The organism is Mesorhizobium sp. G2-6-1 (assembly GCF_055809095.1).
Window position 1 is genome coordinate 979,742 of sequence record NZ_CM147896.1, and the last position, 57,671, is coordinate 1,037,412.

43 protein-coding genes, 1 tRNA gene and 6 pseudogenes (1 of these 50 cut by a window edge) are annotated in these 57,671 nt (G+C 56.7%); 24 read left to right on the forward strand and 26 right to left on the reverse strand.

The features are described 5' to 3' along the window. The 5 genes from AC0L7S_RS04665 to AC0L7S_RS04685 all read left to right on the forward strand — a co-directional run. On the forward strand, positions 1 to 1,163 hold the 3' portion of the coding sequence (locus AC0L7S_RS04665; RefSeq protein ID WP_473473295.1) for an ABC transporter substrate-binding protein. Its footprint begins 139 nt before the window's first position; the window shows 1,163 of its 1,302 coding nt (coding positions 140–1,302); its start codon lies off the left edge, out of view; it ends in the stop codon at positions 1,161 to 1,163. Positions 1,164 to 1,240: 77 nt separating this feature from the next. Next, positions 1,241 to 2,122, forward strand: a complete 882-nt coding sequence (locus tag AC0L7S_RS04670; RefSeq protein ID WP_473473296.1) for a branched-chain amino acid ABC transporter permease — start codon at positions 1,241 to 1,243, stop codon at positions 2,120 to 2,122. Then, complete coding sequence (locus AC0L7S_RS04675; RefSeq protein WP_473474180.1) at positions 2,122 to 3,084, forward strand: branched-chain amino acid ABC transporter permease; 963 nt, start codon at positions 2,122 to 2,124, stop codon at positions 3,082 to 3,084. Before AC0L7S_RS04670 ends, AC0L7S_RS04675 begins: the two co-directional genes overlap by 1 nt. Next, the gene (locus AC0L7S_RS04680; RefSeq protein WP_473473297.1) at positions 3,081 to 3,809 is read left to right on the forward strand and encodes an ABC transporter ATP-binding protein; all 729 of its coding nucleotides are present in this window, start codon (positions 3,081 to 3,083) and stop codon (positions 3,807 to 3,809) included. The genes AC0L7S_RS04675 and AC0L7S_RS04680 overlap by 4 nt, the downstream gene beginning before the upstream one ends. Beyond that, positions 3,802 to 4,509 carry an ABC transporter ATP-binding protein gene (locus tag AC0L7S_RS04685; RefSeq protein ID WP_473473298.1) on the forward strand — a complete coding sequence of 236 codons (708 nt, stop codon included), beginning with the start codon at positions 3,802 to 3,804 and terminating at the stop codon, positions 4,507 to 4,509. The genes AC0L7S_RS04680 and AC0L7S_RS04685 overlap by 8 nt, the downstream gene beginning before the upstream one ends. A gap of 110 nt (positions 4,510 to 4,619) precedes the next feature. Here the strand turns inward: AC0L7S_RS04685 and AC0L7S_RS04690 are convergent. Continuing rightward, positions 4,620 to 6,025, reverse strand: a pseudogene (locus AC0L7S_RS04690) (sodium:proton antiporter). A gap of 84 nt (positions 6,026 to 6,109) precedes the next feature. Further along, positions 6,110 to 6,709 (reverse strand): bifunctional nicotinamidase/pyrazinamidase, encoded by a 600-nt coding sequence (gene pncA / locus AC0L7S_RS04695; protein ID WP_473473299.1) that lies wholly within the window; start codon positions 6,707 to 6,709, stop codon positions 6,110 to 6,112. Positions 6,710 to 6,946: 237 nt separating this feature from the next. Here pncA and AC0L7S_RS04700 point away from each other — a divergent pair, with 237 nt between their 5' ends. From AC0L7S_RS04700 to AC0L7S_RS04725, 6 genes are read left to right on the forward strand one after another with little or no spacing between them, the layout of a single operon-like run. Continuing rightward, on the forward strand, positions 6,947 to 7,801 hold the full coding sequence (locus tag AC0L7S_RS04700) for an FAD binding domain-containing protein (RefSeq protein WP_473473300.1): 855 nt from the start codon (positions 6,947 to 6,949) through the stop codon (positions 7,799 to 7,801). After that, positions 7,798 to 10,551: a molybdopterin-dependent oxidoreductase gene (locus AC0L7S_RS04705; RefSeq protein ID WP_473473301.1), complete on the forward strand. Its 2,754-nt coding sequence runs from the start codon at positions 7,798 to 7,800 to the stop codon at positions 10,549 to 10,551. The genes AC0L7S_RS04700 and AC0L7S_RS04705 overlap by 4 nt, the downstream gene beginning before the upstream one ends. Further along, positions 10,548 to 12,092 carry a 6-hydroxynicotinate reductase gene (locus AC0L7S_RS04710; protein ID WP_473473302.1) on the forward strand — a complete coding sequence of 515 codons (1,545 nt, stop codon included), beginning with the start codon at positions 10,548 to 10,550 and terminating at the stop codon, positions 12,090 to 12,092. The genes AC0L7S_RS04705 and AC0L7S_RS04710 overlap by 4 nt, the downstream gene beginning before the upstream one ends. Further along, positions 12,089 to 12,970 (forward strand): UPF0280 family protein, encoded by an 882-nt coding sequence (locus AC0L7S_RS04715; RefSeq protein WP_473473303.1) that lies wholly within the window; start codon positions 12,089 to 12,091, stop codon positions 12,968 to 12,970. The genes AC0L7S_RS04710 and AC0L7S_RS04715 overlap by 4 nt, the downstream gene beginning before the upstream one ends. Beyond that, entirely contained in the window at positions 12,963 to 13,547 is a 585-nt protein-coding gene (locus AC0L7S_RS04720) for an amino acid synthesis family protein (protein ID WP_473473304.1), read from the forward strand. Before AC0L7S_RS04715 ends, AC0L7S_RS04720 begins: the two co-directional genes overlap by 8 nt. Beyond that, positions 13,544 to 14,002 carry a MarR family winged helix-turn-helix transcriptional regulator gene (locus tag AC0L7S_RS04725; RefSeq protein ID WP_473473305.1) on the forward strand — a complete coding sequence of 153 codons (459 nt, stop codon included), beginning with the start codon at positions 13,544 to 13,546 and terminating at the stop codon, positions 14,000 to 14,002. The genes AC0L7S_RS04720 and AC0L7S_RS04725 overlap by 4 nt, the downstream gene beginning before the upstream one ends. A 216-nt stretch (positions 14,003 to 14,218) precedes the next feature. Here AC0L7S_RS04725 and AC0L7S_RS04730 read toward each other — a convergent pair. Together AC0L7S_RS04730 and galE are read right to left on the reverse strand one after the other, a co-directional pair. After that, a pseudogene (locus AC0L7S_RS04730) lies at positions 14,219 to 15,468 on the reverse strand (D-amino acid dehydrogenase). A gap of 33 nt (positions 15,469 to 15,501) precedes the next feature. Then, entirely contained in the window at positions 15,502 to 16,503 is a 1,002-nt protein-coding gene (galE, locus tag AC0L7S_RS04735; RefSeq protein ID WP_473473306.1) for a UDP-glucose 4-epimerase GalE, read from the reverse strand. A gap of 296 nt (positions 16,504 to 16,799) precedes the next feature. Here galE and hemA point away from each other — a divergent pair, with 296 nt between their 5' ends. Then, positions 16,800 to 18,077: a 5-aminolevulinate synthase gene (gene hemA / locus AC0L7S_RS04740; protein ID WP_473473307.1), complete on the forward strand. Its 1,278-nt coding sequence runs from the start codon at positions 16,800 to 16,802 to the stop codon at positions 18,075 to 18,077. 158 nt (positions 18,078 to 18,235) lie between these two features. On the opposite strand, the gene AC0L7S_RS04745 is transcribed toward hemA, so the two are convergent. Further along, the gene (locus tag AC0L7S_RS04745; protein WP_473473308.1) at positions 18,236 to 19,405 is read right to left on the reverse strand and encodes a pyridoxal phosphate-dependent aminotransferase; all 1,170 of its coding nucleotides are present in this window, start codon (positions 19,403 to 19,405) and stop codon (positions 18,236 to 18,238) included. Between the two features lie 118 nt (positions 19,406 to 19,523). Next, positions 19,524 to 19,946 carry a large conductance mechanosensitive channel protein MscL gene (gene mscL / locus AC0L7S_RS04750; protein WP_473473309.1) on the reverse strand — a complete coding sequence of 141 codons (423 nt, stop codon included), beginning with the start codon at positions 19,944 to 19,946 and terminating at the stop codon, positions 19,524 to 19,526. Between the two features lie 275 nt (positions 19,947 to 20,221). Between mscL and AC0L7S_RS04755 the strand changes: the two genes are divergently transcribed. Further along, on the forward strand, positions 20,222 to 23,716 hold the full coding sequence (locus AC0L7S_RS04755; protein ID WP_473473310.1) for a hybrid sensor histidine kinase/response regulator: 3,495 nt from the start codon (positions 20,222 to 20,224) through the stop codon (positions 23,714 to 23,716). 58 nt (positions 23,717 to 23,774) lie between these two features. Here the strand turns inward: AC0L7S_RS04755 and AC0L7S_RS04760 are convergent, their stop codons facing one another. Then, positions 23,775 to 24,431, reverse strand: a complete 657-nt coding sequence (locus AC0L7S_RS04760; RefSeq protein WP_473473311.1) for a response regulator transcription factor — start codon at positions 24,429 to 24,431, stop codon at positions 23,775 to 23,777. A gap of 266 nt (positions 24,432 to 24,697) precedes the next feature. Further along, complete coding sequence (locus tag AC0L7S_RS04765) at positions 24,698 to 25,135, reverse strand: hypothetical protein (protein WP_473474181.1); 438 nt, start codon at positions 25,133 to 25,135, stop codon at positions 24,698 to 24,700. Positions 25,136 to 25,267: 132 nt separating this feature from the next. Here AC0L7S_RS04765 and AC0L7S_RS04770 point away from each other — a divergent pair, with 132 nt between their 5' ends. Together AC0L7S_RS04770 and AC0L7S_RS04775 are read left to right on the forward strand one after the other, a co-directional pair. Next, positions 25,268 to 25,618, forward strand: coding sequence for a DUF952 domain-containing protein (locus AC0L7S_RS04770; protein ID WP_473473312.1), 351 nt, complete (start codon positions 25,268 to 25,270; stop codon positions 25,616 to 25,618). Further along, positions 25,615 to 26,690, forward strand: a pseudogene (locus tag AC0L7S_RS04775) (quinone-dependent dihydroorotate dehydrogenase). Before AC0L7S_RS04770 ends, AC0L7S_RS04775 begins: the two are co-directional and overlap by 4 nt. 117 nt (positions 26,691 to 26,807) lie before the next feature. Here the strand turns inward: AC0L7S_RS04775 and AC0L7S_RS04780 are convergent. After that, a complete protein-coding gene (locus AC0L7S_RS04780; RefSeq protein WP_473473313.1) occupies positions 26,808 to 28,148 on the reverse strand; it encodes an MATE family efflux transporter in 1,341 nt (446 codons plus the stop codon). Positions 28,149 to 28,206: 58 nt separating this feature from the next. Then, the gene (locus tag AC0L7S_RS04785) at positions 28,207 to 28,470 is read right to left on the reverse strand and encodes a DUF6460 domain-containing protein (RefSeq protein ID WP_473473314.1); all 264 of its coding nucleotides are present in this window, start codon (positions 28,468 to 28,470) and stop codon (positions 28,207 to 28,209) included. Between the two features lie 117 nt (positions 28,471 to 28,587). On the opposite strand from AC0L7S_RS04785, the gene AC0L7S_RS04790 reads away from it, so the two are divergent. The 3 genes from AC0L7S_RS04790 to AC0L7S_RS04800 all read left to right on the forward strand — a co-directional run bounded on the left by AC0L7S_RS04790 (position 28,588) and on the right by AC0L7S_RS04800 (position 30,023). Then, positions 28,588 to 28,661 (forward strand) — tRNA-Gly (locus tag AC0L7S_RS04790). A 163-nt stretch (positions 28,662 to 28,824) separates the two neighbouring features. Continuing rightward, positions 28,825 to 29,589 carry a tyrosine-type recombinase/integrase gene (locus AC0L7S_RS04795; protein ID WP_473474182.1) on the forward strand — a complete coding sequence of 255 codons (765 nt, stop codon included), beginning with the start codon at positions 28,825 to 28,827 and terminating at the stop codon, positions 29,587 to 29,589. Beyond that, the gene (locus AC0L7S_RS04800) at positions 29,565 to 30,023 is read left to right on the forward strand and encodes a tyrosine-type recombinase/integrase (RefSeq protein ID WP_473473315.1); all 459 of its coding nucleotides are present in this window, start codon (positions 29,565 to 29,567) and stop codon (positions 30,021 to 30,023) included. Before AC0L7S_RS04795 ends, AC0L7S_RS04800 begins: the two co-directional genes overlap by 25 nt. Positions 30,024 to 30,713: 690 nt before the next feature. Here AC0L7S_RS04800 and AC0L7S_RS04805 read toward each other — a convergent pair. From AC0L7S_RS04805 to AC0L7S_RS04840, 8 genes are all read right to left on the reverse strand, one after another. Further along, the gene (locus tag AC0L7S_RS04805; protein WP_473473316.1) at positions 30,714 to 32,231 is read right to left on the reverse strand and encodes an ABC transporter permease; all 1,518 of its coding nucleotides are present in this window, start codon (positions 32,229 to 32,231) and stop codon (positions 30,714 to 30,716) included. Beyond that, a complete protein-coding gene (locus AC0L7S_RS04810) occupies positions 32,228 to 33,292 on the reverse strand; it encodes a quaternary amine ABC transporter ATP-binding protein (protein ID WP_473473317.1) in 1,065 nt (354 codons plus the stop codon). Before AC0L7S_RS04810 ends, AC0L7S_RS04805 begins: the two co-directional genes overlap by 4 nt. 252 nt (positions 33,293 to 33,544) lie before the next feature. Continuing rightward, positions 33,545 to 34,516, reverse strand: coding sequence for an ABC transporter substrate-binding protein (locus tag AC0L7S_RS04815; RefSeq protein WP_473473318.1), 972 nt, complete (start codon positions 34,514 to 34,516; stop codon positions 33,545 to 33,547). 42 nt (positions 34,517 to 34,558) lie between these two features. Continuing rightward, positions 34,559 to 35,170, reverse strand: coding sequence for a thiamine pyrophosphate-dependent enzyme (locus tag AC0L7S_RS04820; protein WP_473473319.1), 612 nt, complete (start codon positions 35,168 to 35,170; stop codon positions 34,559 to 34,561). Between the two features lies 1 nt (position 35,171). After that, on the reverse strand, positions 35,172 to 35,705 hold the full coding sequence (locus tag AC0L7S_RS04825) for a hypothetical protein (RefSeq protein WP_473473320.1): 534 nt from the start codon (positions 35,703 to 35,705) through the stop codon (positions 35,172 to 35,174). Between the two features lie 34 nt (positions 35,706 to 35,739). Then, entirely contained in the window at positions 35,740 to 36,264 is a 525-nt protein-coding gene (locus AC0L7S_RS04830; RefSeq protein ID WP_473473321.1) for a hypothetical protein, read from the reverse strand. A gap of 8 nt (positions 36,265 to 36,272) precedes the next feature. After that, positions 36,273 to 37,775 (reverse strand): oxidoreductase, encoded by a 1,503-nt coding sequence (locus AC0L7S_RS04835; RefSeq protein WP_473473322.1) that lies wholly within the window; start codon positions 37,773 to 37,775, stop codon positions 36,273 to 36,275. A gap of 45 nt (positions 37,776 to 37,820) precedes the next feature. Continuing rightward, complete coding sequence (locus tag AC0L7S_RS04840; protein ID WP_473473323.1) at positions 37,821 to 39,233, reverse strand: trimethylamine methyltransferase family protein; 1,413 nt, start codon at positions 39,231 to 39,233, stop codon at positions 37,821 to 37,823. A 292-nt stretch (positions 39,234 to 39,525) separates the two neighbouring features. Between AC0L7S_RS04840 and AC0L7S_RS04845 the strand changes: the two genes are divergently transcribed. Continuing rightward, positions 39,526 to 40,461 carry a LysR substrate-binding domain-containing protein gene (locus AC0L7S_RS04845; protein ID WP_473473324.1) on the forward strand — a complete coding sequence of 312 codons (936 nt, stop codon included), beginning with the start codon at positions 39,526 to 39,528 and terminating at the stop codon, positions 40,459 to 40,461. 184 nt (positions 40,462 to 40,645) lie between these two features. Here the strand turns inward: AC0L7S_RS04845 and AC0L7S_RS04850 are convergent, their stop codons facing one another. Then, on the reverse strand, positions 40,646 to 41,059 hold the full coding sequence (locus AC0L7S_RS04850; RefSeq protein WP_473473325.1) for an aconitase X swivel domain-containing protein: 414 nt from the start codon (positions 41,057 to 41,059) through the stop codon (positions 40,646 to 40,648). Further along, a complete protein-coding gene (locus AC0L7S_RS04855; RefSeq protein WP_473473326.1) occupies positions 41,059 to 42,300 on the reverse strand; it encodes an aconitase X in 1,242 nt (413 codons plus the stop codon). The genes AC0L7S_RS04850 and AC0L7S_RS04855 overlap by 1 nt, the downstream gene beginning before the upstream one ends. A 73-nt stretch (positions 42,301 to 42,373) precedes the next feature. Between AC0L7S_RS04855 and AC0L7S_RS04860 the strand changes: the two genes are divergently transcribed. Beyond that, complete coding sequence (locus tag AC0L7S_RS04860; protein WP_473473327.1) at positions 42,374 to 42,532, forward strand: hypothetical protein; 159 nt, start codon at positions 42,374 to 42,376, stop codon at positions 42,530 to 42,532. 645 nt (positions 42,533 to 43,177) lie between these two features. On the opposite strand, the gene AC0L7S_RS04865 is transcribed toward AC0L7S_RS04860, so the two are convergent. The 3 genes and pseudogenes from AC0L7S_RS04865 to AC0L7S_RS04875 all read right to left on the reverse strand — a co-directional run bounded on the left by AC0L7S_RS04865 (position 43,178) and on the right by AC0L7S_RS04875 (position 48,633). Next, positions 43,178 to 46,438: an error-prone DNA polymerase gene (locus AC0L7S_RS04865; protein WP_473473328.1), complete on the reverse strand. Its 3,261-nt coding sequence runs from the start codon at positions 46,436 to 46,438 to the stop codon at positions 43,178 to 43,180. Beyond that, positions 46,435 to 47,957: pseudogene (locus AC0L7S_RS04870) on the reverse strand (Y-family DNA polymerase). The gene AC0L7S_RS04865 and the pseudogene AC0L7S_RS04870 overlap by 4 nt, the downstream one beginning before the upstream one ends. Continuing rightward, the gene (locus AC0L7S_RS04875) at positions 47,872 to 48,633 is read right to left on the reverse strand and encodes an ImuA family protein (protein ID WP_473473329.1); all 762 of its coding nucleotides are present in this window, start codon (positions 48,631 to 48,633) and stop codon (positions 47,872 to 47,874) included. The pseudogene AC0L7S_RS04870 and the gene AC0L7S_RS04875 overlap by 86 nt, the downstream one beginning before the upstream one ends. Before the next feature lie 183 nt (positions 48,634 to 48,816). On the opposite strand from AC0L7S_RS04875, the gene AC0L7S_RS04880 reads away from it, so the two are divergent. Further along, the gene (locus tag AC0L7S_RS04880) at positions 48,817 to 50,886 is read left to right on the forward strand and encodes an ATP-dependent helicase (RefSeq protein WP_473473330.1); all 2,070 of its coding nucleotides are present in this window, start codon (positions 48,817 to 48,819) and stop codon (positions 50,884 to 50,886) included. A gap of 120 nt (positions 50,887 to 51,006) precedes the next feature. On the opposite strand, the gene AC0L7S_RS04885 is transcribed toward AC0L7S_RS04880, so the two are convergent. Further along, the gene (locus AC0L7S_RS04885) at positions 51,007 to 52,563 is read right to left on the reverse strand and encodes an ISL3 family transposase (protein WP_473472025.1); all 1,557 of its coding nucleotides are present in this window, start codon (positions 52,561 to 52,563) and stop codon (positions 51,007 to 51,009) included. A gap of 65 nt (positions 52,564 to 52,628) precedes the next feature. Between AC0L7S_RS04885 and AC0L7S_RS04890 the strand changes: the two are divergent. Continuing rightward, positions 52,629 to 52,962: pseudogene (locus tag AC0L7S_RS04890) on the forward strand (SOS response-associated peptidase family protein); the annotation flags it as partial. Positions 52,963 to 54,191: 1,229 nt separating this feature from the next. Here AC0L7S_RS04890 and AC0L7S_RS04895 read toward each other — a convergent pair. After that, on the reverse strand, positions 54,192 to 54,722 hold the full coding sequence (locus tag AC0L7S_RS04895) for a hypothetical protein (RefSeq protein WP_473473331.1): 531 nt from the start codon (positions 54,720 to 54,722) through the stop codon (positions 54,192 to 54,194). Next, positions 54,715 to 55,322 (reverse strand): annotated as a pseudogene (locus tag AC0L7S_RS04900) (CGNR zinc finger domain-containing protein). Before AC0L7S_RS04900 ends, AC0L7S_RS04895 begins: the two are co-directional and overlap by 8 nt. A 105-nt stretch (positions 55,323 to 55,427) precedes the next feature. Here AC0L7S_RS04900 and AC0L7S_RS04905 point away from each other — a divergent pair. Beyond that, entirely contained in the window at positions 55,428 to 56,333 is a 906-nt protein-coding gene (locus AC0L7S_RS04905) for a branched-chain amino acid ABC transporter permease (RefSeq protein ID WP_473473332.1), read from the forward strand. Between the two features lie 153 nt (positions 56,334 to 56,486). Then, a protein-coding gene (locus AC0L7S_RS04910) for an IS630 family transposase (protein WP_473473333.1) occupies positions 56,487 to 57,553 on the forward strand; the annotation gives its coding sequence in 2 pieces (ribosomal slippage) (positions 56,487 to 57,477 and positions 57,477 to 57,553; 1,068 coding nt in all). Positions 57,554 to 57,671: the final 118 nt, after the last annotated feature.

The following is a 57,671-nucleotide window of genomic DNA, read 5'->3' on the forward strand; positions in this document are numbered from 1 at the left end:
TCAAGATCGGTTTCCAGTGCCATCGAACCGGCATTGGTGCTGCCTATGGCCGCTGGTACGAGAAAACCACCAACGCCGCCGTCAAGATGATCAACGATGCCGGTGGCATTAACGGCCGCCCGGTCGAAATCGTCATAGAAGATGATGGCACCGATCCCGGCCGCGGCGCCGAGGTTGTCGGAAAATTCGCCAACCAGCACAAGACCGATATCGTTTACGGCACGCTTTTTTCACATGTCGTCATCGGTTCCGCACCGGCGGCGGGCGAGGCAAAAATTCCCTACTATGTTGTCAGCGAAGGACATCATGTTGCTTCAACGAAGCTCAACCGTTACGTCTTCCAGCCGGGCATTACCGATGTGAAAAGCCAGATTCAGGCAATGGCACCCTGGATTTCGGGCAATGTCGGCAAGAAGGTCACCATGATCTTCCCCGACTTCGCCTTTGGCTACGATCACCGCGACTACCTGCCGCCCGCGTTGCAGGCTGCGGGGGCAGAAGTCATTGCCAAGATCGCCATTCCGCCGACAGAAAGCTCTTTCACCAAATATTTCCCGCAAATCCCTGCCGATACCGACGTCATCTATCACGTCATGGTCGGACCGGCTGTCCTCACCTTCGTCAAGGAACTGGGTGAATTTTACGGTTCCGACAGGCCGCAACTGTTCGGCTTCATCGATTCACTTGAAGCAGTGGACATGAACAGTCCCGGCCTGGAATTCCTTGAAGGCAGCCATTTCTGGGAAGGCTCGCCACGCTACGCGCAAGCCGATGACACCGATGCCCAGAAAGCCTATCGCACCGCTGTCGGCATAGACGACCAAGGGGCTGCGGTTGGTGACCCGAAAGACGTTTCCACTGCCGCTCACATGTTCGGTTGCTGGGAAACGCTGTACGTCATCAAGGAAGCGATGGAAAACGCCGGTTACAAGGGGCCGGAAGATCGCGCCAAGCTGGTCGAGGCGACCGAGGCTCTAACAGAATTTCCCGAAGGACCGGAACATCCACAGGGCAAGAAAATCTTCAACGGCAAGATTCACCAATGCTTCGGCATCCAGAACATTTCCAAGTTCGAGGCAGGCCGGTTGAATGTCGTACACAAGACCTCCATCGAGGAGGGACTTTACGAACCGGAAGGGGATTACACGACGCAAGCACTGTGAGAAAAGCGTCCACTATTTGCCTCGCGTCATGTTCGATGGCATCGCTAAAAGCCGGAGCGGGTAAGGGCATCTACTGAATGGCATTCGGCCCTCACCTCCTGCTGGCCTTTCTCGAAGGTCTTGTCACGTCGGCCGTTCTTGCACTGACGGCGCTGGGCCTGTCTCTGGTGTTCGGCGTCATGCGCGTCGTCAATGTCGCGCATGGCGAATTGTTCATGCTGGGCGCTGTCCTGGCATGGGCAATCACGTCGGCGATCGGTGGTCATCCGGCGCTCGGCTTTGTTGCGGCACTTGTCCTGTCGCCATTGATTGTCGGTGCCATTGCACTGGTTGCCGAAAGGCTGGTGCTGCGCAGGATAAATTACGATCCTGAAGCCACCATCGTTGCCACTATCGGCATGCTCTATATCATCCAGCAATTGGCGCTGACATTTTATGGCCCCGAGGCGCGCCCGGTCGTAGCGCCGTTTAACAGCCGCATCTCGCTACCCTGGTTCGGCTATTCCAGCTACAAGTTATCCATCATTGCGGCGTCCGCCCTGCTGCTCGTCGCCGTCTGGCTGGTATTGACGCGGACAAAGGCTGGTCTGATCATGCGCGCCACGCAATTCGACCGCGAGACGGCACAGGCGTTCGGCATTCCGGTCGACAAGGTTTATGCTGGCGTCTTTGCCGCTGGCGCGATGATGGCGGCCATCGCCGCCGTGTTGATCGTGCCGATCAGCCAGGCTCACTACCTGATGGGACAAGACCCGTTGCTGCTTTCTTTCATCGTGGTCATCATCGGTGGTTTGGGATCTTTACGCGGTACGGTTCTCGCTGCCTTGCTGATTGGCGTTTCGGATGGCGTTATCTCCGTGTTCTTCTCGCCGACACTGGCCAAGATGATCGCCACGCTCCTGGTGGCGATGGTGCTGGTGTTTCGTCCGCAGGGCCTGTTTGGCAAAGCGGCACAATGATGAAAGATGGTTCACCGGCAAAGGTTTATGTGCTCCACCTCGCGGTGATCGGCCTGCTCTTCGCGTTGAACTTCATACTGCCCGCCTATCACCACGGCCTGCTGGCGCGGATCATGGTACTGGCCGTGTTCGCCATGGGTTACAATCTGCTTTTCGGCTATGTCGGTCTGCTCAGCCTCGGGCACGCCATGTTTTTTGCCGCCGGCATGTATGGAGCGGGACTGGCTGTCTACCACTTCGGCTGGAGCGTACCGGCAGCCTTTGGCTCCGCACTTGTTTGCGGGGCCGCACTGTCGCTTGGCATCGGGCTTCTGGCGCTGCGAACGACCGGTGTCGCCTTCATGATCGTCACCATGATGTTTGCGCAAGTTCTCTCGCTCGCCATTCTCTATTTTTCGTCCTGGACAGGAGGCGATCAGGGCCTTGTCCTGAAACAACAGGTGCGCGCCGTTCATGTGGGCGGCGTGTCATACGACCTCACCGATCCGACCACTCGCTATTTCGTCGCACTTGGGCTGCTTACCGTCGTGCTTGTAATCACGCTGGCAATTGTGCGATCCGGCCATGGACGGGTGCTGATTGCCATTCGCGAAAACGAGGCGCGCACGGCAATGCTGGGTTACGACACGTTCGCCACCAAGCTGGCAGCCGTTGTCGCCTCCGGCACGATCTGCGCTTCGGCGGGGGCGGCCTATGCACTGTTGTTCGGTTATGTCGGCGCGAATTTCGCGTCCGTGCAATATTCGATCCTGCCGCTTTTGTGGGTTCTGCTTGGTGGCGCGGCGACGACGCTCGGTCCGCTGTTTGGCACCATATTCATGTATTACGTCATCGACATCGCCAGCGGGTATACCTCTGCCTATCTGCTCGTCGTCGGCATTGCGCTCATCATTCTCGTGCTGTTCTTTCCCAAGGGTGTGCTTGGAACGATGCGCCATCGCTGGATAAGGTGGCTGCCATGACGCCGCTTTTGACAACCAAGGCGCTGTCTCGCGATTTTGGCGGCCTGCGCGCTGTCGATCGCGTCGATTTTTCCCTGATGCCCGGAGAAATCCGCGCGGTGATCGGGCCGAACGGCGCTGGGAAAACCACATTCGTCAGTCTTGTCTGCGGCCGCATACAACCGACCTCCGGCATGATCATGTTCGACGAATTCGACATTACCAATTTACCAGCTTTCCAGCGCGTGCGTCTGGGGATCGCCTATACTTTCCAGATCACCAGCATATTTGCCAATCTGAGCGCCTACGACAATGTCGCGCTGCCCATCCAGCGAACTTTGACCGATGGGCGCTCCAGTGGCTCGGTACGCGAAGGTGTGATGGAAGCACTGGAGCGCACCGGCTTGGCTGACCGCGCGCGCATGCCTGCCGGCCAGCTTGCCTATGGTCATCAACGTCTGCTTGAAGTGGCGATGGGCCTCGCCTTGAAGCCGCGCCTGCTTGTTCTCGATGAGCCGACACAAGGGCTTGCGGACGGCGAGATCGAGAACTTCATCAGCCTTGTGCGCGAGATCGCCCTCAATGCCACGGTTCTCATCATCGAGCACAACATGCCGGTTGTGATGGAGCTTGCCGACCGCATAACCGTATTTGAAGCCGGTAAAATCCTGGCCGAAGGAACTGCTGAGGCCATCCGCGGCAACACCAATGTGCAACGCGCCTATCTGGGAACAGCCGATGGCTGAAATGTTGACCATTTCCAGACTGGACTGCTTCTACGACGAAGTGCAGGTGTTGCGCCATATGGATCTTGTGTTGCGCAAGGGCGAAGTGTTGTGCCTGCTTGGGCGCAATGGTGCAGGCAAAACCACCACGCTGAAAGCAATCATGGGGCTGGTTCGTGCGCGTTCGGGATCGATCAAACTCGGTGGCACGGAATTGACCGGTCTGCCAGCCCACGAAGTGCCGAAATGCGGCGTTGCCTATGTGCCGCAAGGCCGCCGCCTTTTTGCCGAAATGACCGTGGCGGAGAATATCGAGATCGGCCTGATGACGCGCAAAAAGGGCCGGGCAACCAAGGATAACGTTCTTGACCTGTTTCCGCTGCTACGTGAACGGCTCAAGCAAATATCGGGAACACTTTCGGGAGGCGAACAGCAAATGCTGGCCATGGCGCGCGCGCTGTGCCTTGAGCCAGAAGTGCTTTTGCTTGATGAACCGACCGAGGGCCTGATGCCGTCGATGATCCAGAAAATCCGCGAAACGATGTCAACGCTGCGCGAAAGAGGCGTTTCAACCATATTGGTCGAGCAGCGCGTCGATGCTGTGCTTTCCGTTGCCGATCGCGTCTGCTTCATAGAAAATGGGCGCAACCGCGAAACATTGGAAATCGACCAATTGCGCGCCGACCCCTCTGCCGTCAGGCGCTATGTCGGCGTTGGATAGAGCGCCAAGCGGGCGGAAAACCGCTGCGCACTTTTCCTGGAATTGCTTCTGCTATTTCTCTCGCCGCAATTCCGGACGGAAAACCGCTGCACACTTTTCCTGGAATTGCTTCAGAAAAAGATCAGGCTTGAAACGATGAAGACCGGGATCAACACCGCGCCTGACCAAAGCATGTAACCGAAGAAACTCGGCATCTTGACGCCCTGGTTCTTGGCGATGGCGAAGACCATGAAATTCGGCGCATTGCCGATATAGGTGTTGGCCCCCATGAACACCGCGCCTGCCGAGATGGCGGCCAGCGTCGAAGCAAGCTCGGTCATCAGATGCTGGGCGTCGCCACCGGCAAGCTCGAAGAACACGAGATAGGTGGGTGCGTTGTCAAGGAATGACGACAGAACTCCCGTCAGCCAGAAATAGGCGAGATTATTCGGCTCACCCGATGACCCCGTGACCAGAGAAACCAGCGGTTCCAAAGCGCCGTCCGTTCCCGCCTTGAGAATGGCCACCACGGGCACGATGCAGATGAATATACCGGCAAAAAGCTTGGCTACTTCGGCGATTGGATGCCAGTTGAACCCATTGGCTTCCCGATATTCCTTTCTCGAAACAGCGAGTGAGATCAAGGCCAGCGACAGTATGATGCCATCACGCACGAGGTTCTGAAGTTCAACAGAAACTCCTTGAACCGTGAAGGCTACACCCGGCTTCCACGAGGCGGAAAGCAGGATTGCGCTGATCACGCCCGCCAAGAGCGGGATGTTGGGCAGACCGCGAACACGCACCTTCGACTGGGGGTGGGGTCCTTGATCTTGGGCGCGCCTTCCTCACGGATATGAAGGATTACGTCAATCACGATGAAGATTGCCAGAACAACCCCGCCGACAAATAATGTGTCGGGAAATATATGGGTCGTTGTCCAGAAGAAATCGACACCGCGCAGGAAGCCCACGAAAAGTGGCGGATCGCCCAGCGGTGTCAGTGAGCCGCCGATGTTCGAGACGAGAAAAATAAAGAAGACGATGACATGCGCGTTGAACGGGCGGTTGTCATTGGCGCGGATCATCGGGCGGATCATGACCATCGACGCCCCTGTCGTTCCGATCACCGAGGCAAGCATGGCCCCTATCAGCAGGAGACCGGCATTCACCAGAGGCGTGCCATGAATATTACCGGCAACGAGGATACCCCCGGAGATGGTGAACAGTGCGAAAAGCAGGATTATGAACGACATATATTCCAGCAGAACGGCATGCAGAACGGCTTCGGACATCGAGGGGATGCCAAAGCCAATAGCCAGTGGCACGACGACGAGGGCTGCCCACATTGCGGTGATCTTGCCGTAGTGGTTTTCCCAGATGTGGCTGAAAAGCAGCGGGCCGGTGGCGATGGAAAGCAACAGGCCGGCAAACGGCAATCCCCACCACAACGACATTTGCGCCCCGGGCAGACCGTGTTGCTCAGCGGCAAGCGCCGGACATGCGGCAAAACCAAGCAAGATGACGGTTGCCGCCAAAATTCTCCGAACGCTCACGAATATTCCTCATTGCAAAAACCGACATCAGATGAGAGCGGTAAAACGAAGGGGCTCACCAACACAAAATCACACCAGGACAACGCCTGCATCGCGCATGCGAGCCAGCATCGTCTCGACTGATCCGTTCAGATCAATACCACGACAAGCGTCAAGCCGCACAGTGACCGAAAAGTCTTGCTTGACGGCATCAAGCGCAGAATATGCAACGCAGTAATCCAGCGCCAGCCCGGCCAAGGTGATCGTGTGGATACCGCGCTCGCGAAGATAACCGGAAAGCCCCGTCGGCGTGGTGTGGTCGTTTTCAAAGAAGGCCGAATAGCTGTCGATTTCCGGTCTAAAGCCTTTGCGGATCACCAGTTCGGCGCTCGTCCAAGCCAATTTTGAATGAAAATCCGCACCCGGGCCTGCCTGAATGCAGTGATCCGGCCACAGCGTCTGTTCGCCATAGGCCATGTTCACCGTCTCGAAGGGTGTTTTGCCCGGATGGCTGGAGGCAAAGCTTGAATGGCCAGCAGGATGCCAATCCTGTGTCATCACGACATGGTTTGCACTGGCGATCATCTCATTGAGCAGTGGCACGATTTCATCGCCGTCAGCCACCGCCAGCGCACCACCGGGGCAAAAATCATTTTGCACATCAATGACGATCAGCGCGTCTTCGGCCATGTAAAACCCTCGCAAAGCTGTTGCGGCACCGCTGGAGCGGGTGATCGTCGTAACATGACCAGAAGGGCGGCTGCGTCAACCATGAACCGCGCCGCTGCCGATTCGATGTGTGGAAAATGCCGATTATCAAACGCTGCTTTGACAAACATCGCCTTCTTGATATCATTTGCATACGAACGACTTTGACCGGCATCGAAGCTGGCCGGGCTGGTAGAAAAGTCTTTGGGAAATCAACGCGTGACCCGCTACGCCAAACCCACACAGATCGACGAGGCACTGGCCTTGCTTGGCGAGGGTTCATGGCGGCTTCTGGCTGGCGGTACGGATTTCTATCCAACCCTCGGCGCGGCCCCTCTCAGGGAAAATGTCCTCGATCTCAACGGGCTTGGTGCCTTGCGAAGCATCATCGAGACGAACAGCCATTGGATCATCGGTGCCCGTGCCACCTGGGCAGACATTGAACATCATGAATTGCCGGACAGTTTCAATGCGCTGAAGGAAGCTGCGCGCGAAGTGGGTTCCAGACAGATCCAGAATGTCGCGACCATCGCGGGCAACCTTTGCAACGCCTCACCGGCCGCAGACGGTGTTCCGGCCCTGCTTGTCCTCGACGCGGAAGTGGAAATCAGGTCGGCAAAAGCAACACGCCAGTTACCGCTCGGCGAGTTCATCCTCGGTAATCGTCGTACTGCATTGCAGGCCGGTGAGATGATGAGCGCCATTCATATTCCAAAATCGTCAACCGCGGGGCGCTCGGCTTTCACCAAGCTTGGCAGCCGCCGCTATCTCGTTATTTCCATAGCGATGGCGGCGGCACGCCTCGTCATCGTAAACGGGATTGTTGAAGAAGCCGCCATATCGGTCGGTTCGTGTTCGGCGGTCGTAGTGCGCCTGCCCGGCGTCGAAAGGGCGCTCAAGGGATGCAAAGCCGACAGGTCGATGACCGACGCTGTGGCGTCAGCGAAGATCGAGGAACTGGCACCGATTGACGATGTGCGTGCCAGTGCTGGCTATCGGCTCAAAGCCGCCCGTGAAATCATCGGGCGTGCCGTAATGGCTGCCGCGGCTAATCGCGAGGAGACGGTGACATGAGCATCGCGCGCCGCACCGTCGCCTTCAACGTCAATGGTGGCGCTGTATCGGTCGAGGTTTCCCCAGTGCACCGCCTTTCCGCGGTCCTGCGCGACGAATTGCACCTGACCGGCACCAAGGTCGGTTGCGATGCTGGGGATTGCGGTGCCTGCACCGTGCTTGTCGATGGCAATCCAGTCTGTGCCTGTCTGATGGCGGTCGCTTCTGTTGAAGGCACAGAAATAACGACCGTCGAGGGTCTCGCCAATGGTGCGCTAAGTGCATTGCAAGCGTCCTTTCTCGAACATGGTGCGGCCCAGTGCGGCATCTGTACGCCCGGCTTCCTGATCGCGGCGGCGGCACTTCTGGAGCGGGTGGCACAGCCGAACGAGCAGGAGGTGCGCGACGCATTGGGCGGCGTGCTTTGCCGCTGCACTGGCTATCGCAAGATCATTGACGCGGTGATGAGCGCAACGCGGCACGATGGGGCGCTCGACAAGCGCGCTCCTGAAAAGGGGCACGCCGTCGGCGCTTCACCGGTCCGGCTGGATGGCGAGCCGAAAGTGACGGGTGCGGAACTGTTCGGCGGCGACAGTTTCCCGCACGATGCGCTGTCCGTCATGGTTGTTCGTTCTCCCTATCATCATGCCGGTTTCAGCTTTGGAAATCTCGCTGAATGGACGGGCGCGCATTCCGGTATCGTCAACATTTTCACGGCCGCAGACATTCCGGGCGAAAATTGCTTCGGCGTGATCCCGCCTTTCGCCGACCAGCCGGCGCTGGCACAGGATTTCGCGCGTTTTCGGGGTGAGGCCGTTGCCTTGATCGCGGGCGAGCGCGAGGCAATTGCGGATCTCGATCTCAAGGATTTTCCGATAGAGTGGAAGGAGCTTGCGCATATCCTGCATGTTGATGAGGCGCGCAAGGAAGGGGCACCGCTCATTCATGACGGACGACTGGCAAATCTGCTCGTCAAAGGATTCGTCGAACAGGGAAACCCTGAAAGCGGTCTTGCCGGGGCAGCTTTCACGGCGACCGGGACAATCGAAACATCTTATGTCGAGCATGCTTATATCGAACCGGAAGCCGGCTATGCCTATATGGATGGCGATACGCTCGTCGTCGTGGCCTGCACGCAAGCGCCCTATATGGACCGCGCTGACACCGCCAAAATTCTCGGACTTGCACCGCAGAAAGTGCGCATCGTGCCGACTGCTGCGGGAGGCGGTTTCGGATCGAAGCTCGACATCTCCTTGCAGCCGCTTGTCGGGCTGGTGGCGCTGAAGACCGGGCGGCCTGCGACACTGGCCTATACCCGCAATGAATCGATGATTTCGACAACCAAACGCCACCCTGCCCGGATGCGCGGCCATATCGGAACGGACGCAAGCGGCAAGATATGCGGCATGGTTTTCGAAGGCGACTTCAACACCGGGGCTTATTCAAGCTGGGGGCCGACGGTTGCCAACCGCGTGCCGGTTCATGCTTGCGGTCCCTATGTGACGCCAAACTATCGGGCTGAGGGGCGCGCCATTCACACCAACGGGCCAATTTCGGGCGCGTTTCGCGGGTTCGGCGTTCCGCAAGCGACGCTCATGCAGGAAACGCTCTATGATGAGCTTGCATTGAAGCTTGGCGTTGACCGGCTGGATTTTCGCCTGATGAACTGTTTGCGCGACGGCTCCAAAACCACCACCGGCCAGATTCTGGTCTCAGGTGTGGGCATCGCGCAATGTCTTGAAGCACTACAACCGCACTGGACACGGGCACTGGCCGATGCAGCCTCATTCAATGCGGCAAACAAAACCGTGCAACGCGGCGTCGGCATAGCGTCATGCTGGTATGGTTGCGGCAATACATCCTTGCCAAACCCGTCCACCATCAAGGTTGGAATTTCACCCGAAGGCCGCGTAATCCTGCATCAGGGTGCGGTCGATATCGGGCAAGGTTCCAATACGGTCATTGCCCAGATTTGCGCCGACGCGCTCGGCCTGCCGCTGGCGGCATTCGTGCTGAAAAGTGCGGATACCGCAATCTCACCAGATGCGGGAAAAACCTCGGCATCGCGCCAGACTTACGTGTCCGGTAAAGCCGCAGAAATGGCGGGACGCGCCTTGCGTGACAAGCTCCTGCGTTTTGCCAATGTTTCCAGCGATGCCGCCCTGGAATTCGAGGGTGGTGCTCTCATCCTTCGTGAGGGCGATGCCGTCAGGCGTGTCGATCTTGGAACGCTTGCATGCGACGCCGATGACCTGGTTTTCGTTGCGCAAGAAACCTACGATCCGCCAACGACGCCTCTCGATGCCAAGGGACAAGGCAAGCCTTACGCCGTCTATGGCTATGGCGCGCAAATTGCCGAGCTTGAGGTCGATCTGAAACTCGGCACTGTCAAGCTTGTCAAGATTACCGCCGCGCATGATGTCGGCAAGGCGATCAACCCTTTATTAGCGCAAGGCCAGATCGAAGGCGGGATTGCGCAGGGAATTGGTATGGCGCTGATGGAGGAATATATACCCGGCCGCACTGAAAACCTGCATGATTACCTGATCCCGACGATAGGCGATGTGCCGCCCATCGAGACCATCTTGATAGAAGTGCCCGACCCGGAAGGGCCGTTCGGAGCCAAGGGATTGGGTGAGCATGTTTTGATCCCGACCGCGCCGGCGATCCTCAATGCCATCCGTCATGCGACAGGCGTTCTGGTGACGAAGGTTCCCGCCACGCCATCGCGTATCCTTGAAGCAATAGACGCGAAGGCGGCACTCCAATGAGCGAGCTTTCCGAGCGTTTCGAAACCCATGATAGAGGCGAAAAACAGGTCGAGGAAAAGATACGCTGCGATGCCTGTCCGGTGATGTGCTACATCGCCGAGGGCCGCACCGGTGCCTGCGACCGCTATGGCAATAGCGGCGGGCATATCGTGCGCATGGACCCGTTGACCATTCTCGATCATGCTTTGGAAACAGGCGACCCTGTCGTGCCATTTCTGGCCGAGGGCGAGGCCTGGGATGGTGAGTTGCTCAATAATGGCCAGCGCTTCGTCACGGCCATTGGTGCGGGCACAACCTATCCCGACTACAAACCCGCACCTTTTATCGTCAGTCAGGATGTCGAAGGCGTCGATCTCGTCACTGTCGTGACCGAAGGCATTTTCTCCTATTGCGGTGTCAAGGTGAAGATCGACACCGACCGCCATCTCGGCCCGGAAACCGCGACGGTCAGGGCCGGGGGCGAGGCCATCGGCCATGTCACGACAGGGGAATATGGCTCCCAGATGCTGTCATTGGGCGGCGTCCACCACCTTACCGGAGGTTTAAAAGCGGAAGGGCGCGCGACCTGTGACGCGATGCTTCATTTGTGCAACCGCAAGCCGGTGGAACTGGCAATCGACGGCGGTGCGAACATCGTTGTCGAGGCTGGCAAGGCACCGGTGATCGACGGCAAGGCCGAAGTTCGCATGCGCGTCGGATGCGGTTCAGCCACCATCGGCATGTTCGCCACGCAATGGCGCGGGCTGGTCGATGAAGTTGTCGTGGTCGACGACCACATCACCGGCGTCGTTTCCGAACATCAGGCTGGCAAAGTTCTCGGTTGGGAAGATACCGGCATCAAGATCGTTGGCCGTCGCTCAACGCCAGGCCGCTATTTCAAGGTTTCGGAACCCGGCCTTGGCTGGGGTGGCACGACAATATCGGACCCGCTTTCGATCCTTGGTGACTGGAACGCCAAAAAGGGCGCGAAGCCCGGCCTTTCGATGCTGATGGTCTCAACCACCGGCGAACAGTTTGCCTATTATGAACTTGATGACGAATTGAACCCGGTCGAGAAGCCGTTTCCGCAACGACTTCGCAAATCTGTCGAACTGATCGAGGACAATTGCGAACCGGCGCTGTGCACCGTGTTGTTTGTTGGCGGCGCGGGTGGTTCGCTGCGCGCAGGCGTCACGGAAAACCCGGTCAATCTGACCCGTTCGGTCCAGGACTTGCAGACCTATGTGACAGTTGGTGGCGCGCCCGTCTATGTCTGGCCCGGTGGCGGCATCACGCTGATGGTCGATGTGATGCGCGTGCCGGAAAACGCCTTCGGTTATGTCCCCACACCGGCACTAGTGGCACCTATCGAATTCACCATGCGGCGTGACGCTTATGTCCGCCTTGGCGGCTATGAGAAGGAAATCCGCAGCGTCGAAGATATCATCGCGCAGGGTGGCGAATATCTCAATGCGCGGCGAGGAACGCCAGCCCAGGCAGACAATCCGTGGCCACCGCGGGCGCAGCTGAGGCGCGCCGTTGATAGCGGTACGAAACAATGAATGGGCCGCAAGCCCATTGGCTGCAAGATGGCCGGCGGCTTCATCTCAATCACGGGCCGATTGACCTAATCATTGAGGCATTCGGCGAGGCAGGCGAAGTCCGCGCCGCATATCGGCAAGCCAGTGCGCGCTTTCAAACCATCCTCACCGAGCTTGTCGATGAATTGCCCGAACTGCGGCGACCCGCAAAGGCCGCCAGCCGTGCATTCACTGGTGCAACGGCACGGCGCATGGAGGCCGCGGTCGTGCCCCTGTCGCAGTCCTTCATCACGCCGATGGCTGCGGTGGCCGGTTCGGTTGCCGATGAAATCCTTGCCGCTTTGCTTCATGGACGCGCGCTTGAGCGTGCCTATGTCAATAATGGCGGCGACAGCGCGATCCACCTTGCAGATGGACATATCATGAAGCTTGCAATCGCGGGCACCGGCCACGGCGTGAGCGACCGCATATGTATTTCCGCCAAAGACGGCATTGGCGGCATTGCCACCAGCGGCTGGCGCGGGCGTTCCTTTTCACTGGGAATTGCCGATGCGGTGACGGTATTGGCGCCAATGAGCGCCCAAGCCGATGCTGCTGCTACGGTGATTGCCAACGCCGTTGACCTGCCCGGCAATCGCGCCATTAAGCGCTTACCGGCGGCTGAGATTGCGCCAGACAGCGATCTTGGCGCGCGATTGGTCACCACCGATGTCGGCCCCCTGACGGACCTCGAAATCGAGACGGCGCTTTCACATGGGCTTCACATGGCCGAAGAATTTCGGCGGGGCGGCCTAATCAAGGCAGCCGCTTTGTTTCTCTGCGGTGCCACACATATTTGTGGAACGCTTACGCGCCCGTCGCTTATACAAAGCCAATGCAAGGAAGCAGCAAATGCCTGATTTTCCCATCCGCAAGATTGCGATCCTGAGTGAGGATATCTTTCACGAGGGCGGCCCGGCGGCACAACAACCCCGGCGCAGGGCAGCAGCTTTGGCAATCGTTGGCAATCCATTTGCGGGCCGTTACGTGGAAGAGCTGCAATCGGCCATGGATGATCTGAAGCCACTCGGGCTATTGCTCACCGACCGGCTTGTCGGTGCACTTGGCGGCGATGCCAAAGTCATCGACGGCTATGGCAAGGGTGCGATTGTCGGCACAGCCGGCGAGATCGAGCACGGAGCGCTGTGGCATGTACCGGGGGGCTATGCCATGCGCGCGCGGTTGGGCGAAGCCAAGGCCATTGTGCCATCTGCAATAAAAGTCGGCGCGTTCGGTTCCCGGCTGGATGTGCCGCTTGGCCATATCAATGCCGCCTATGTGCGCAGCCATTTCGATGCATTCGAGGTTGGTATTGCCGATGGCCCGAAGCCAGACGAAATCCTGTTTTGCATCGCCATGAGTTGCGGCCCGCGTATCCACAGCCGCATGGGCGGGCTGGAGGCATGGGACATCAAGGTCGGGGATGGCCAGAGATGACCGGGGAGGACAATCTCCTGAAGCTCGTCGATGCCGATGAACCAGATGAAGCCTATGAGGTGCAAGAGCAGGTCGGCTTCATCCTGCGCAGGGCGAACCAGCGCCATCTGTCTATCTTCGCCACTCACATCAGCGACCTGACGCCGCCTCAATTTGCGGCGATGGCCAAGCTTCATGATGTCGGTTCGACCTCGCAAAACCAACTCGGCGTGTTGATCGCAATGGACTCGGCTACCGTGAAAGGGGTTATCGACAGGCTCAAAGCCCGTGGTCTTGTCGAGGTCGAAAAACACGAAGCCGACAAGAGACGCCTGATGGTGCAATTGACGGCGCAAGGAATTGCCGTGGTCGAGCGCCTTATTCCTCTGGCGCAACAGATCACCAAAGACACGCTTGCCCCGCTTACCACCCGCGAGGCTGGCACGCTGATGAAGCTCCTCGCCAAGATCGCCTAGAGTCCGCTGCGTATCAGCACCGATATTGCGCAACAAGCACTATCAATGACGGTTGGCCAATCTCCCCACCTGAGGGGGAGATGTCACTCCTTGACCGACTTGGCAGGACAGAGGGGGAGGCGGTTCAGCTTTGGGTGGGACCACTGAGCTGCTACAAATATTTGTTTCTAAACAATATTTGGCGGAAAATCTCTGCACGCTTTTCCTCGAATTGCGCTAATGCGCGTAGACCAAGCCTTGCGGATCAATCTCGGGCTTGCGGCCTGCCACGAGATCGGCAAGGAATTTGCCCGACCCGCAGGCCATCGTCCAGCCGACATGGCCGTGGCCCGTATCGAGATAGAGATTGGCGTAGCGCGCCTTTCCGATAACCGGCACGGAGTTCGGCATCATCGGTCGCAACCCGGCCCAAAGTTCAGCCTTCTTCTGGTCGAAAGCGCCGGGGAAAAGCTCGTTCGCCGTTTTGAACATGGGAGCGAAATCCTGCGGGCGATGGGTGCGATCAAAGCCGGTAAATTCAGCGGTACATGAAAGCCGCAAGCGGTTGCCGAGCCGCGAATAGCCGACCAGGCGATCTTCATCCGCGCCGCCCATCGTCGGGCCTTTGTTCTCATCCTCAAGCTGGATCGTCGCGGCGTAACCCTTGACCGGATAGACCGGAAGGTCGATGTCGTAACGACGGCCAAGCAAACCACTTTCCGGCCCCATCGCGATCACCACGGCGTCACCATGTATCGGACCGGCAGAAGTCATGACCGAGGCTACCCTGTCACCCTCGATATTGAGCCCTTCAACCTTGGTGTTGAAGAGAAACCGAACACCGAGCCGCTGCGTCGCATAAGCTGCCAGCTTGCCGACAAACTGTCTTGAATCTCCGGTCTGGTCGTTTGGCGAATAGATGCCACCGGCAATCAAGTCTTTCGCCGCTGTCAGTCCGTGTTCGATCTCGACCAGCCGGTTGCGGTCGACGACCTCGATAGGCAGGCCGTGCCTGGCCAGATATTGGTAATTGCCGACGCTGTAATCGAGGTTCTGCTGCGAGCGGAAGAAATAGAGAATGCCTTTCTTGCGCTCGTCATAAGCAATGTCAGCGTCCTGCGAGATGGCATTGATGCAGTCGCGCGAATACAGGGCCAGCCGCAGCTTGATATCCGTATTGGCGCGAAGTCTTTTTGGGTACATTGGCGCAGGAAACGCAAACTCCACGCCAGAAAGTAAGGGTCGATCCCCGGGCGGACTTTTATCCCCAGGTCATGATTGAATATTCCCCGCACAAATGTCTTGAGCGCAGCGGGTGACGCCCATGCTATTGCGTCTCCGGGCGACACCAATCCGGCGTTGCAATAGCTGGTACCCATCGCGGCATTCGGATGGCGTTCGATGACCGTCACTTCGTGACCATCCTGGCTAAGATAATAGGCAGCAGCCGTGCCAACGACGCCCGCGCCCAGAACAAGTATTTTCATTGCTGCCTCTTTTGAGCCGACACCAGATAGAGGCTACGCCCTACCGCGGGTCGAATTCTTCATATTCAAAATGCGTTCCCATTCAAGCGCGTCAGCCACTATTCCATCCAGATCGTCATGTTTGGGCACCCAGCCGAATTCGCTTTTCGCAATATCTGAATTGGCAACAACTGCCGTTGCATCGCCCAAACGCCGTTCTGTCAGCTTCACATCAAAATCATGCCCTACTGCGCGGCGCACGCTGTCGATGACCTGTAGCACCGAATAGCCATGACTGTAGCCGCAATTGGCGACAAGGCTTTGACCGCCGGAACGCAACCGCTGCAATGCGAGCCGATGCGCCGCTACCAGATCGCTGACATGGATATAATCGCGGATACATGTGCCGTCCGGGGTCGGATAATCGCACCCGAAAACCTGCATCGAGGCGCGCTTGCCAAGCGCGGTTTCGCAGGCAACCTTGATGAGATGAGTCGCACCCGGCGTCGATTGACCGGTGCGGCCTTTCGGATCGGCTCCCGCGACATTGAAATAACGCAAGGCGGTATAGCGAAGATCATGGGCGTTGGCTGCGTCGCGCAGCATCCATTCGCTCATCAGCTTGGAAAGACCATAGGGAGATTCTGGAGCAAGCGGCGCATCTTCGCGCACCGGTTCCAGCCCCGTGCCGCCATACACTGCGGCTGTCGAAGAGAAGATAAAGTTCTTCACACCCGATTGGACGGCTGTTTCGATCAGCGTTCGCGTCTTGCAAGTGTTGTTCTCATAATAAGCAAGCGGATCTGCTACCGATTCCGGCACGACAATCGACCCGGCGAAATGGATGATGGCATCGATATCGTTGTCGCGAATCAGCGCGCCGATCAACTCCTTGTCGGCAATGTCGGCGCGCACCAACCGGGCTTCCGGCGCTACGGCCCATTCAAAGCCGGTCGAAAGCCGATCGACCACGATTACCCTTTCACCGGCATCCAGCAATTCCCAAACCATGTGACTGCCGATATATCCGGCACCGCCTGTTACCAAAACCGCCATTAGACCTCACCTGTCATTTCATTGTCCAAAGCTGGTCATTGCCCCAACCTTCATTGTCTCGGGCTGGCGAGCGCTTGCGCCCAGACCCATACAATGACGCCCAATCTTTAAGAAGGCATGGTGCCCGGTTTTCTCTTCTCGGAGGCGGTCTGGACCTGAAGCACTCAAACCTCTATTAATGACGTGTCCGTTCCCTGTCGTTTCATGTTCGTCGGGCGTGGCATTTTGACCAACATGCGTCGATGGACGCAGGGCGTGGTCGTGATTATTATCGGCCCGCAAATTGGGAATGCGACATGAACTATCAGAAGTTCTTCGAAGAAGCGATCGACCAGCTTCATGCAGAACGACGTTACCGCGTCTTTGCCGACCTTGAGCGAATCGCGGGCAAATTTCCGCGCGCGTTGTGGCGCACCAATGGCGCAACCCAGGAAATCACCGTCTGGTGTTCCAATGATTATCTCGGCATGGGGCAGAACCCGGACGTGATCCGGGCCTTCCAGAATGCCGGTGGCCAGATGGGTTCGGGAGCAGGTGGCACCCGCAATATCTCCGGCACCAGCAGCCCACTCGTTGATCTTGAGCTGGAACTGGCCGATCTTCATGGCAAGGAAGCTGGTCTGGTCTTCACCTCGGGTTTCGTGTCGAACGAAGCATCGATTTCCACCATCGCGCGCCTGCTTCCCAATTGCCTGATCCTTTCCGACGAGTTGAACCATGCCTCGATGATCGAGGGCGTGCGGCGCTCGTCAGCCGAGAAAAAGATATTTCGACACAATGATGTGGCGCATCTCGAAAGCCTGTTGCAGGCCGCCGGGCGTGAGCGCGCCAAGCTGATCGTGTTCGAGAGCGTCTATTCGATGGACGGCGACATTGCGCCTGTTGAGGCTATTGTCGAGCTTGCGGAAAAATACAACGCCATGACCTATATCGACGAGGTTCACGCGGTGGGCATGTATGGCCCGCGCGGTGGTGGCATTACCGAACGCGAGGGCCTCGCCGGACGCATTGACGTCATCGAGGGCACGCTTGCCAAGGCATTTGGCACTTTGGGTGGCTACATCACCGGCACGTCTGCCGTGATCGACGCCGTGCGCTCCTATGCGCCAGGTTTCATCTTCACGACGGCGCTGCCGCCAGCGATCGCGGCTGCGGCGGTAACATCGATCCGTCACCTCAAGGTGTCGCAGGTCGAGCGTGACGCACAACAACGACAGGCCACGCGAACCAAGCATATCCTCTCAAGCGCCGGTCTGCCGGTGATGGATTCGGCGACACATATCGTGCCGATTCTGGTTGGCGATCCGGAACTGTGCAAGATGGCAACCGACCGCCTGCTCGGCGTCCACGGGATCTATATTCAACCGATCAACTATCCCACCGTGCCGCGTGGCACGGAGCGGCTTCGCATCACGCCAACCCCTTACCATTCGGATCAGTTGATTGTGGAATTGCAGGGCGCGCTTGTCGAGACATGGGATGCGCTGGGCATTCCTTACGGGACAGAAAATCGTCCGGCGGTTGCCCAGAGTGATCGTATCATTCCGCTGCTGGTACCTAAATCTGGCGGATGAAGAACGGCACTCGTTTTTTCGAACGCGTTTACCCCTGACTTTTGAGCTCCCGGGACTTTGAACGGAAAATCGGGGGCCACTTTTTCTGGAATTGCCCGGACTACTTGTTTTGCGCAACTCCGGACGGAAAACCGGGAACCACTTTTCCTGGAGTTGCTTTATCGCGAATTGGCGATCCAGCGGGCCAGCCTGTGTGCGGCTTCCTCGACCTGATCGAGGCGGCGATGAAAACACAGACGAAAGAACGGGTCCCATCCCTCACCGAAAGCCGTGCCCGGCGCCAAGCCGACATTTGCCTGATCGACAATATCGAAAACAGCCGTTCGCGAGCGCTCAATGCCATCAATTGTAAAGAACAGATAAAATGCGCCTTGCGGCACGATAAACCGGGCACGCCCGGTGTCCGCCAGAATGGAGCAAACGAGATCGCGGGCGCGGTGAGCCCGTTCCACCTGTTCAGCTATGAAACCGTCGCCCTCGTCCAGCGCGGCAACGCCACCGCGTTGCATGAACTGCGCGACGCCCGAGGTCGAATACTGGATCAGGTTCTCAAACACCTGTTGCAAGGATGGATGGACCCTGATCCATCCGATCCGCCAACCGGTCATCGCCCAGTTCTTTGAAAAACTGTTGACGTAAAGAATGCGATCCTCATCGCTCGCCACGTCCAGAAATGACGGTGCGCGGTTGCCAGCGAAATGGAACAGGGCGTAAATCTCGTCAGCAATGATCCACAGCCCTTTTTGGCGGGCAAGATCGAGGATGGATTGCAATGTTTGCGTGTCAGCCGTCCAGCCTGTCGGATTCGACGGCGTGTTGACAAAGATGGCGCGCGTGGCTGGCGTTATCGCGGCGGCAATGCGGTCCACGTCGCATGTCCAGCCATTGTCGGTATTGTCGAGTTTGACGGGAATGGCGCGCGCCCCGCCAATTTCGGCGGCAGCGGCAAAATTGGGCCAAGCCGGGGTCAGGTAGATGACCTCATCTCCCTTGCCCGCGACGGCATCGAGGGCAAGTTGAATGGAGTGCATGCCCGAACCGGTGACGATGAATTCTTCTTCAGCGAATGTTTTGCTGAAATGTCGTTGATAGTAGCGGGCGAGCGCCTGCCTCAGTTCGGGTATTCCCTTTTGCCATGTATAGAAGGTTTCGCCCGCAGAAAGTGCCTTGCTGGCCGCATCGGAAATAAATCCGGGCGTCGGCAAATCACCCTCGCCCGCCCATAACGGAATGAGCCCTTCCCGGTTACGACCGTGATTTACCACCGAGACGATGCCACTTTCGGGAGCAGCAAGTGCCTCATCGCGCAGATTATTGATGTGGTTCATGAAATTACTCGTCCCAAGCGATAAGCCGTTCACCTACTACTGCTCTTTCTCCGTTTCAGGAAACACAAAACCCCGACCTCAACCGGCCGGGGCTTTGGTCCGGAAATGTCAGCGGTCCCTATTTGCTTTTGAGCAAATCGCGGATCTCGGTGAGCAGGGCGACATCGGCTGGCGGTGGTGCGGCGGGTGCAGCCGGTTGTTCCTTCTCCATACGCTTGCGCATCTTGTTCACACTCCTGACCATGAGGAAGATAATCCATGCCAGGATGACGAAGTTCAGTGCCACGGTCAGGAAACTGCCATATGCCAGAACCGCGCCTTGCTCCTTGGCGGCGTCAAGTGTGGTCGCGGTTACCGCCGAGGACAGCCCGACGAAATAGTTGTTGAAGTCGAGGCCGCCGAAAATCGCGCCGATGATCGGCATGATGATGTCATTGACCAGCGAGTCGACGATCTTTCCAAAAGCCGCGCCGATGATGACACCGACGGCCAGGTCCATGACGTTGCCTTTGGAAACGAATTCCTGAAACTCTTTTAGCATGCGTCCCTCCATTGCATGGCAATCTCCACCTTTGATTGCTTTACCTTTATGAATAGACACCAACAAAACTGTTGGTTGCAAGGTGCATAATGCGAACCGCAAGGGTTCTCCAACGATGATGCGCGAATGAGGGTTTTCGGCATGGAATAAATGTCGGAGATTGCCATGCAGCGCGCGGCGGCAGACACTCCCAAGGTCGCGGTGGACAGGGCAATCAGGCTGTGGTTGCTTCTCAATATCGGTTCGAGCGCAATTGAGCGAAGGAATTTCAGGCTTTGCAGGGCTGGTTTATCGTCATCGTCGCCATTCTCTACGTGACGATGCTCTTTGCCGTCGCAAGCGTGGGCGACAGGCATGCGGCGCGGCGCGGCCCCATTGCGTCGCGGCCCTACATCTATTCTCTCAGCCTTGCCGTTTACTGCACCTCGTGGACATTTTTCGGATCGGTCGGGCTGGCATCCGAGCGTGGATTGGAATTCCTGACGATTTATGTCGGGCCAATCATGATGTTCATCTTCGGCTATCCGCTCCTCAAGCGCATCATCAAGCTTAGCAAGGCGGAGAAGATCACGTCGATCGCGGATTTTCTGGCGGCTCGCTACGGCAAGAGTTTCGCTGTCGCCTCAATTGCCACCATCATCGCCACAATCGGCATCATCCCCTATATCGCGCTGCAACTCAGGTCGATCGCCGGGTCGATCGGCTTGATGGTTTCGCTTTATTCGCCAGACGCCATGTCGAGTGACTTCGTGTATCGTGATGTTGCCTTTGTCGTGGCTTTTCTGCTGGCCATTTTTGCCGTGTTGTTTGGCACCCGACATGCCGATGCCACGGAACATCAGGACGGGCTGGTTCTGGCAATGGCGGTGGAATCCGTCATCAAACTCACGGCATTTCTTGCCGTGGGCGTCGCCATCAGCCTGTTCCTGTTCCATCACCCGGCCAGCCTGTTCGAAGCCATACAGGCCAATGAGATGGTTCAGGCCTCGATCAGCTATCGAACATCTCCAGCGACATGGGTCGTTTTGACAATGCTTGCCACCTTTGCCGTAATCATGTTGCCCCGGCAATTCTACATGACCATTGTGGAAAACCGCAGCGAGAAGGAATTGCGCACGGCAAGCTGGCTCTTCCCGCTTTATCTTGTCCTCATCAATATTTTTGTCATCGTTATCGCTTTTGCGGGGCTCACCGTTGTCGGCGGTGCGGCCAGCGCCGACCTCTACGTGCTGGCTGTTCCGCTCTTCAACGGGCGAGACTTCATTGCAATGATTGCTTTTGTCGGTGGCCTGTCGGCGGCAACCGCGATGGTCATTGTCGAGAGCGTCGCCCTTTCGATCATGATCTCCAACGATCTTGTCATACCGCTCGTTTTACGCAGGCTCTTGAAGCCAAATGCAGGAGAACATGAAGACTGGTCGAAAATCATCCTCGTCATCCGGCGCGCCGCAATTTTCTTCATTCTGTTCGCCGGGTTTCTCTACTACCTTGAAATGGCCAACAATGTTCGCCTCGTCGCATTTGGCCTGATCTCGTTTGCGGCAATCGCCCAATTCGCGCCTGCTTTCTTTGGCGGGCTGGTGTGGCGAGGGGCAAATGCACGCGGCGCAACGCTTGGCATGGCCGCCGGGATCGGGGTCTGGGCCTACACATTGTTCATCCCTTCACTACTCGCACCAGACATATCTTTTCTGGTAAACGGGCCTTTCGGCATCGCGGCCCTAAGACCACAGGCTTTGTTCGGCACCAGTGGCGAAGCGCTCAACCACGGCGTCTTGTGGAGCCTGGCGACAAATATCCTGTTTTACGTTCTTGGCTCGCTGTCACGCGCATCCAAACCGCGCGAACGCATTCAGGCGGCGATCTTCGTGCCGCGCGGGGCCGGCCAGATGCCCAGCCTGCGAAGGTTTCGCACAAGCGTAACTGTCAATGAAATGAAGGATACGATTTCACGCTATCTCGGCGTCGAGCGCACGGAACGCTCATTCCAGTCGTTCGAACAAAGCGAGGGACGAACCATGCATGGCCACTCGCCAGCCAGCATCGAGACCATTCGCTTCGGTGAACAATTGCTGGCGAGCGCGGTTGGCTCATCGTCTGCCCGGCTTATCCTCTCGCTGCTGGTTCAGCGTCATGACCGCTCGGCCAAGGATGCCTTTCGCCTGCTCGACGATGCCTCGGATGCATTGCAACAAAATCGCGACCTCCTGCAAATCGCGCTCGACCAGATGGAACAAGGCATCACCGTTTTCGACAAGGATCTGCGCCTGACCTGTTGGAACAGACAATATCGGCTCCTCTTCGAACTGCCAGACGAGATGGGGCAAGTCGGTGTTTCGCTCGGACAAATCCTCGCATTCCTGGCACATCGCGGTGATATAGAAGAAGCCGAGGAAGCAAGTTCGCTGGAACGGTTGACGAGCTTTGGAGAGGCCTGGCAACTGGAACTCAAGACCAGTGGCCGAACCATCGAGTTGCGCTCCAGCCCGATGCCGGACGGCGGCATTGTTGCCACATATGCCGACATTACCAGACGCGTGCATGCCGACCTGTCGCTCAAACGCGTGAACGAGACGCTCGAACAACGCGTTGTCAAACGAACGGCTGAACTCACACTCGTCAACGAGGAATTGGCGCAGGCACAGCACATCGCAGAAGAGGCCAATCTCAGCAAGACACGTTTTCTGGCGGCTGTCGGTCACGACATTTTGCAACCACTGAATGCAGCGCGACTTTATTGCTCATCCCTGATTGAAAAGACAGGATCAGGACCGACAGGCGAAGCAGCCGTCAAAATCGAATCGTCTCTTGAGTCGGTTGAAAATATTCTCGGCGCGGTTCTCGACATTTCGCGCCTTGATGCAGGGGCGATGAAACCGGATGAAACGACGTTCAGGCTGGACGGGTTGCTGCGCCAGATCGCGACCGACTTTCAGCCGATGGCATCTGAGAAGAACCTTGAACTGATCATCGTGCCTTCCTCGCTCAGCGTGAGAACCGGACGCAATCTCTTGCGCCGCCTCATCCAGAACCTTGTCTCCAATGCCATCAAATATACACGTCAAGGCCGGGTTCTAGTCGGCGTGCGGCGACGTGGCGAATTGGTCGAAATTCAGGTTTACGACACAGGGATAGGCATTGCCGGTGACAAATTGAACTCTGTTTTCCGTGAATTCACGCGCCTTGACGAAGGCACGAGAGAAGCTGAAGGGCTGGGGCTTGGCCTGTCCATCGTTGACCGCATTGCGCGCGTCCTGCGCCTTGAAATCCGAATATTCTCAAATCAGGGAAAAGGCACACGCTTCTCGGTCATTCTTCCGGCAAGCGAGACATTGCCCTGCGAGCCGGAAGCCGCCAGCAGCCCACCCATTCACGCTATCGCCAGCCTTGCGGGTCTCAACGTCTTGTGCATCGACAACGACATTCGCATCCTCGAAGGCATGCGTCTGCTGCTCGAAGGCTGGGGCTGCAACGTGCAGGCGTTTTCAGGTTCGCAGGCCTTCCACGCAGCGCAACAGGAACATCGCGCCCCCGATGTCATCCTCGCCGACTATCATCTCAATAAAGAAACCGGTCTCGATTTTATAGCTAGACTTCGAGACATTTATGGTGAGGCCACACCGGCCTTTCTGGTCACCGCCGACCGTTCCAGCGAGGTGCGCACTGAAGCGGAGGCGCTTGACGTCGCGGTCATCAACAAGCCGGTCAAACCAGCCGTCCTGCGCTCCATGATGGCCCGGATCAGGCCCCTGGCAAGCGTGGAACCGTGAAGGCCGCGTTCGACGGCGCAGATTTCGTGAAGCGCTTGGGCGGTTATGTTTCGAGAGGTTAACCCGCCGAAAGTGGCTCGCTGCCGATCTTCGACAGAAGAATGACGGCCTGGGTGCGGCTGTCTACGCCGAGTTTTTGCAAAATCGCCGACACATGCGCCTTGACCGTCGCTTCCGAAACGCTCAACTCGTAGGCGATCTGCTTGTTCAACAGCCCTTCTCCCAACATGCCCAGAACCCGGGTCTGTTGCGGCGTCAGCGTTTGCAGCCGCTTGATGAGGTCGGAAATTTCGGGATCACCCTCCACACCAAGATCCGTTCCCACCGGCGTGGCAATGCCACCGGCAAGCACCGTTTGCACCGAATCACGGATTTCGGCCATGCTGGCGGACTTGGAGATAAAGCCAGAGGCACCAAGTTCAAGGGCGCGCCGGATCGTTACCGTATCATCATGGGCTGAAACCACGACTATCGGCACTGAGGGATGGACGCCGCGCAACGATATCAGGCCGGAAAGGCCACTTGCTCCCGGCATTGCGAGATCGAGCAGCACGAGGTCGATCTCCTCGTTTGCAGATACCAGCGTCTTGGCGCTTTCAAAATCACCGGCCTCATGAATGGTGGAATTTCCTCCCATCCCGGCAATCGCTTCTTTCAACGCACCACGAAACAAAGGGTGATCGTCAGCGATGACGAAGGTGTAACCTGCCGACAATTAGCCCTCCCAATCCCTATTCTTGTCTTCTTTATTCTTTGCGGGATCACATTGCCAAGCTTAAAGGGTGAGACGCAACATTTTCAAGCCTTAACACCGCATGCGCGGGTTTGCCAACAGCATAAGGGTGCCATACGTCCAATCAGATGCACAAAGGACGCTCTACGATTTTTATTGAGCACCGGGGTTTTTACGGTAAGCGGCAACCACTTATAAATCCAATGCATTAGACCATTTGGACAGTCAGTTTCGGGCGCGGTGCGAACTCATGTTTTTTGAGGCACCATTTTGCCTGTATCACCCGCATCGTCTTTTTCCATGTCCTTGACGATGCCCATGAAGCTTCGCAAAAAGCGCTCCATATAGCCCATGGTCTTGTCGAACTCCTCGTCCGTCGGCAGTTTGGATTCCAAACGCGCCGTTAGCGACGTCTCCAGCTTGACCACACGCTCGTCGAGCGCCTTGACTGACGCATGGAGGCGGTCAACCTCATCCTGAAACGCTCCTCTCTCATCCGCGGCCATCTTGCAAACAAGTTGCCCCGACGTCTCATTGCACAGTGTCAACGCGCCGGTTTTCGTATCGAGGCGCACATAGCCTTCGGACGACTTCTCAAGCTGGTAACGGGCGGCTTCCTCGCCATGAACGGGAGTCGTGGCAAAAATGGCCAGCATGGCAGGCACCATAAAACCTTCCAGTCGCATCATATCCTCCATGTTCAATTTCACCGTCACCAACAGAGTAGGCAGCGTTTGCGCCGGAATTGGGGACACCCAAATTGGGGATGGAGCGCACGCACCCTTTCCTGCCCACCACATTTTGACTATAGCGCATCCATGCCACAGATTATCTACAAGATTGTACCGCAAGCCCTTTGGCGCGAAGCAGAGAAGCACAAGCGCTTCACCGGCGCCCCGGTCGACGTGTCGGATGGCTTCATCCATTTCTCGACGGCTGGGCAAGCCCGCGAAACAGCCGCGAAGCATTTCACCGGCCAGACAGAATTGCTGCTTGTCGCAATCGACAGCGGCAAACTTGGCCCCGACCTTCGCTTTGAACCTTCGCGCGGCGGGGCGCTCTTTCCCCATCTTTATGGAGCACTCGACCTGTCAAGCGTGCTTTGGGTTCATCCGCTCCCTGTTGGCGCGGACGGCGCGCATGTCTTTCCCGTGCTGGAGGGCGAATGAGCCCCCTGAACCGGCTTGCATCCAAGCTGCTTTTCCAATTTGACCCGGAGACCGCGCATGGTCTTTCCATCGCGGCTTTGCGTTGCGGACTGCCAAATGCGAGCACCATCGTAAATGACAGGCGTTTGCAAACAAATGTGTGCGGGCTGACATTTCCCAACCCGCTCGGCATGGCCGCCGGCTATGACAAAAACGCTGAGGTGCCGGACGCGCTGCTATCGCTCGGCTTCGGTTTTGCCGAGGTCGGCACGCTGACACCGCGACCTCAGGTCGGTAATCCGAAACCGCGCATTTTCCGCATAACCGGCGCTGAAGCCGTCATCAACAGGCTCGGCTTCAACAATGAGGGGCATGAGGCTGCACTAAAGCGTCTTGGCGCGCGCCGGAACCGCAAAGGCATTGTCGGCGTCAATATCGGGGCCAACAAGGACAGCACTGATCGCATTGGAGATTATGAAATCGGCGTCGCTCGGTTTGCGCCGCTTGCATCCTATCTTACGGTCAATATTTCCTCGCCCAACACGCCCGGCCTGCGCAACATGCAGGCGCGTGAGGAGCTTTGCGAACTGCTCTCAAGGGTCAAGACTGCACGTTCGGATGCTTCGGCCCAGCCGCCGATTTTCCTGAAGATCGCACCGGACCTTGTCGAAGCCGAACTTGAAGACATCGCCGCCGAGATCTCGGACAAGGCAATCGATGGGGTCATCGTCTCCAACACCACCATTGCAAGGCCGAACCTCAAAGATACACGGTTTCGCGGCGAGGCGGGCGGGCTGTCGGGAACTCCCTGTTTGAGCGTTCCACCATCGTTCTTGCCAAAATGCGCAAATTGCTCGGTCCGAAATGCGCGCTCATCGGCGTCGGCGGGATAAACTCCACGGACACTGCGCTTGAGAAAATCCGCGCCGGAGCCGACCTTGTCCAGCTCTATACCGGCATGATTTATGCTGGCCCTTCGCTGCCCAGCCGCATCGTCGCCGGCATGCTCCAGCATATCGAGCGCGAAGGGGTTAGCTCAATTGGCGAAATTCGCGACACCCAGCTTGAACATTGGGCGAGCAAACCACTTTAGAGCAATTGCGGACGGAAAACCGGTCCCCACTTTTCCTGCAATTGAGACCGCAAACGGTCTTCTTGGCCTCTCGCAATTGCGGACGGAAAACCGGTGCCCACTTTTCCTGCAATTGCTTTAAAAAGCCGTTCGCACTCGTCGTGGTAATATCGTCAGAAGGCTGAAACCGCGCGCCAGCAGGAAAACATGAAGCGCGGCCCATAGACCATAATTGCCGAAAATTGGCGTAAGCAGCAGCATCGCGGCAATGAATGCGAGAAACGATAAGAACATCATGTTGCGCATGTCGCGCGACCATGTGGCACCGATAAACACGCCATCCATCTCAAATGCCAGCACGCCGCTCAATGCCGTGAACGCCGCCCACGGCAGATAGGTGTCGGCCATGGCCTGCACATCGCGGGATGTTGTTATCACCGCCACCAGATCGGCACCGAAAAGCAGGAAGACAAGCGTTGCCGCGCCAGACAGTGCAAAACCCCAAACCAGTGTAAGACGCACCGCCTGTCTGAACGAAACCGGAGCGCGAGCTCCTATAGCCCGGCCAGCAAGCTGTTCGGCGGCCGTTGCAAATCCGTCGAGGAAATAGCCGGCAACGAGGAAGAAATTCATCAAAACCGCATTGGCTGCCAATGTCACGGTACCAAATTGCGCACCTTGCCTGGTAAACAAGGCAAAGGCTGCGAGCAGCGAGAATGAGCGGATCATGATGTCTCTGTTCAGGGACAGCATCCGTGTGAACGCCGCCATATTGAACACCTGCTCTCTCGCCAGACGCGGCGCGAAAGAAAAACGCCTGCATATGATTGCAAGACCAAGAAGCACTGCTGCAAATTCGCCGATGACGGTGGCCCAGGCGACGCCAGCCACGCCCCAACCGAGCTCCAGCCCGAGAAAAACGCAAAGCGCAATATTGATGCCATTGAGAACGATCTGTAGCAGCAGGCCAAGCTTTGCCTCACCTCGACCCAGCACATAACCAAGTATGGCATAATTGATCAGCGAGAACGGTGCCGCGAGGAGCCTGATCTTGATGTAAACGCCCATCGCCTGACTGACACGCGGTTCGCCACCAATGAACCATTGCCCGCCCGCCGCAATCAATGGTGCAAGGACTGCCAGAACCACGCCTGCGATGACAGCGACAAGCACCGCGCGCCAAAACACCGCCTGCTCTTCCACAGCATCTTCGCGCCCGAAGGCCTGCGCGACAAGACCTGTCGTGCCCGAGCGCAGAAAGTTGAAAGTGGTGAAAACAACGTCGAAAATCAATGCGCCAGCAGCCAATCCGCCAAGCAATGCCGCATCGCCAAGCTGCCCGACAACTGCCGTATCGGTCAGGCCGAGCAGAGGCGTTGTGAGATAGGCAAGCGTCATCGGCACCGCGATGGAAAGCACCACCCGGTTGGAAACCGCGAATGGGCGCGCAACAACTTCCGATGCCAAATTCAGCGTCATAGTTCCACTCAGCACAGCCGATTCAATCAGGACCCTGCGCTATCATGGTGAAATCCGCCTATTTTCCGAGTTTGGCAATACGCAACAGCAAGAAAGCCGGAACGACAATGGCAGCGCCAAGCAGGATATAGCCGAGGAAGCGTTCGATCGCACGAAAGCCCATATTCCAGATGTCTCGAAAGACGTTCTGGATGCCAAGAAGCACGTCGGCTGGCGACCAGCCGAAAGCATTCATTACCAGCCCGACAAGGAAGGAGACGACGATAAGCTTCAGAATTACCTTGATCGGCGAATCGCCGAGAAAGTGGGTTAAAGCGGACAATGCCGTCTCCTCGAAAATCCGTGCCAGCGCGAGAGATACGCACTTGGCGCGAAAGCTGCAAGTGATGCGGCTTTGAGATTGCCCGAATAGCTGCTTGCATGCTAACCAAACCGAAGCGCGGGTATGATGTAATGGTAGCCTGTCAGCTTCCCAAGCTGAACGCGCGGGTTCGATTCCCGCTACCCGCTCCAATTCTATTTCCAGTAATGTGCGAGTACGTACGGTAACGCCTGAAAACGCTAATGTTTTTGCAATCGAGTGTCCGCTATCGTCCATTGCAATAGCTTGTCAGCCGATAAAATTGTCGGTATTTGTGACGGTATCGAGCGCCGCTATGAATACGGGTACCGTCAAATGCTCACTAATGTTGCTGTCCAGAACCTAAAACCATCCGCCAAGCCGTTCAAAACAACGGATTCAGGTGGTCTCTATGTTTTAACGACGCCTCATGGCACAAAGGCTTGGCGTCTCGATTATCGATTCTTCGGCACACGAAAAACGCTGGCCCTAGGCCAATATCCCAGCATTAGCCTCGCTGAGGCCAGAGAAAAACGGGATGCTGCGAAAAAGCTGTTAAGCGCAGGGAGGGACCCGTCATTACAGCGCAAGATTGAGCGAATCGCTGCCAAGACGGCGAATGCCAGTACGTTCGGAGCCGTGGCGAGCGAATTCCTTCAGCGGATAACTCAGCAGGGTCGAAGCCCCGCGACAGTTCAAAAGAACCGCTGGATGCTTGAAATAGTGTCGGTCAGGCTTCGTGATCGGCCTATCTCGGATATAACGGCCGCAGAGATACTAGACGTTTTGCAAACGGTAGAGCGCGCAGGCAAGCGAGATACCGCAATCGCAACAAGAGCCGCGATTAGTCGCGTCTTCAGGTTTGCCGTGGCCACTCTTAGGGCGAAAACCGATCCGACGTTTGCTTTAAGAGGAGCCCTCTCAGCTCCAAAAGTGGTGAACCGCGCCGCTATAACGGTTCCAGAACAGGTTGGCGGCTTAATGCGGGCGATTCGCGGATATGACGGCTGGCCGTCTCTAAAGGGCGCACTCGAAATACAAGCCTTGTGTTTCGCTCGACCGGGGAAACTCGTACGATGGCGTGGGGCGAGGTCGACTTGATCAATGCCGTCTGGTCGATCCCTGCTTCCAAGGCTAAGATGCGACGGCCCCACTCTATCCCGCTGTCTCGGCAAGCATTGGCAGTTTTCAAAGAGATGCAGCAGTTAAGCAAGGAAGGGGCAGTATTCCCTTCGATGATGTCCGGGAAATTGCATCTATCCGAAAACTCAATGAACTCCGCCCTGCGGCGGATGGGGTTCACCAAGGATCAGCATACCGCGCACGGGTTTCGAGCGACTGCGAGCACTATCCTCAATGAAAGCAAGCTATTTAGCTCCGACGTCATCGAGGCACAACTTGCACATGTTGAAGGCAACAAGGTACGCAGAGCCTATAATCGGGCAGAGTATTGGGACGATCGCGTTTACTTGATGCAATGGTGGGCCGATTTCCTCGACGAGATGCAGCTATCGCCAAAACGGGACAACGTCTGAGAAGTAGGTCTGCGGTTAATGATACTCGCTCGAAATAATTTCACTCCACCCGCTCAGATGCGGTTCAAATCTCACTACATCCAAGGCCATTTAGTTTTTATATTAATTGCTTATCTGTTTCACTTTTCGGCAATTCGTCTCTGTTTGGCAATACTCCCAAAGGCACCTTAAATTCGATAGAGTTTTCGTGGCCTAGAAATGCGCAGAGGTCAGGAGTTCGATCCTCCTCAGCTCCACCAGCGAAATTCTCGGAACCACTGCCCACAATTCACTGTCCGAGAAGTCACGTCATTTCCGTGGGTTAGCGGCATGTGGTGTTGCGGGAAGCCTTGCCAGAGACGCTATTTCGGGCTTTACGGCGCCAGTTGGGCCGAGCGTCTCTCGGCGCCCACCTTGCAGACCACAAGTTTGCAGGAATGATGGCGAGTGTGAAATTTCGCCGAACAGTACCCCCGAGCTATAAAACACGAACCGACTGATTTGACTAAACTTTCAGATTTTGGAACAAAGTTACAGCAGGCGCAATTTTAGCCAATATGAAACGACCGATTTATTACGTCATATCAACATGATAGAGCCTGCTCGCGGAGGGTCCATGCTCGCCGCGATTTTACACCAGGAAGCACGGGAGGCGTGTAGACAAAAAGCCACGTCCGACCGGCTTATTTCAAACGATGCAAGATCAATGTTTCAGGAGCGCCTTCCCTGAATGATGCGGTCTAAGATCATTGCGCAGAATAGTATTGCAAAACCTGCTAGTATGCCTTGTCCCTCTGAAGCGTATTGCAATGCTTCGAGAACGTCTTCGCCAAGTCCCTTGGCTCCGATGAGCGAAGCGATGACAACCATGGACAAGCTGAGCATGATGGTTTGGTTGATTCCGGCCATTATCGACGGCGCAGCAAGGGGTAGATCTACCCGAAACAGCAGATAAGCTGGACTTGCACCAAAGGCAATTGCGGCCTCACGGACGGCTTCGGGAACGCCTCTGATCCCTAGGACCGTCATGCGGATGACCGGCGGGCTACCGAAAATCAGCGTTGCGATGATTCCCGCCGGTTTGCCTGTACCGAAAAATGCGATGACCGGGATGAGATAGACGAACGACGGCATGGTTTGCATAAAGTCCAGTGCTGGGCGCACAAGAACGTAGAGTTTCGGCTTACGCGCGCAGAGAATACCAATGGGCAACCCGAAAAAGATGCTAATACATGCAGCAGTACCCAGCAATGCCACCGTTGCCATCGCCTTATCCCAAAATCCGAGAAATCCGATATAGAGAAGGGCGGCACACGCGAAGATTGCCACCCGAACGCCGGCTGAGCGCCAAGCCAGCAAGACCACGATAATCAGTATCACGACCCATGGGGTATCAACAAAAATTGTCTCTAGCGCATCGAGCAACGTGCGGATTAAAAGAGTGATACCGTCGAATACTGCTTCCCATTGGTTTGTCATTCGTCCAAACCAATCCTTGATTTCCGAGGCCATGGTTAGACGATAAGTCTTGTCGGTGGGGAATTCGATCAGTATCCATGTCGGGATAGACAGAGTGAATTTTGCCAATGTCGCCGTATAGACCAGCATGACCAGCCCGATTGCCCCTGCAACTGAAAGCGGGCGGATGCCAGCAGGCAAAGACGGCTCTGACCGCCATTTGTTGAACTGTTTTTCGAAAAGCCAATTTGCAAGAATTGCTTCAGTCAGCTTGACCAGTAGTAGAGAAGTCAGCCCGATTGCTACAAGGGTCACACCGTTGCTCGACAGGGCATCGATCTGCGCATGTGAGGCTGAGAGCGCGTGCGCCAACGACTCTGCTGCACGATGTAGGGAATCAACATTGTCAGCACCGGTCTTCAATGCTTCTGCGGCCTGTTCTCTGCGTTCTTCGAGAATGGCAGCGATATTGGCCGCACGAGCCTTTTCCTCAAGAGCGAGATCGCTAAACAAACCTCGGAACAGGGGGATCAGGGTGATGACCTCGAGCACCGCAAATGGCAAGACCCAGTTCCAGAGATTGCGTGTCCCGTACCAAATGGGGCCAAGCAAAAACGCCAGAAAGTTGAACGTAGCGCGGAAACGGGCGGCCTGACCAATTTTAGCAAATTGCACGATATAATAATCGGAATTGGGACCGACAAATCTCCGAACGAGGGCTTCAATTTTGTCATCGTTGCGAGCTTGGGTTTCAGAATGTTTCGAATTCATCGCCTGTGTCCCTGTATGCCCTGCAACAGGTCCTTGCCGGTCACTATCCCTATGGCGTTTTCGTCGCTGTCAATGACGATGATAGGCTTGCTATAAAACTGGATGTTCACATCAATGAGACTGTTGAGATCGCTATCCTCGTGTACGGTTGGCGAGTTGGCCGGTACAGGTGGATTCTCCGCCTTGTAGCGGTCAATGGGCTGCATGATGGTGTGAGCAAACACTAATTTCAACCGGGATATCCCTGCAACAAAGTCCGCAACGTAGTCGTCGGCCGGAGCAGTCACGATCTGTTCGGCTGTTCCGATCTGCACGATCTCGCCGTCCTTCATAATCGCGATACGGTTGCCGATTCGGATAGCCTCATCCAAATCATGGGTGATGAAAACAGTGGTCTTGCGTAGGTTCGCGGAAAGCGCCATGAATTGCCCCTGAAGCTGTCGGCGGATAAGTGGGTCGAGGGCACTGAAGGGCTCGTCCATGAGTAGAATGTCTGGATCCGCGGCGAGCGCGCGGGCAAGGCCAACCCGTTGCTGCATCCCGCCTGAAAGTTCATTCGCGTATTTGTCTTCCCACCCCTCGAGTTCCACCATGGAAATCGAGTTCTCTGCCATTCTACGACGTTCGGTTTTGCCAACGCCGCGCACCTCGAGTGGTAGAGCGACATTGTCGCGCACCGTACGGTGCGGCATCAGGCCGAAATTCTGGAAGACCATTCCGATCTTTGCATTGCGCAACTGTCTCAGATCGCGTTGCCTGAGTGACATGACATCTACGCCTCCAACTTCAATCTTGCCGTCCGTTGGTTCGAGTAGGCGGTTGATATGGCGCACCAAGGTGGATTTACCGCTCCCCGACAGGCCCATGACGCAGAAAATTTCACCCTTTACGACCGAGAATGACGCGTCAGCTACCCCAACGGCGCAGTCGAAGCGACTAAGAACATCTGCCTTGCTCAATCCGTCCTCGCGAACGGCATTGAGAGCTTCTCCGGCGCGTGAACCGAATATCTTCCAGACATTCTGCAATCGGATGACGTCTTGAACTGTTGCAGATGGCATTTTCAATTCCAGTCTCTGGTGCGATAAATGTGTTCCGTCTTGGCTCGAGAGCACCGCCTCCGAGATGGAGGCGGTGCATTTAGATCACGGGAATCTAGAGTCGAATCGATCCGAAATCATGAGCATGATCGATTGCAATAGTTTAGTGTGGGGTCCGGGATGAAAACTGGCACCCACTATTTCTCACCCTCATTCAAATCGCTTTGATCCGACAACAAATCGCAACGCTTTGGCACGAATCTGATCGGGCCTCTACAGTCCCAGCCAGCTATTGACCATGTCTGGGTTCGCTGCGATCCATTCGCGTACGACCTCATCAGGCTCTCGCTTTTCTGTGGCCACGGCATTTGTCCAAGCGCTGACAGTATCCGTGTCCAGATCGATCCTTGATAGAAGATCCGCTACTTGAGGCGCGCGCGTCTCTAGCGATTTGGAATAGGCAATGCGCGCAGTCACTACTGGGTCGGCCGATTTCACGGTCGATTTCGCAAACCAGTCAGGATCCTTGTCCGGCTGCACCACAACGTAATTGGCGGGATCATTTGCAGGTTCATCCAGCTTAGTAAGATCGTAGAGCGTGAAAATGAAATGTGGCTTATAGCAGGCAAAGACCATTGGCTTGTGTTGCTGAATGGCAGTTCCGAGTTTCGCATATGCAATGGCTTCCTCTTCTGTGGTTCCGATAAAAAAGTTTCCGATACCGTAATCGCGTACTTTGACCTGGCGAATTTTCGAGGCCGTCCACGCCTCTGGCCCAACCCAGATTTCGCCCTTGCCGTCCTTATCACTGTCAAAAAGCGCTGCCGCTTCCGGGGTCGCCAAATCAAAAACCGACTTGATATTGTTCTCTTTCGCCACGTAGCTCGGAACGCAGAATCCCGAACTCGCTTCATAGCTTCCCTTGCCTAGTACTACCGTTTTGTTGCCGTCGACATATTCGTCAGTCAGGCTGGAAACGTTGGGCAACCAGACGTCTGGATGCACGTCGATGTCGCCCTTGCCACGATCCATAGCTTTGAAGATTATGGGATTGGTACCAGTCACCGTCTCGGCTTCCACCCCGAGTTTTTCGGTGACGATTACCTTGATAAGGCTAGCAATAACTTTTGCCCCCGTCCAAGTCGGTTCGCCGATCATTATCTTCTCTTGGGCGATTGAAGCGCCTGAAAGAAACAGGACGACACCGATTGCAACAATCAATTTCGATATCCAATATTTCATCATCTTTCCTCCATGTTATTGCAGTTTGTTGTCAGCTTGGTCGTCTCACACTGCGGTCTGCGCGTTCAGGTCGGCCATCAGCGCATGCGCTTCGTCGCCCATCCGGGTGAACTGATTGTTGGGGAACTGGAACGTCCGATTTGTACCATCCACGATCGCCGCCGGATTCGGCTCGATCCGAAGTTCCACAAATACAGGTCCAGTCTGAACCAGTAGACTTTCTATTTCCGTGGCGAGTGTATCGGCGTCGTCGAAACAATGACATTGGCGATATCCCACAGCTTTGGCGACGGCGTCGAACTTCAAACTGTCTTTTGCAGGCAGTGGCAAATTTGCCAATCCTTCAAAGTTGACCCGATTGCCAATCACGAAATGAATGAAGTTTTCGGGTGCCGCGTCAACCACCGTCGCGAGCGAGCCAAGTTGCATCAGCAGGCTGGCATCTCCGTCAATGACGATGATGCGCCGGTCGGGTTGCGCAAGCGCGAGGCCAAGCCCCAAACCGACCGCCCCACCCATCAGAGGCACCGACGACACAGTCATGCTGCCATCCGATACCTTAAAGAACTCGGCCATACCCGTCATCGTAGATACAACGATCGCCATGCCGCGATGATCAGCGATCAATTTGCAGGCCTGTGCTGTTTTCATGGTCATTTCATGCATCCCATGCTGTGCGGGCGCCAACAACGATCGCTGCAGGCTTCATTTCGCTTCTTGCCTTTTCGTAGAAACGTGGGATCCCGATTTCGTCGCCCGGCGCATTGAGTTTGAGGATGTCCATACCCAATAGGCTTAGCATCGGCTCTAGAAGGCGAACGACGCGGCGTTCCGATTGAGCCGGATCTCGACCTTGATTTTCATCTTCTCTACCAAACTGACCAATCATGAAAACGATGGGAAGACGTGCGTCCAGACCAGCCCCTCGGACTGCGTTAATGCAGGCCAGAAAACCTTGATTTTGGATGATTGTCAGCGGTCGTTTTCCACCTATGATTAGCCCAGCGGCGCAAGTCGTGGCCTGCTCTTCGGTGGTGCAGCGGACGTAGCGGCAATCGGGTACACCCCGCTCCAATTCTGCGTGCACCGATAGCTGGACGAAGTCCGGTACAGTAGTGACAAAGTCGATTCGCGCATCCACCATTTGTTTCAGGATTGCTGAGGCTTTTATCGAGTAATTTTCTGGCTTCATTATGCGTGTTCCTCACTGTTTCGCATTGCGAAGGTCAGATGTGGCTGCAAAGGCGAAGTGAATCGTAAATCGCTGTATGGATGTCGCGCCCCGCGACTGCATCGCCGACGCGATAGAGTTCATATTGGTTGTGCGAGCGCGGCCAGGGCTGCTGCTTACCAGCAACTATGGCCTCGATATCCGTCACACCATTGTTGATAGAACCGGATTTCAACGCATGAAATAGATCCTCGATCGGCAGTGTACCGGCCTCTACGACGACGAGATCGCACAGCAGAGTTACTTCTTCTTCGGTTAGCGTGTTCGCAAACCGTACCTGGTGTCCGAGATTGGTTTTCGTGACCGAGACCATTCGTTGGTCCAGCACCACCTCGATGCCCCGTTGATAGAGCCGTTTCCGCTGCACGATGCGTTCATTGTAATTAGCATCGATGGCCAGCATTTGTTGTGATGTTATCAGCCTCACCACAACGCCCTTGTCCGCAAGGTATTCTGCGCAGGTTGCTGCGTTCACAAGTCCAAGGCTGTCGAATACGATCGCTGTCCGGATGTTCACCACAGGTGCGGTTACCGTGTCCCATAGCGATTGGCAGAACTCTCCCCTTCAATACTGTCAATGTCGGGAATGCCGCCAGTCGCCAAAATAACAACATCGGGGTCGAGAATTTCCACGTCATGGGCCTCAGCATAGCAATTGTAGCGCACGTCGACGCCGAGCATCTTGATCTCATTCTCCAACCAGTCTGAAATCGCTAGGAGGTCGCGACGCCATCCCACTTGACTCGCAATCAGGATCTGGCCGCCCAACCTGTCCGAAGCCTCCAGAAGTACAACCTCATGCCCTCTCGCGGCACATACACGTGCCGCTTCAAGTCCTGCTGGTCCGCCACCAACCACAACAACACGGCGTCCCGTACTGCTGTCTTTGGAAATAGTATGCGACAATTTCTGTTCGCGGCCGGTGGCAGCATTATGAATGCAGACTCGACGGGGCGAACTGCACATTGCAGCCCCGATGCACGGACGGATCCGGTCTTCCTCACCAGCTTCTATTTTGTTTACGATGTGAGGATCGGCAATATGGGCACGCGTCATACCAACGAGATCTAGAAGTTCCGATCTGATCGCATGGCGTGCCGTTGCCACATCGGTTATTCTTCCTGCGTGTAAGATAGGTTTAATCACTTCTCGGCGGAATGCCCCGATAGTTTCGAGAAACGGAGCGATCGAAATCGACATTCCGGGCATATTCTGTGTAGCTAGGGCCAGTTCGGTGTCCATTCGGCCATAGTTAAGGTTGAAAAAGTCGACCGTTCCAGCGCGTTCGAATAGCTGTGCGACCGCCACACAATCCTCAAAGCCCAATCCTCCCGCACCGCCTTCAATCGCGGGCATCCGCATTCCGACGATAAAGTCGTCACCGACACGTCCGCGAATTTCGTCAATAACCATCAATCCGAAGCGCGCACGGTTCTCAAGAGATCCACCATATTCATCCTGACGTAGGTTACTGTGAGGAGACAGGAACTGCCCGACCAGGTGGGAGGCGGCAATGATCTCGCATCCGTCGAGCCCGCCTTCCTTGCAGCGCCAGGCGGCATCTCCGAAATTCCTGACAACCCGCTTGATGTCAGAGGCGTCCATGTCTCGAGGAAATGACCGGTGCAGCGTTTCGCGAACACGGCTTGGTGCGATGGGGACAAGCCAGTTATCGGCAAATGCCGTGGTACGCCGCCCCATGTGAGTAATCTGACACATCACGGCGCAGTCATAAGCATGTATGCGCTCAGAAAATTGCTGGAAATAGGGAATGACGGAATCATCCCCGATGTACAACTGTCCGAAAACAGATGCGGAATCCGGCGCGATGTTGGAGGAGCCCCCGAACATCGTCATACCTATGCCGCCCTTAGCTTTTTCCTCGTGGTAGCGTTGATAGCGCTCCTGCGGCTTACCATCCACGTCATAGGAGATAGCATGGCTGGTGCTGATGATCCGATTCTTTAGCCTGAGATGCTTCAGTTGGAAACTCTGCAAGAGCGGATCTGTTTTGGCCTCAAATTGCAACATTTGTATTTTCTTCGCCAACAAGATCGTTGAATTGGATCAGAGATTTTAAGCCGGCAATTCCGCTTTGCGTTTGGCGATGAATGCCAGGAGTTCCTCGTCTACCGCCTGATCGATTGGTGGGGTTTGATAGTCGGCCAGACGTTTCTTCCATAACGCATTGGCCCGTTGACTCAGATCGGTTGCCCCGTTCTCCTTCCATTGCTCGAAGGAACTATTGTCATTCAAATTGCTTTCATAGAAGGCGGACTTGTATCGCTTCATTGTATGGGCGCATCCTAAAAAATGGTTGCCCGGCCCGACTTCGTGATAGGCATCTAGGCCGAATTCCTCAGCGCCTAAATCTATACCCTCAAGCAGACGCTGCATTCCTGCGAGATTGTCAGTATCCGTTATGAATTTTTCATAGCTAATTGCTAGGCCGCCTTCGAGAGAGCCAGCCGCGTGCACGACAAAATTCGTTCCTGCCAATACCGTCGCCATCATGAAACTTGTCGCTTCCTGCATGCATTGCGCGTCCAATATCTTAGATGTCGAATGAGAGCCGCCCCCGCGCCATGGTACACCGAGTCGGCGTGCAAGCTGGCCGAACGCCAGCATTGTCAGCATGGGTTCCGGCCCGCGCGAAGGTGCACCGCTGCGCATGTTGATTGCGGTCGAAAGAAGGGCCAGCATCACCGGCGTGCCGGGATTGATCAGTTGCGCCAGAGCAATTCCGGCCATGCTTTCCGCCAAGGCTTGCGCAACATTCGAGGCGACTGTTGTCGGCCCCATAGCACCCGCGATCAGAAAGGGTGATACGATGACCGCCTGTCCAGCACGGGCGTACACTTTCAATGCTCCGGTCATCGTGCCATCTAGCAGGAGCGGAGAATTGACGTTGATCAGGTTGATGAGACAACAGTTGTTGTCTGCAACCTCTCTGCCGAAGACGATCCGTGCCATTTCAAGGCTGTCTTCAGCGCGTTCCGGTGCGGTGACTGCGCCCATGAATGCCTTGTCGGAAAAGCGGATATGGTTGTAGTTCATTTCCAGATGGCGATGAGGGATCGCAACGTCGACCGGTTCGCACACAACCCCGCCCGAGTGATGAATGCTGTCCGCAGAATAGGCAAGCTTGACCAGATTACGGAAATCTTCGTTGGTGGCGTAGCGACGGTCAAAATCCAGACTGCGAATGAACGGTGGTCCATACGCCGGAGCGAATACGACGTTGTCACCACCAAAAACCACCGATTTTGCGGGATTTCGTGCAAGCTGTCGGAACTGCCGAGGTGCAGATTTACTGATTATTTCGCGAAGGAGGCCCGGCTCAAATCTGACACGCTCGTCCTCTACCTTTGCGCCAGCATTTCTCCATATATCAAGAATTTCCGGATCGCCCCTGAAATCCATTCCAACTTCGGCCAACAATCTGTCTGACTGATCTTCGATCGAGGCAAGGCCATCCTCGGAGACCATCTCATACGCCGGAATGACGCGTTTGATATAGGGAGGTATGTCCTTACCAATTGGTGGGTGGTTTCCTTGTTCTCACGACGCCGCGAATTCGAGCGGCGACGTGGTGGCAAGTGGGCAGTGGGGCTAGACATCAAGCACCTCAGATGCAACAGGATCGGCATCAATACTCACACATCTGTCGTGTTTGGGAAGATCACAATTCTTGCTAGGCTTATTACATTTCTTAATAGCGTTTGACGGAACAGGTCAGGCTGATGCTAGATAGATCAAGTCTATGCAGCAGCAGGTTGGAATGGCCAGCACACTCAATAAAAGCGTTCCATCCCTAAAATGCCTATTGGCATTCGAAGCTGTGGCCAGAACGGGCAGCTTCTCGAACGCGGCGAAAGAGCTGAATGTCACCCAACCCGCAGTAAGCCGTCTTGTGGGGAAATTGGAAATGCACCTAGGTGTGAAGCTTTTGTCTCGCACTCCGTTAGGGGTGATTCCGACAATATCCGGGGAGAAGCTCCATGAAACAGTATCTGTCGCTTTCAACAACATTGATGCCAAGATCGATGAGATCACAAGGCATGAAAGCGCCCGAAACAGGGTTACTGTCTCGATCTCCACGGCAATCGCGACCCATTGGTTTCTACCTAGGTTGGCGGATTTTTACAGATCTTTCCCACGGATAGACCTTCAATTCCAACTCGCTGACAGCGAGGCGACCGGATCACTTAACGGAGCGGATTTGGGGGTTCGCTTGGTGGCCGAGTCTCCAATTGATGGAAGTGGCGCTTTCATTGCTTTCGAAAAAATACTGGCTGTATGTAGCCAACGTTACCAAATCGACAACGGGGGCCTGCAAAATTCAGGAACGAATCATACTTTGATTCATCTCGATCAACCCAGATTTTCGTGGAAGGAGTACTTTGATCAGGCGGAGATTGGCTCCTTCGCAGGTTTTCGATCTCTCACCTTCAGCGACTATTCTCTGGCTATACAAGCGGCAGCGGATGGCCAAGGTATAGCAATGGGATGGAATCTTGTAGTAGCAGATAAACTTCGTTCAGGGCAACTTGTGCCCGCTTCAGCTCATCGGTTGACGACAGGACGATGCTATTATGTGATCTATGATCCCATCCATGCTCTAAGCGCGGCGGCGAAGAACGTTAAGACATGGTTGATTGACCAGATGAAGTTTGATCTGGCTACACCTGTCCAGGATCAGCGCCAATCATCTTAGCACATGTCTCAAAAACCGGCACCACCTCATTCCTCTCTCGATACACCCAGTTTTGTTTGATTGGAGCTGATCCAGTAACTGCATTCAAGGATATTGAACCCGAATTCATTTTACGAGAGGCGAAAGCCAATTTCTATAGCCGCTTGGAGAGCATGGCTATCTTCTGGGTTCACACTGTGGAACACTAGCGATTGGTTATAGTAACAATGCCCATGACGGGATCTACGACAAGGCTATCTCCAGTCTGAATCAGCCCGGTGACGTCGCCATCCTCGAATCTGTCGACCATGGTCAAGTTGGCGAAGGCGGCACCCTGCGCCAGGATCGTGTTTGCAGCATTGAAGATAATCGCCTTGGGCACGAGGTTGCGAGATGCCATTTCATGCAACATCCAGGCCGAAGCGACACCACCTTTTGCGGTGTTGAGCACCAATATCCTGCCACTATAGGTTTCGCCGTAAAGCTTGTGCTGCGGTCGGGAAAAGACCCCCGTGATCCGGTTTAAATCGTAGCGCGCGGAGAAGTTGTCGTCAGCAACCAGTGCTTCTCCCTCGACCTTTTCGCCAATCCCGACATGGCATCTCAACTGGATGGACATCAGACAATCTCTCCGGCGATTGCAGAAGCGATGCATCTTTCCATGGAGGCCAACGCCGGCTGATAGCCGTAGCCACCCAGAATATTCACGATCTTGGCGGAGTTGGAGAGCAAACGCTTCCAGCCGTTCGCCTCGCCTATCTCACGGGCGTATTGTTGATAAAAGCAGGTGCCTTGCAGCACTTTGCCGCCAAAACTTTCGATGGTTTCATTGTAGCCCATTCGCTGCGCGTCGATATATACGCTTGGCGCGGTGCAAACGATGAGAGCCGTATCCTTGCTGATGGCTTTGCCCTGGCAGAGTATGGCGACCTGCTGCATTTCCACCAGCGAGAGCTGCGGTGCGGCAAAGACGACGACATCGACCTTTTCGCCGATCCCGCCGTAGGGCTGGCGCAGGAGATCGAGGTCAGCCTGGCCGATTTCAACGACGGGAAGGTTCGCGGCGTTGACATCGGCTAGCGTTCCACATTCCGGTGTGATGCCAACAATATGGAATAGTGGCGTCGAGCCATAGCTGGCCATGGCCGCACCCATATGCTTGAGTTGATCCGAGGTCGGGGCCTTTTCAATGCCCTCGACAACGGGGATTTCCCAATAGGAACCTGCCTTGCGCCCGATTACGGCACCGAGCACGCCCCAGTCTGTCAGACCATTCGGTTGTTCGCACACACGATATCTGCGCGTTGCCCGGCGATGTTTGTCGAGATGCAGCCCGTAGCGCGGTGTTCGCCCGGTCAACCCCGCCGCAAGGGCTGATGGCCCGCCTTCAAAGTTCGATCTGGCACCACAAACACTGTTCGAATAGATCACGACGCCGGTATCACCATAGGCCACGTGATCGCCCATCACTGGCGGCATAATTGTCTGGTAGTTGATACAGGTATCGGTCATCATGATCCCCAGCTTGCGACAGGCGGCCACAAAGCGGCGTTCCAGGTCAGCCATTTCCTCGGTTTGACCAAGCGGATCGTAATAGGTGAGATCGACGCCACGCGGGTCCGTGATCGTCGGCACCCTTACCTGACGTTGTGCCTCGGGCAACGCCGAGAACCGCTCGACGAACTCTACGCCGGCCAGCCCTACTGACTCGGGATCACCCATCATGTGGGCTTGGCTGACTGGCACCAAATCTTGCGCATCGAACATACGCCCGACTTTAACCTGGTGATCCATTGCCCATTGTCTTGCCAAGCCCATTTCTCCGGCGAGCATGGCTTTTTCCTCGTCGTTCAGCTTCAAATCCGATCTCCTATTTAGCCGTGGTCGCGTTTCGGATTGTAGACAATCAGGACTAGGGTCAGGACTCATTAATGTGATTGAAATGGCGGCTGAAACGGCAATGAGGAGCAAGGAGAAGCGCGAAGAGCGGGGTCCACCCCCGGTCGAGCGGTTCGACGACGCAGGTCGCAGCCGTTTCGCCGTCAGCAAGGATATGGCCAATTTGCCCGCCTACAGCGTCGCAAGCCCTTGAAAACCGGGTGGTTTCCTGCGGGCTTTCTCCTCGTATCCGAACAAATTTGCTCATACCAGTCCAACCAGATTAATGGGTCCTGACCCTAATGCATGTCGCCCCAAAGTGTGCATCGGTTTTGGGACAACGACATGCACAAAACAAGGGCTTAAAGCACTCTGCATGAATCCCTTTAGACGCGACGCGCTTTAACGCAAGATATCTCGTGCTACGCCAAGACGCAGATACATCAAAACATTGCAGCCAAGTGAATCGGATCATCCTCAGTAAATATTGTCCAGAGTATAGCCGCTAGCACCCTTGTCGAGAGCTTGAGAGACGGAAGCGATCTGATCGTCATGCCGCGAGCCCGGAAAGGCAAACAACTCGGCCCCGAAGGCGGCAAGCCAGGACGCCTGTTTTGGCAGATTGTGAAAATTCGCCGAACCGTACCCCTGTACTGCGCAACATCAACTGATTATTTTCGTTGCGCTTTCAGATGCTAACATAGGGTTACGACCCGCGCAATTTCCGCTCAAAGGGAAATGCAATTTTGTGCCGTAAAATCAGCACGATACAAACTATCCGATAGTGGTCCAATTTGGGTGCAATTTCACAGACGAGCTGATCTCGAGGTGAAGTCGCCGAGATGAGGACCCGGGCCCTCTAACGGAAATCTCGCGTCTTCACCCTAATTTCCTCTATATGACTGTGATGATAGAACATGACCCGCGGTTTTGGAAGGCCGCGCGGATCATATGAAGGCGAACCATGATGAAACTCGTCACCACGCCCATGCGGGACCGGAAATGCCTCGTCCCGGGTTCCGACACTGGCAAGCTCGGCAGACAGATCGATCAGCTCCCGGGCAACGATATGCACCACCTCACCTTCCCGCTGGATTCGGCCTTTAACGCCAAGCATGCCCGAACCGAGCACTGTGCGCCGGTATTTCTCGAACACTCTGGACCAGACAACGAGATTGGCGACAGATGTCTCATCCTCGAGCGTGATGAACATGACGCCCTTGGCCGATCCGGGCCGCTGGCGCACCAGGACGAGGCCGGCGATATTGACCCAGCAGCCGTCGCGCAAGGTGCTTGCTTCGGCACAAGTCCAAAACCGCCGGCGGGCAAGGTCCTGCCGGAGAAAGGAAACAGGGTGCCGGCGGAGGCTCAGACCAACATGGCCATAATCCTCGACCACTTCCCGACCGGATTCCATTGCCCGGAGCGAGACTTCGGGCTCAGCCTGCTCGGGAACGGTACCCGCCTCGCGATTGGCCGCGGCGGCAAAGAGCGGCAGCGGTTCGTCGCGCAGCGCCTTGATCGCCCAGAGCGCCTCGCGCCGGGCAAGACCAATTGACGGCCTGAAGGCATCGGCTTCGGCGAGTTCGACCAGGGCGGCGGCCGGTATACCGGCCCGGCGCCAGAGATCGTCGACCGAGAGAAACGATTGCTCTTCGCGGCAAGAGACCAGACGCGCCGCTTCGGCGTTGCCGAGACCCTTCACCAAACGCAGTCCCAGACGAACGGCAAAGCGGCCGTCGTCGCCCTCGATCGGCTCCAGCGTGCAATCCCAACGGCTGTCATTGATACAGACGGGACGGACCTCGACGCCATGATCACGGGCATCACGGACGAGCTGCGCCGGCGCGTAAAAGCCCATCGGCTGGGCGTTCAAAAGCCCGCAGCAAAACGCATCCGGGTGCCAGCATTTCATCCAGGAAGAGGCATAGGCGATCAGCGCGAACGACGCGGCGTGGCTTTCAGGAAAGCCATAAGATCCAAAACCTTCGAGCTGCTTGAAAGTACGCACGGCAAAGTCGCGGTTATATCCGTTGGCGACCATGCCCTGGATCAACTTCTTGCCGAATTTCGAGACACCTCCAGTATGTTTAAAGGTGGCCATGGCACGGCGGAGCTGGTCGGCCTCTCCAGCCGTGAAGCCCGCACATTCGATAGCGACACGCATCGCCTGCTCCTGAAACAGCGGCACACCCAAAGTCTTGCCGAGAACGGCCTCCAACTCGGGTTTTGGAAAGATCACTTCCTCTTTGCCTTCCCGCCGGCGCAGATAGGGATGCACCATATCGCCCTGGATCGGACCGGGCCGGACGATGGCGACTTCGATGACGAGATCATAAAAAGTCCGTGGCTTGATGCGCGGCAGCATCGCCATCTGGGCCCGGCTTTCGATCTGAAACGTGCCGAGCGTGTCGGCCTTGCGGATCATAGCATAGGTGCGCGGATCCTCGGCCGGGATGGTCGCGAGATCGAGGCGGATGTCCTTGTGCGCGGCCAGAAGATCAAAGGCGCGGCGCATGCAGGAGAGCATACCAAGCGCCAGCACATCGACCTTCATAAATTTGAGTACATCAATATCGTCCTTGTCCCACTCGATAACCTGCCGGTCTTCCATGGCGGCTGGTTCAATGGGGACCAGCTCGTCCAGCCGGTCACGGGTGAGAACGAATCCGCCCGGATGTTGGGAAAGATGACGTGGCGTGCCAACAAGCTGATGGGCGAGTTCCAGGGTCAGCCGCAGCCGCCGGTCGCCCATATTAAGGTTGAGGACTTCGGCATGTTTCTGCTCGACGCCTTCCGACCACCCCCACACCTGCGATGAAAGCGTCTTGGTGAAGTCTTCGGTCAAACCGAGCGCCTTGCCGACATCGCGCAACGCTCCCTTGGCGCGGTAACGAATGACTGTGGAGCAAAGAGCGGCGCGTTCGCGGCCATAGGTTTGATAGACCCATTGGATGACCTCCTCGCGCCGTTCATGCTCGAAATCGACATCGATGTCCGGCGGTTCGCATCGTTCTTCGGAAACGAAGCGCTCGAAGAGGAGATCATTACGATCAGGATCGACCGATGTGATGCCGAGGACGTAGCAGACCGCGCTGTTGGCGGCAGATCCTCTACCCTGGCAGAGAATGTCCTTCGAGCGGGCGAAGCGCACGATGGCATTCACGGTCAAAAAATAGGGCGCATATTCGAGCTTCTTGATTAGCGCCAGCTCATGATTGAGGTTGGCCCGCACCTTGTCGGGCAACCCTTCAGGATAGCGCTCGACCGCACCATCCCAGGTCAGCTTTTCGAGCGCCTGTTGCGGCGTGAGATCAGGATAGAGCTTTTCCTCCGGATATTGATAGGCTAGCTCCTCCAGCGAAAAACTGCAGCGGTCGGATATCTCGAACGTCCGAGCAAGAGCTTCCGGATACCTGTCGAACAGACGGTGCATTTCTTCGGGTGACTTCAGATAGCGGTCTGCGAACCGCTCTCGGCGATGGCCGAGCTCATCGATAGTCACATTATGCCGGATGGCGGTGACGACATCCTGCATCATCTGCCGGCTCCCCTCATGAAAGAGCACATCGTTGGTGACGACGGTCGAAACATGTGCGACAGCGGCCAGGTTCGATAATTGCCAGAGGCGGAGCTGATCGTTGGGCCGCCGGCGCAGTGTCAGCGCCAGATATGAGCGGTCGCCAAACTCCTCGCGTAGACGCCGGAGATGAAGACTGCATATTTCATCCGGCCGATCAGGCACGAGTATGGCAATCAGCCCCTCCCCGTAGGCAACCAGATCGGCCCATTCCAAACGGCATTTGCCTTTGCCCGCTCGTTTCTTGCCGAGTGACAGCAAACGGCAAAGCCGGGCATAGGCGGCCCGGTCGGTGGGGTAGACCAAGACCGGCAGGCCGTCGGCAAGGTCGAGGCGACAGGCAACGACCAGCCGGACTCCGGACTGCCTCGAAGATACGAGCGCGCGCACGACTCCGGCCAGCGAATTGCGGTCAACGACACCGAGCGCCTCGATCCCGAGTTCGGCGGCTCTCGCGAACAGCTCGTCGCAACTGCTGGCGCCTCGCAAAAACGAGAAATGCGAGGTCACCTGCAATTCGGCATAGCGCGGCCCCGTCATCCGAAGATCCCGTGCAGGAACCAGCATTGCGAACCGCTGTCTTCGTGTTCGCCGTCGCCGGAGCGGAAGAGCCAATAGCGCTCGCCGAACTCGTCCTCGACACGGAAATAGTCCCGGACCGCCGTCCGCTCCGCATCCCGTTTCCACCATTCGCCTCGGACCCGCTCCGGACCGTCAGCACGGCGCACACGTCGGCGCACGCCGCGCCAGGTGAACCAGACCGGCGGATGGTCAGGAAGAAGCGCCATGGTCTCGACCGGTTCGGGTCTTGGCAGAAGCCGTGACGGCCGCGGCCAGTCACCATCCCAAGTCAGGCCGGTGTCCGGCGCCAAAGGTGGCACACGTGCCACCGAGCGCTCGGGCACATCGCTTTGAACAGGCGTGAAGCGGCACAGCTTGCTTTCGCCGACGCGGTTGGCCAGTACATCGATCAGGTCGGCCACATCCGGTTCCAGCTCTTCGACCAGTGACGATATTGTCAGCCGCTCGCTCAGCGGTTCGGTCCGGATGGCGACCATCACCATGATCTCGATGCCAAAACCCGGATCGACGATTTCTTGTCTGTCGCGGAACAGCCGCACTAGCTGCCTGGGATCACGCAGCGGCTGACCGGTGCCGATCCGGATATACTGCATACTATTATCTACCCTGTGAAACAGCAGATCCAGCCGCCGCGCGCCAAGGCCTTGTTTTTGGAGTTCGACGCACAGCGCGTCCGCGAGCTTGGCGATATTGCGGGCGATGGATTCTGACGCACCGATCGGTTCGGCGAAAGCGCGGCGGACTTCGACCAGCTCGGGCGAGCGTACTGGGTCGACAGGCTCGGCGATCCGGCCAAACACCTGGTCCAGCCGGCGGGCGATTTCTGGGCCGAAACGCAGAGCAATTGGCGCACGCGGCTGGGCCAGTAGCTCACCGATCACCTCGAAACCGAGAATGTGCAAACCGGATACGGTTTCCGCATCGAGCCGGAGGGCCTGAATCGGCAAGGCTTCAAGCGTCGCTTCGCCCTCACCGGGCGGAATGATGACCGCCGGCCGGGCCAGAAACCGCGCCGCCGCATGCGCTGCGCCCCACGTGTCGGCGACCGCCGCCCACGCTTCTAGGCCCGAGGCGGCAAAGCGCTTGATCATGTCCGCCAGCAAGGCCGCTTCCCCACCATGCAAATGATCCGCACCTGTTGTATCGATCACCAACCCGTCCGGCGGATCGGCCATCACCACGGGGAAATCCGCTGCAGCGCCCATAGCGCCAGCTTCGTCAAACCCTCGGTTTCGGTGGTGGGATCGGAATCGGCGATCACCAGACCGGGAATCAGAGCCTGCGCCTTGGTTGCGGCCATACCGATCCGAACGCCGAGCCTTTCGGCATTGACATCAAGCGCGGTGATCAGACGGCGGCGGCCAGTTCTCCCCACCATGACGAGCGGCGCATCAGCCGGAGGTGATGCGTCGCCCGATTTCCTTCTGAGGAGATCTGTCGGCCACCTCGGAAAGTAGAGCGATAAGACCCTTGTCATCGCAAGCCTCCACTTCAAAATCCGCACTTTCTCCGGCACGGCATCGGATGAGTTCGACCAGCCAGCGAGCCCGGCCAAGCCCTGGAACCGGCAAAGGTATCGAGGGCAGCATGGAAACCCGCCAACGGGTGACGCTGGCGGTAGGCTGTCCGAAATCACCTGCCTCCGTCTGTCGGCGCCATCGGCGAAGCGCCAGGCCAATGGTGTTGGAACTCTCCGCCGCCAATTGCAGACGCCGTGAGGCAGTCATCGACAGCCTGGCGGTTTCCGCGACAACAGTACCGAGCCCGCCATGACGCAATCCTTCCTCGAAACAAGCCAGAAGCGCCTGTTCGTCACCGGCCTCGACATGGATGACCCGGTCGGGAGCAAGTCCAGCCTGAGCGATCGCTGGCGCGAAAAGATCGGGTCGGGTGACGATCCAAAGCACCTTGCCTTTCGTGCGTGCCGCAATCCCGGCCACGAACAGCGCGGCCGCGGCCCCGTCCACGGCGCCATTGCCACCGCCCGCCACCTCATGCAGACAGCCCAACCCCAACCCTCCTCCCGGAAGCCTTCGGTCGATGTCAGTCAGTCCGAAGGGCAGAACCGAGCGCGCACGTCCCTCCGGACCTTCGAGATGTACGATACGCTCTCGAAGTTCGGCAACAACGGGACTGACCAAATGGCTTGCCATGGCGCGAAAACGTCTCCTTCAGGGCTTTGCAAGGACAAATTTCTCCGATATGTTCTTTATTTGTTCTCTTTCCGGTTTTGAGTCAATCGGACTCTTTGGTGGGCTTTGGCTACCTGGACCGGCAGAAAACGCCGGTGCCGTGGGACGTGCACCGTTGATTCCAAGGGGTTGAGGTGGAACGGGATGAACGCATCACATCTGGAAAAATTGAACGACAATCAGCGCGCCGCAGTCGTGCATGGCATAGGCCTATCCGACGGCGCAGTCGGCGGTCCCTTGCTGATTATCGCAGGCGCGGGGTCGGGCAAAACAAATACGCTTGCACATCGTGTCGCCCAGCTCGTCATTTCCGGAGCCGATCCGCGTCGCATCCTGCTGATGACGTTTTCACGGCGCGCGGCTGCCGAAATGGGGAAACGGGTCGAGCGAATTTGTGCGCACGCCTTGGGTGACAAGGCTGGAATCATGGTCGATGGCCTTGCTTGGTCGGGCACGTTTCACGGGATCGGCGCGCGCCTGTTGCGAGAATACGCAATCGAGCTCGGCCTCGATCCACAGTTCACGATCCATGACCGCGAGGACTCGGCCGATCTGATGAATCTTGCCCGGCACGATCTCGGGTTCTCGAAGACGGAAACCCGATTTCCCGCCAAGGGTACCTGCGTTTCGATCTATTCACGCACCGTCAATGCTGAGGCTCCACTTGAGGATATTCTCAGGGCAAATTTCCCTTGGGTAGTGTCATGGCAAAAGGAACTCCAAGAACTGTTTGCTGCCTATGTCGAAGCCAAGCAGATCCAGAACGTCCTCGACTATGACGATCTGCTTTTGTACTGGGCGCAAACAATGGGCGATGCTGTGCTTGCTGACGAGATCGGCGGACGCTGGGACCATGTTCTGGTCGATGAATATCAGGATACAAACCGGTTGCAGTCCTCGATCCTGATGGCGCTCAAACTCGGCGGTCGCGGTTTGACTGTCGTCGGCGACGATGCACAGGCGGTTTACTCGTTCCGCGCCGCCACTGTTCGCAACATCCTCGACTTCCCGAATGAATTCTCGCCGAAGGCCGACGTAATCACGCTCGATCGCAATTACCGATCAACGCAGCCTATTCTGGCTGCAGCGAATGGCGTAATCGGACTCGCCAGTGAGCGCTACACCAAGGATCTATGGACGGACCGCACCTCTAACGAGAAACCGAGACTGGTGACAGTCCGCGATGAAGGCGACCAGGCACGCTTTGTCGCGGACGAGGTCCTCGAAAATCGGGAAGGCGGAATGAGGTTGAAAGACCAGGCCGTCTTGTTCCGGGCGAGCCACCACAGCGGCCCGCTGGAAGTGGAGCTAACCCGGCGCAATATTCCGTTCGTAAAGTTCGGTGGCCTGAAGTTTCTCGATTCCGCGCATGTGAAGGACATGCTGGCGGTCCTGCGTTTCTCGCAGAACATGCGCGACCGAGTGGCCGGATTTCGGCTGATGCAGCTCTTGCCCGGTGTCGGGCCAGCCTCGGCGCAAACGACCCTCGATGCGATTGCGGAAACTGCCGATCCTGTCGAGACACTGGCCGCCCTCTCCGCCCCGCCTCGTGCATCGGCGGACTGGCCAGGTCTCGTATCGTTGATCACAGAACTTCGAACTACTAAAATGGGTTGGCCCGCTGAAATCGGCCGGATCCGGGCATGGTATGAACCGCATCTGGAGCGGATACACCAGGATTTCGAGATGCGCCGCGCCGACCTTCTGCAGCTCGAAGACATTGCCGCCGGCTATCCGTCGCGGGAACGCTTCCTCACCGAGATAACACTCGATCCGCCGGATGCCACCTCCGGCCAAGCGGGTGTTCCGCTCCTCGATGAGGACTATCTAATTCTCTCCACCATCCACTCCGCCAAGGGGCAGGAATGGCGCTCGGTCTTCGTCCTCAACACGGTCGACGGCTGCATCCCCTCCGATCTCGGCGTTGGCACGACCGACGAGATCGAGGAAGAAAGGCGGCTACTTTACGTGGCTATGACGCGCGCAAAGGACAGTCTGAACCTTGTCGTTCCGCAGCGTTTTTTCACCCATGGGCAGTCTTCAACCGGCGACCGGCATGTCTATGCCGCGCGAACACGGTTCATTCCCGCTATGTTGCTGCAGTTTTTTGAAAGCAGGGCTTTTCCGGTAGTGGCACCGGGACAAACCAGCAATGCCGTACCGCGGCATATGCGTCTCGACGTCGGGGCGCGCATGCGCGGGATGTGGCGCTGACGGCAAACGCGAGATTATCAGCGCCACTTGGGCATGCCGACGCCTCCGGCTTTCGTCACAGGCAAGGCCGATCGCGGGGTCACCAATAGGCTCTGACGCACATTTGCTGATCTTCAGATATTACATTGCGCCGATCAATCGCGCCTGGAGGAGATCGAGTTTTGCACGCCCGTACATCTGTCTTTTGATGAGTTTCAGTCGCGTTATCTGACCTTCAGTTTGCCCGTTCGACCAAGGAGAGATGATGGCATTGCGGACGGCGGCAATGTCTTTTTCGACACCGCTGGCAAACGATCCCACAAGGCTGTTCTTAGCTGCTACAAGCCATCCATCGAGCTTTCGAGCTGTCTTCGAGCGGATCATGGATTGGAAGTCGCCAATGGCAGTGCGGGCGGCTACCAGTTCCGGAACGTGCACTTCGATCGCCGCCACCAGGATCGCCTCAGGTTTCGCCAAGTCATCGCGTGCGGTTGTCATCAGCCGGGCGATCACCCGCGCTGATGGCGTTCGCGCAAGCCCACTCTGGTTGGCCTTCTCCGCAAGGCGTCGCCGCTGAGCCCATTGCGAGACGACCCCGCTCTGTCCCGGAAAGCCCTTTGCTTTCATCTCCCGCCAGAGCGCCAAGGCGTTCCGCACGCCTTCGTCCCAGCGGTCGTTGAGCCACGGCAGCCAGCTATCCAGTGAACTAGGCCGTGTTCTGAAGACATCAAGGCGCTGGCCCCTTAACACGTCGCGGACAATCTTGCGGCTATGGCCGGTTTGCCGAACAATCTGGCGAATTGACGTTCCATTCTTCGACAGTTCCCGGATCGCTTCATTCGTCTCCTGGCGGCGCAGATATCCCTCGTACTGCAGCTTTTCCGCGTAAGTCAGAAGCTTGGGATCAACGATGTTGCTGCCGACCGCCTGCCTGATCTGTCGCATCGACTTGCCGACGGCATCGAGAAACGCTCGGCTGGAATTTTCCATCAGGTGCCAGCGGTCGGCAACCTGCTCAGCATCGGGCAACGCCTTTGCGATGGCCTTACCATAGCCGCCGCCTCGATCGCGAGCGACAATCGATATCGACTGATGCTCGGAAAGCCATATCCGAGAAGTATCCAACGCACGATCCGGCAACAGGGTGACAGGCCTTCGCCGTTGCAGATCGCAAACGATCGTTCCATAGGTTTGGCCGCGCCTGAAGGCAAAATCATCAATGCCTATGACGGTGAGCTCATCGTTTTGATCAGCAATACGGCGACGAACCACCCGCAGCAGTGTGTCGTTGCTCACCGGCATCATGAGGCGATTGGCAAATGCCGCGGCCGGTCTGCCGCCGAGCGCCAAACCGAGGTGGTGGACGATCGTCTCAAGCCGCTGAGTACGGCGGCCATAGCGAGCCAATACGCCGTTATCGAACCGTTCGCAGAAGATACGCCGGCCGCACAGAACGGCATCGCACCAAAACCGACGCGCCACAATCACCAACTCTACTCGCCGGCCGCTGAGGGGCAGGTCAGCGGGCCGGCGCACATATCTACTTTGAACTCTCCGGCTTGGCCGTCCACAGCCCGGACACGCTCCTGAGAGGTGGCGCGATCGTAGCTGAATTTGAACGCTGTCTGCGACAAACCTCACTTCATCTACTACAAAGCCGGACGGCGCGAGGCTCGTGCGCTGAAATCGATGTTGCATAAACTGATCCTCCGGTGAATCAGCAAAAGCGTCGCCCGCAACAGCAGCAAATGTGAGTCAGAGCCACCAATAACCGCAATGTAGGATCACCGCACTGGCGGCGCTGGCTTGGACCGACGAGCCATTGTGTTGTGCCATTCACGTCATTCGCCGAACCAGACCCTGCCAGCAAGGCCGAGGGTGGCCGCGTTCCCAATGCCTGGTTCGCCCAGAACGAGGATCGCCCCTTGATGTCTTTTTGCCGGGTTTTTTACGCCCTGGAAGGGCGTGCGAAAAGTACGTGACGGCGAGCAGGAATATGAGCTTTTCGGCTTCTTGACGGCGACACCCAAGGAGATCGTCAAGCCTTTTCATGAAAAAGCAATGCCGACGATCCTGACGACGCCGGAAGAGGTCGATCTGTGAAATTTCACCGAACCGGATCCCTAGGTTTGGGAACATCAACCCACTGATTCCGTAACGCTTTGAGCGTGTAGGCACAGGGTCACGGCCCAAGCAAATTACGCCCATGTGAAAACGCCAAATTGTGGTGTAAAATCAGCATGATAGAATACTTTGCGCGAATGGTTCAAGTTCGGCGCATTTTACACTCAAACACTTCCGTGCCGGGACCACGCACTACGACAGCTTCCTCGCATCCGTCCAACTCGCTTCAATCCGTATCTGGTTGAGAACATATGAGTCGGTGACCTAATCGAGTAGCTCATTCGCTCAGAAGCGCGATTTACTAGGCCATCGCCAATCGGTCCGCGTTTTTCCATAGCAATTGTTAGCATAGGTAAACTGCCCTGTTGCGATTTCCCGACATGCCCAAACGATCTGACCGTACGCATTATAAAATGCATCCCAATCAGCTCCCTGGTAGTAGCTCGGATTGTACCCGCCTCCGCCGCAGTTGTTGTTTGAACAAACGGCAACAGCTGCGCCCACTGCTGCGATGGCGACACCAGCAGCGATAGCCTGATTCTGTTTTCTTATCATGTCAGCGCACTGAGCCACGCTAACTGATCTACTAGAAAGCTCAGCAAAGAGATCCTGCTGAAACGCTGAATCATTAGTGGAGGCGAGTGACCTACATAGCGCCGAAGTACTGACTGCTTTTGGGTTTTTATTCAGGCTCGCTTGTGAAGTTGTGCAAGACGCAAGAGAAAATGCGAAAAAGACCGTTGTAGCGGCCTTAACAATCTGGTTCGAACGCATTGAGCCCCCCAGCTCCATATTTCAGAACTATGATACTGGCAAAGGCGCAGGGCAGCAATCTGCTTTTTAACAAGCAAGGGATATTGTAAACTGAACAATCAAATTTTTACATTCGCTCATATGGCGAACTGACAAAACCACGCAAGTTGACCAGAGAATATTCAATGGCGAGCGAAAACATATCCGTCTTCACCATGTTTAAGCTGATCTATTGGGCGTTCTTCTGTGAAATTGCGCCGACCCAGAACCCTTGGTTGTGGAACATCATCCAGCTGATGCCGCGTCCATTCTTCGGTTCCTGCTGGATGAACCGGACGACCTTGCCGGCGACGGACATCGGCCAGCGTCGAGATTTGACGCCGCGTTTTCCCTCTTCCTTGCCGGACGCGTCAAACGAAATCGCCCTCAAGCGGGCCCATGGCCCGCGCTCAACTCGCAGCCGGACATGGGACGCCGCGCCCGCCGGGGAGCTTGCCGTTCGGGTGGTCCTTGAGTTCGGGATTGGGATCGTAACCTGGCCCGACGACAAGCTTACGGTCAGGTAGCATAGCCTCGTCCTGTGCCGAAACCATAGTCGTCACGAGAGCTTGGAGGAGGTTGCCGTCTTGGTCTTCGACCCGCATCGACACTTCATAGGGGTGATCCTTGACGACGCATTCCAGAGGTGGGCTCTCGATCGTCACCTTAGCGTGACCGGGAAACAGTTTCTGGGTGAAGACCAAGGGTGCACCGCCGGCTGGATTGTCCATTGTCGTCACGATCGATTGTCCACGCCCGATCGGCTTCATCGGCTTGAGCGTCACGAGATAGGTGAGCATGGCTTCCCGGTAATTGAATACGACCAGTCGGCCAGAAATCTCGAACAGGACATCTTTGCCGGTGTCCCGGCAGGCTCCGAGTGCGGACGCCGTCGTTAACACCAGAGCCAGCACAGTCGGTTGCATCAACTTCCTAAGCATTGTCGACCTCCCTTGCCGCCACCCGGCGGCGATAGTGACGGCTTGCCTTGCGCCGGTTGCCGCAAACCGTCATGTCGCACCACAGGCGACTGGAATTGCGGCTTCTGTCGATGAACAGCCAACCGCAATTTGGGCATATCTTCAGCCGCTCGACCGCGTCCGGCCGCAGCAGCGACAAAGCCGACACAGCCAAGGCGGCTTCGAACGCGATGGGCGTGGCCGGATTGCCAAAGGGCCTTCCGGCCGAGCCGATCCGAATTGAACCGCCAGATAGACCGGCAGCGCAGGTGGTCAAGAGATCCGGTAAGGCACCGGTATCAAGCGCCGCGTCCAAGACAGCGCTTCGAAAACCCTGTCGGTCGCCTCACGGATCGCCAATACCAGCGGCGCGATTCTCTGCGGGTCAGAAGCTTGCAGCCGCCGACCACCAAGTTCGGCCGCCCGAAAGATGCTCGCCGCCTCGGCAAAACAGGCGATCTCGGCCGGATCCTCGAAGCGATCGAAAGTCTTTCGCGGATCGACGCGCAACACCACCGTGTTTGCAGCGTCCAGAGCAAGCAAGCCGCCGACAAAGCGATGGGGGATCCACGAAACTGTCATTATTACATTCTAACTAGTAAATGACGTTTGACAAGTTAGATTGTAGCATGCAGCCTATGCGATCTCTTGGGTTCGCAGCCCGATCCCTTTCGCGGCGGATGGCCTATGCTATATTTCCTCCAGCAGGTTCTGAACGGGCTGCACACTGGCGCCTTCTATGCCCTGCTCGCCTTCGGATATGCGCTGACCAACGGGGTTTTACGCCGCATCAACCTGGCTTATGGCGCGGTGTTCGCCTTTTGCGGGCAGACGATGATCCTTGCTGCCGTCTATGGATACGACGTGCTGTGGTTGACACTATCGGCCGCAATAGCGCTCGGCATCGCCGCCGCTTTCGCCTATGCGGCGGTGATTAGCCACATCCTGACGCGGCGGGTTTTCGAACCGTTGGCCGAGCGGTCGCCCAAAACGATCGTTGCAACAACGCTCGGTATATTGCTCGTGCTCATGGAACTCGCACGCATTGCCGCCGACGCGCATGAATTGTGGCTTCCACCAATGTTGGCGCAGCCTGTCGTGTTCGCGACAGACGAAACCTTCAAGGTCACACTGACAATTATCCAGCTTGTCGATTGCGCCGTCGTGACCGCGACGGTGGCACTGGCCGGATGGGGTTTGGCGAAATCGGGCTTTGGCAGGAAGTGGCGCGCCGTTTCGGATGACCCTTTCGCGACGGCGCTGTGCGGCGTCGATCCGCGCGCCATATTTTACGGCGCGATGCTGGGTGGTGGTCTGTGCGCGGCGCTCGCCGGCGTTATGGCCGGGCTTTACTATGGCAATATCGGTTTTGGCGATGGTTTGACTTACGGCCTCAAAATCCTTTTTGTGACGGCGGTTGGAGGCTTTCTGTCACCGTCGCGTGCGGCCATTGGCGCTACCGTATTCGGCATAGCCGAAGCGCTTTGGGCCGGCTACTTCCCGACCACATGGCGCGATGCCTGGATGTATTTTCTCCTCGTCACCATGCTCGTTCTGGTCGGCGTCGGCCGCGACAGCCGCAAACCCGTCTGAACCTTCTTTTCCCTTGACCGCGGTGGGTACCCCGCTGTGCAAGGCATATCCCACCATCCACGGCACTAATACCAACGGTTTTGGGTGCTGACTCTTTCGTGATTTTGGAGGGTCGCGGAACCATGATTCCATGTTGTCGAAGGAGATTTGGCGATGGGATCGGCGGTAACGATACGAACGGACTACTCTGCGGCTGAGCTTCGGCAGCTTGCGAAGAGTTCGAAGAACACCAATCAAAGCCGGCGACTTCTGTCGCTTGCGGCTTTGCTTGAGGGGATGAGCCGATCCGATGCGGCGCGGGTCGGAGGCATGGACCGCCAGACGCTGCGCGACTGGGTGCATCGGTTCAACACAGCGGGGCCCGATGGACTTCTCAACCGCTGGTCGCCGGGGCCGTCATCGCGGCTGTCGCCCGAGCAGAAGGTGGAACTGGCGGCTCTCGTGGAGAAGGGCCCGGACCGTGCCATTGACGGCGTGGTGCGTTGGCGTCGGATCGACCTGCAGAAAGTCATCAAGGGGCGTTTCGGCGTCGATTATCACGAACGCTATGTCGGCAAGCTCTTGAAGGAACTCGGCTTCTCCCACATGAGTGCTCGACCACGTCATCCCGCACAGGATGCCGAGATCATCGAGGCTTATAAAAATTTCCCGCGCACGCTGAAGGCGCACCTGGCCGACTTGCCCAAAGGCAAACCCGTCGAAATCTGGTGGCAAGACGAAGCCCGCATCGGCCAGAAAAACGGCATCGTTAGGCAATGGGCAAGACGCGGCACCAGGCCGCGCCAGCCCGCCGACCAGCGCTACAAGAACGCCTATTTATTCGGCGCCATCTGCCCGGCACGGGGCAAGGGCGCTGCCCTTGCCCTCCCGTTTGCCGACACCGACGCCATGCAGTTGCACATCGATGAGATCAGCCGTCACGTCGCCAGAGGTGCGCATGCGGTGCTGCTCATGGATCGCGCCGGATGGCACACCACAGCAAAGCTCAACGTGCCCAGGAATATCACGCCGATCTTCCTGCCCTCGCGCGCACCGGAATTGAACCCGGTCGAAAACATCTGGCAATATCTGCGCGCTAACTGGCTCTCCAATCGCGTCTTCGACACCTATGAAGACATCATCGATGCAGCGTGCGAGGCTTGGCAAAACTCCTCGCCCAGCCGAAGTCCATCACTTCAATCGGAATGCGTAGTTGGGCTCATGTCGGTCAAACGTCATGACCCTTGGTATAAGTTGTTCAGTCGCATATGGCCGAGCACGTCTGAAGGAGAAGACGCGACAACGTGTTAGTTTCCGATCCCACGGTGATACCTGTCGACGATTTGGAGGATTAAATGT

Coding starts and splice junctions, on each gene's coding strand:
- AC0L7S_RS04835 (WP_473473322.1), bottom strand. CDS start 37,775: ATGTTGCAATTTGAGGCCAAAACAGATCCGCTCTTGCAGAGTTTCCAA.
- AC0L7S_RS04810 (WP_473473317.1), bottom strand. CDS start 33,292: ATGCCATCTGCAACAGTTCAAGACGTCATCCGATTGCAGAATGTCTGG.
- AC0L7S_RS04875 (WP_473473329.1), bottom strand. CDS start 48,633: ATGGCAAGCCATTTGGTCAGTCCCGTTGTTGCCGAACTTCGAGAGCGT.
- AC0L7S_RS04825 (WP_473473320.1), bottom strand. CDS start 35,705: ATGAAGCCAGAAAATTACTCGATAAAAGCCTCAGCAATCCTGAAACAA.
- AC0L7S_RS04865 (WP_473473328.1), bottom strand. CDS start 46,438: ATGACGGGGCCGCGCTATGCCGAATTGCAGGTGACCTCGCATTTCTCG.
- hemA (WP_473473307.1), top strand. CDS start 16,800: ATGAACTATCAGAAGTTCTTCGAAGAAGCGATCGACCAGCTTCATGCA.
- galE (WP_473473306.1), bottom strand. CDS start 16,503: ATGGCGGTTTTGGTAACAGGCGGTGCCGGATATATCGGCAGTCACATG.
- AC0L7S_RS04905 (WP_473473332.1), top strand. CDS start 55,428: ATGCTATATTTCCTCCAGCAGGTTCTGAACGGGCTGCACACTGGCGCC.
- AC0L7S_RS04800 (WP_473473315.1), top strand. CDS start 29,565: ATGGCGTGGGGCGAGGTCGACTTGATCAATGCCGTCTGGTCGATCCCT.
- AC0L7S_RS04845 (WP_473473324.1), top strand. CDS start 39,526: ATGGCCAGCACACTCAATAAAAGCGTTCCATCCCTAAAATGCCTATTG.
- AC0L7S_RS04895 (WP_473473331.1), bottom strand. CDS start 54,722: ATGCTTAGGAAGTTGATGCAACCGACTGTGCTGGCTCTGGTGTTAACG.
- AC0L7S_RS04685 (WP_473473298.1), top strand. CDS start 3,802: ATGGCTGAAATGTTGACCATTTCCAGACTGGACTGCTTCTACGACGAA.
- AC0L7S_RS04725 (WP_473473305.1), top strand. CDS start 13,544: ATGACCGGGGAGGACAATCTCCTGAAGCTCGTCGATGCCGATGAACCA.
- AC0L7S_RS04840 (WP_473473323.1), bottom strand. CDS start 39,233: ATGGTCTCCGAGGATGGCCTTGCCTCGATCGAAGATCAGTCAGACAGA.
- AC0L7S_RS04675 (WP_473474180.1), top strand. CDS start 2,122: ATGAAAGATGGTTCACCGGCAAAGGTTTATGTGCTCCACCTCGCGGTG.
- AC0L7S_RS04820 (WP_473473319.1), bottom strand. CDS start 35,170: ATGACCATGAAAACAGCACAGGCCTGCAAATTGATCGCTGATCATCGC.
- AC0L7S_RS04780 (WP_473473313.1), bottom strand. CDS start 28,148: ATGACGCTGAATTTGGCATCGGAAGTTGTTGCGCGCCCATTCGCGGTT.
- AC0L7S_RS04680 (WP_473473297.1), top strand. CDS start 3,081: ATGACGCCGCTTTTGACAACCAAGGCGCTGTCTCGCGATTTTGGCGGC.
- AC0L7S_RS04805 (WP_473473316.1), bottom strand. CDS start 32,231: ATGAATTCGAAACATTCTGAAACCCAAGCTCGCAACGATGACAAAATT.
- AC0L7S_RS04765 (WP_473474181.1), bottom strand. CDS start 25,135: ATGCGACTGGAAGGTTTTATGGTGCCTGCCATGCTGGCCATTTTTGCC.
- AC0L7S_RS04710 (WP_473473302.1), top strand. CDS start 10,548: ATGAGCGAGCTTTCCGAGCGTTTCGAAACCCATGATAGAGGCGAAAAA.
- AC0L7S_RS04720 (WP_473473304.1), top strand. CDS start 12,963: ATGCCTGATTTTCCCATCCGCAAGATTGCGATCCTGAGTGAGGATATC.
- AC0L7S_RS04670 (WP_473473296.1), top strand. CDS start 1,241: ATGGCATTCGGCCCTCACCTCCTGCTGGCCTTTCTCGAAGGTCTTGTC.
- AC0L7S_RS04705 (WP_473473301.1), top strand. CDS start 7,798: ATGAGCATCGCGCGCCGCACCGTCGCCTTCAACGTCAATGGTGGCGCT.
- AC0L7S_RS04850 (WP_473473325.1), bottom strand. CDS start 41,059: ATGTCCATCCAGTTGAGATGCCATGTCGGGATTGGCGAAAAGGTCGAG.
- pncA (WP_473473299.1), bottom strand. CDS start 6,709: ATGGCCGAAGACGCGCTGATCGTCATTGATGTGCAAAATGATTTTTGC.
- AC0L7S_RS04885 (WP_473472025.1), bottom strand. CDS start 52,563: ATGCAACATCGATTTCAGCGCACGAGCCTCGCGCCGTCCGGCTTTGTA.
- AC0L7S_RS04745 (WP_473473308.1), bottom strand. CDS start 19,405: ATGAACCACATCAATAATCTGCGCGATGAGGCACTTGCTGCTCCCGAA.
- AC0L7S_RS04815 (WP_473473318.1), bottom strand. CDS start 34,516: ATGATGAAATATTGGATATCGAAATTGATTGTTGCAATCGGTGTCGTC.
- AC0L7S_RS04880 (WP_473473330.1), top strand. CDS start 48,817: ATGAACGCATCACATCTGGAAAAATTGAACGACAATCAGCGCGCCGCA.
- AC0L7S_RS04795 (WP_473474182.1), top strand. CDS start 28,825: ATGCTCACTAATGTTGCTGTCCAGAACCTAAAACCATCCGCCAAGCCG.
- AC0L7S_RS04770 (WP_473473312.1), top strand. CDS start 25,268: ATGCCACAGATTATCTACAAGATTGTACCGCAAGCCCTTTGGCGCGAA.
- AC0L7S_RS04715 (WP_473473303.1), top strand. CDS start 12,089: ATGAATGGGCCGCAAGCCCATTGGCTGCAAGATGGCCGGCGGCTTCAT.
- mscL (WP_473473309.1), bottom strand. CDS start 19,946: ATGCTAAAAGAGTTTCAGGAATTCGTTTCCAAAGGCAACGTCATGGAC.